This is a genomic window from Streptomyces aurantiacus, from assembly GCF_027107535.1.
GTDB lineage: Bacteria > Actinomycetota > Actinomycetes > Streptomycetales > Streptomycetaceae > Streptomyces.
The window spans coordinates 229,426-287,096 of the sequence record NZ_CP114283.1 but is presented as its reverse complement, the minus strand read 5'-3'; the positions used below and the strand labels follow the sequence as shown (position 1 = coordinate 287,096).

Sequence of the window (57,671 nt, the reverse complement as noted above, 5' to 3'; positions counted from 1 at the left end):
GTCGCCCGGGCCCGAATGGCACTGCTCAGCCCCAGAGAGTACGAGACTCTGACCCTGCTTTGCGAGGGATTGTCGAACCCCACCGTCGCCGAAAACCTCAGCATCAGCGAACACACCGTCAAGGACCACATTCGCGCGATTTACTCGAAGCTCGGCGTCGACAACCGAGTTCAGGCCGCACACATCGCCTGGCAGGCCCAATATCAGTCGTGGCGCCAGGCCCCGTACTAGACCTGCTACCAGGCCCAGCACGGGGAGTCTCCCCGCTTGCTGAAATCGGCGTATCCGCGGGAAACCCGTCAATCACCGCGTGGACGCCACACCGAAGCGGCCGAGGACGCCATCCTCGCTCCCCACCAGGCCATGACCGCCGCGCACAGCAACCCGGCCGCGCCCACGGTCGAAAGCGCGGACAGCCTGCTACTGCCGCTGGCCATCAAGGGGCTCGTGACGAACCACGACACGAGCACCGCCATGAAGACGGCGAACACGGTCGGAGCGAGCAGCGACCACCATGACACGGAGTAGTAGACCCGGCGGCTTCCCGCGAGGACTGAGATCGGGCCAAGCTCCCTTCCCGTACGGACGAACTGGGCGATCGATCCGATACCGGCAACCACGACTATGACCAACACCCCTGCCAACGACAGCAGTTGCAGCCACTGCTGAGCCGCTATCCCCTCGCCGCTGCCGCCCAACGACCCGGTCATTGCGAAGACTTCCACCCGGGTAGCCATCGCCAGGTTGCTGTTGGCGGCCTGGTGCACGCGAGCCGGCGAGAGTTGCCGGCCGTCCGCCGCCACCACCATGAGCGCCGGGTCCTCGGTCTTGCGCACCGCATCGCTCACACTTCCCGTACGTGCGAACAGACGCAGCCCGACGGACCGCTCCAGGGAGACGGCCTGGTCCAAACCCCGGTGGCTGCTGTGCAGTGCGGTCGGGGAGCCCGAACACGGCACGTCGAGACTCCGCCACACGGCGCACCCGGCGACGACCTCGGCCCTGCCCTTCTCCGAATCGCGGAGCACGGCCAGGGCGTGGACTTCCCGACCCAATGCGCGCTCGAAACCCGCCACATCGGCGGACGCCGTCGACATGGTCGTCGACACGCGCAGCACGCTGGTCCCCAAGTGGTTCTCCACAGCTTCGACCCGGTCGCTCATGTCGGTGAAAAGGCTGATGGCGATCTGCCCTTGCGCGGCCAGCCCGATCGCGATGACCACGGAGGCGACCAGCCGGGCGACCGGACGCGCCCCGGAGGCCAGCCGTCGGCCCGACACCAGCATGCCGATCCGCCCGCGCGCGGCCCCGGCCCTGGCCATCATGGGCCCCGCCGCGGACACGAGCGCGCCGACCACGCCGGGAAGCAGCGCGATGGTGGCGACCGAGCCGGCCGCCAGCACGGGAAGCCGCAGGTCGTACGGTGCGAGATCGGTGCCGCGTACAGTGCCGAAGAACGCCACGGGGAACAACCACAGCATCCACTCGCGACGGCGTCCCGCCGCGACCGGTCTGGTCGAACGACCGTCGGTTCTGTGGGGAGGCTGCAGCAGCACCACGAGGGCCAGTACGGTCATCGGTACGCCCCCGAGAGCAACCGCAAGCCCGGCCAGGGCCGCGCGGGCGTCAGGTGCGTAGAGCACGAAGTCGACCATGGGAAACGGGACGTCGATGACCGGCACCAGGCCCGCGACAATCCCTGCCGGCACCGCACCGATCGCCACCGGTACGCCCGCCTCGCCCACCGCGAACCAGGCACGGGCGCCGGTCGACGCCCCCAGCGCGGCAAGCACAGCGGTACGCCGGTCCCTGGCCGCGGCGCCGACCCTGGCGGCGATCACCACGAACAGCGCGGCGGGCAGTCCCACCAGCGCCAGGTATGCCCAACGGAACTCGGACGGACCAAAGTTGTACAGATGCTCGCCCAGCGCGGGCGTCCAGGGGACCCCGAAGCCGGACACCTTCGCCATCGACTCGGCGTCCAGTCTCGCCGCGGCGGGGCGTACATAAGCAAAATACTCCCCCGGCGCTTCCAGCCCTTCAGCGCCGATGGTGCCCACCGGACGGCCGTACTCGCCGAGCACGACGCCGTCGGCCTTCTTGAGCGCAGGGGAAAGGAGCACCTCGCCCGGCTTCGGCCAGTGGCCGACACCTGGGGGCAACGGCGCGTTCTCGACGAGGGGTTCGATGTAGACCACGTCGTACTGGCGGTCGTTCAGGCTCGCGATCGTCGCCTTCCACAGCAGCTCGGCCCGCGCGGAGGACCCCGGTTCGACGACTCTCGCCCCTCGGGCCGCACTCCGGTCCGCCCGCCCGTCGAACGAAGCCGAGGCCAGGACGAACCCCATGACGGCCAGGGTCGCGACGGTCGTCGCCAGGAGCAGCGCGAAGAAGCGGATACGTCCCGCCTCAGCCGTCCACGAGGCGGCACGCCCCATCCGCAGCAGCTGGCGCCTGAGCCCCGTGCCGGTCACCGCGCTTCCTGAACCTGAGCCAACTTACCGTCCACCAAGTGCAGTTGTACGTCGGCCAGGCGTGCCACCGTCTCGTCGTGCGTCACCACGACCAGCGCGCATCCGTGCGCACGGGGCGTACGGAAAAGGAGGTCTGCCACCGACGCCCGCTGCTTCCCGTCCAGGGATCCCGTCGGCTCGTCGGCGAGTAGCAGTTCCGGGGTGTTCACCAGCGCCCTGGCCACCGCGACACGCTGTCGCTCCCCACCGGAGAGATCCTGTGTCGCCGTTGTCTTGGGTACACCGAGGTCGGCCAGGAGCCTCTCGGAGCGGGACTGCGCGTCGCCGGCCGAGTCACCGGCCAGCAGGCTCGCGATCATGACGTTCTCGACGGGGGTGAGTTCCGGGAGGAGTTCACCGAACTGGAAAACCATGCCTATGTGCCGACGCCGATGTGCGGCCAGAGCCCGCGACGACAGCCCGTTCATGTCCTGGCCCGCGACGGTCACGTGTCCCGAGTCCGGACGGACGAGGCCCATGATGCACATCAGCAGCGAGGACTTCCCGCTGCCCGAGGGACCCATCACGGAAACGGACTGCCCGGGGTGGACAGCCAAGTCGGCGCCTGCCAGCAGGCGGCGCCCGGCCACGTCGTACACCACGTCGTCGATGTCCAGGACGGGCCGGGTGGGGGGTGAGGTCACACGATGCTCCCTTGGTCTCGAGTACCAGAACCTCCAGAGGTGCAGGAAGTCCCAGAAGTCCCGGAAAACGGCAGCCCGGCCGGAGGCGTGGAGCCCCCCGGCCAGGCTGCCGGTCCGGATCAGTGGGTGCAAATGTCTTAGTCTGTGTACCAATCGGTGTGCCAGTCGGGCAGGTTGTTGCGTGAGACCGTGCCTCGGGCCTTGAAGATTTCGGAGTGCTCGCCGCTTTCGACGGTGCCCGGGTTGCCATCGTTGTCCGACGGCCCGTCGGGGCCGCCCTTGTTCCACAGCGTCAGCTTGTCGTCCGAGTGGGCGATCCGGTAGTACTCCGCCTTCACCCAGTGGTCCTCGCCGGTGTCCTTGATGTTCATGATTCCGCGGTCCGGCGTGCCCTCGGTCCAGAACCGGAGTTCACCGCCGTACGAGTGCGGCCCGATCTCGTACGCGAAGGCGGGCGCTGTCGTGCCGAGAGCCAGGGCGGCGATGAACCCGACCCCCAGGCGTCTTGCGGTTCTGATGTTCACAGAGTCACTCCTCTCTTCCGCCACGGAACATGACGGAATGGGTGACACGGAGCCATGAGTGCGATCCGTGTGGCCTCAGGCTCTCGGCCAGGTCTCAGCCGTGGTATCCACCCATCGGGGGTTACCGCCTCCAAGCACCGACCGACTGGGGGACAGCCCATCTCCACACCGCTGTCACACAAGCGGAATCAAAAAGAGGTCTTCGTCGACCCTCGCGTACGGATCCCGCGTCGTGGCCGGCCGCGGGATGCGGCTAGTCGATGCCGAGGGACTCGCACGCCGCCTTGTACTTGGCCGTGCAGATCTCCTGGGCGGAGTAGATGCCGTCGCGGATGACCGTCGACTCGATGGTGTTCTGGGTGAGGGACGAGACCTGGACGAGGTGGGCCGGGATGTTCTTGTCGGTGGGGCTGGAGACCTTGTCGGGGGTGAGCGAGTCGAACTCGATGCCGTAGCCGCGGACGCGGGCCACGGCCAGCTCGGCGGCGGTCTCGGCCTCGTCGGGGTACGGCTTGTAGACGCTCATGAACTGGTCGCCGGCGACGATGCGCTGTACCGCGTCCAGCTCCGCGTCCTGACCGGTGACCGGCGGCAGGTTGGTGACGCCCGCGGCCTTCAGCGCGGAGATGACGCCGCCCGCCATGCCGTCGTTGGCGGAGTAGACCCCGGCGATGTTGTCCGCGCCGATGGAGGAGATGGCCGCCATCATGTTGGCCCGGGCGTTCGCCGGCTTCCAGTCCTTGGTGTCGTACGACTTGGCGATGGTCACCTTGCCGGTCAGCTCGCCGAGGGCGCCCGCCTTGAACTGGGCGGCGTTCGGGTCCGTCACCGCACCGTTCATCATGACGATCTTCTGGGACTTGCCACCGTCCAGCTGGTCGGTGAGGGCCCGGCCCTGCACCTGTCCGACCGCCTCGTTGTCGAACGAGATGTACGCGTCGATCGGCCCCTCGGCCAGCCTGTCGTACGCGATGACGGGAATGCCCGCGGCCTTGGCCTTCTCCACTCCGGTGGCGATGGCGTGCGAGTCCACGGCGTCCACCAGCAGCACGTCGACCTTGTCGTCGATCATCTGCGCGAGCTGCCGGTTCTGCTCGGCGGCGTCCTGCTCGGCGTTGGCGTAGACGACCTCGCCCTTGCCGTTCGTGAGGGAGGCGACCTTCTTCTTGATGATGGGGTAGTCGAACTTCTCGTAGCGGGAGTTCGCCTTCTCCGGCAGCAGCAGGCCCACCGTGATGTCGTCGCCCTTGGTCGGGCTCGCTTCAGCGCCGTCGTCACCGGTGCCGCACGCGGCCAGAGTCAGGGTCATGGAGGAAGCGGCGATGGCTAGAACGGTACGACGTATGGCGCGGTTCACTTCGGGTGCCTTCCGGACGAGGGCGACATTGCGAGCCCAGTGACAAAAAGCCAACGCGGGGGTTCCCGGGACGTCAAGGAGTAGCTGCTAACGAGATCGCAACGGAAAGGTGTGGAGAGACGGGGGTGAAGTCGGGCGGATCCCCCGGAGAGCGGTGGGACACAGGGGGCAGAACACCACGTCCGGGTCAGTGCGGGCACCTGATCGGCCGCGTACCGATTGCGGCGGCGGGGCTCCCGGAAGTTGCTGGAACCAGACAACTCGTCCCACTCCTTGCCACCACTGACTCCGGAGTCCCGCATGCGCACCTTCTCCCGATGCCTCATAACCGCCCTCGCGGCAGGCTGCCTGGCCGTGACAGTCGGCACGACCGCCACGGCCGCCACCGGGCCCGCCGTGCCCCTGCCCTGGCCTCAGGCGGCGCCCGGGCCTCAGGACGTGCCCGGAGCGCAGGCCGCGCCCGATCCGGTCCCGGGCGCCTGTGACGTCGACTGGCCCAAGCTCGCCGGGCTCACCGGTCCCAACACTCTCCACGACGCGGTCGTCGCCTGCGCCCAGGGCTACACGGGGCGCGACCTCGAAAGCTGGCTCCAGGCCCCGCCGAAGCCGCCCAAGGAGCCGAAGGACCCGAAGCAACCGGTGGACCTGACGGACCCGGTGCAGCAATCGGGACAGACTGCGCAGACCGGGCAGAAGGAGCAGGACTGGACCGGGGCCGATGCCGGGGACTGGGACGACGACCTGGCCTGCGACCTGGCGGAGATCTTCGACGAGCCCACGGGGTGCCGCACCGCTCCGTGAGAACCGGCCCGCCTCCTCGCCTCGCCCCTCCCTGCCTTCAGCCCTCGTCGTCCGGCGGGTGTTCGCGCAGGCGCTCGGGGAAGGGGAGGAGGCGGGCCGTCGGGCGGTCCGGGCCCACCGGGCGCTCCTGGCCGGACGCGCGGGCGTGTTCCTCCCAGCCCGCGCGGAACCAGCTCAGCTGGTGCCGCTGCAGTTCCTCCTCGGTGAGCACACGGACGGACTCCGGGCCTGCGACACGGACCTTCGCGGCGAGCGTGTCGAAGAGCTCGCCCACGAGTTCGGCGACGCGTTCCGCCTCGGTGCCGCGGCCGCCTCCTGGATCACCCATGCCGTGCCCCGGTCCCTTCGCCGTCAAGCGCCCTCCGGCAGGAACTGCCGTGCCACCTTGGCGAACAGGTCCCGCAGTTCGGCCGGGACGCCCATCCTGCGGGCGGCCTCCTCGGGGCTGATCCGCAGGTGCTCGTCGCCGTCCGCGGAACGGCCGCCGTCGGTGAGCGGCAGATCGTCCTCGGTGAGCCTGCCGGAGCGGATGAGCATCTCCCGCAGGGGCACTCCGAGCACGGCCGCGATCCTGCGCATCGTCTCCAGGTCGGGCATGGACTGCCGTTGCAGCAGCCGGCTCACGGCGGCGCGGTGCACCCCGGCGTCGTCCGCGAGCTTCGAACGGCCGCCGCCGCGCGGGCTGTCGATGTCATAGCCGCGGACCCGCAGCAGGCTTTCGATCCAGCCTGCGAACTCCTCGAGACCCTCGGCCCGGTACGCCTGGTCCGTACGGGCCCCGGCCCGTGCGCTGGAACCCATGTGACCGCTCCCCTGTCGTCGCGGGGAGAGCGTACCGACCGGGCTCGCACTCATGTGTGTGCGCGCTCGCACGTAACCGTGGAGATTCGGCAACGGCCGCTCCACCAAGGGTTCTTCGGCCACATTCCGTAGCGCCTGCGTCACATCGGCCTCTCCGGATCCATAGTTACTTGCGCACGCGCTCGCACCATGCAACCCTGTTCGCTCTTCCGCAACGTTCGAACACATGTTCCCACACATGAGAAGGGGTTGCAGCTGTATGACCACCACCGACACCGAGGAGGTCGTCCTGGAGCTGGAACGCCTGCGCCGCTCGGTCGACGTCGGCTTCGCCACCACCCGGGGCGACCTCGCCCTGCTCCTCCAGCGCGCGGACCAGACCGACAAGGCCCTCGACGAGCACGAAGCCCGCATCGAGGCCCTGGAACGGACCCGCTGGCCCCTGCCGTCCCTCGCGGCGGCCACCTCGTGCCTGGCCCTGGCGCTCACGCTCTGGCAGAGCCTGGGCCGCTAGCCGGAACGCCTTCAACTGGACTGAACGAATCCGTACAACCAACCCACGCGTCCGCCGGTCCTGATCGTCGGCGGCTTCCCTGCCGCCGCCGACGACGACACCGAGGAACGCATGAACCCAGCGAGAAGCAGGACGGCCGCTGTCGCCGCCGTCGTGCTCGCCACCACGGGCGGCCTGCTCAGCGCCGCCCCCTCGTCCGCGTCCGCCGCGACGAGTTGCAACTCACCCGTCTACACAAGGCAGTTCTTCGCGAACACCTCCTTCTCCGGCAAGCCGAAGAAGACCGACTGCGACTCGAAGATCGACCAGAACTGGGGCACCCGCGCCCCCGCCTCCGGCCTGCCGTCCAACAACTTCGGCGTCCGCTGGACCGTCACCCGCGACTTCGGTTCGGGCGGCCCCTTCGCCCTGCCCGTCGAGTCGCGTGACGGCATCCGCGTGTACCTGGACGGCGTCCGCAAGGTCGACCTCTGGAAGAACGTCTCCACCACCCAGAAGAAGACCGTCAACATCACCGTCCCGTCCGGGACGCACACGCTGCGCGTCGACTTCGTCAACTGGACCGGGTCCGCGAACGTCAAGTTCGCCTACACGCCCCGCACTTCGGCCACCGTCGACAAGGTCAAGCCGCTCGTGCCGACCGGGGCGAAGGCGACGTACGACACGGCGAGCGGCAAGGCCAGGCTCTCCTGGACGAAGAACAAGGAGATGGACCTCGCCGGGTACCGCGTCTACCGGCGGGCCGAGGGCGCCTCGTTCGGCACCGAGCCCCTCGCGACGACCACCTCCACGTCGTACACGGACGCCACGCTCCCGGCGACCGGCGAGACCTACCACTACGAGGCCCGCGCCTACGACAAGGCGGGCAACGAGTCGGCCGGTACCGCCGACCAGAGCGTGACCACCGCCGACCGGACGGCACCGGACGCGCCCACCATGATGAGCGCGGTCACGGAGACGGGCGGTCTGCGGATCTGGTGGCACCCCGAGGGCGGCGTGCAGCCGTCGTACCGGGTCTACCGGGCGGCGAGCGAGGGCGGCCCGTTCACCAGGATCGGCAGCCCGGATCCGGGGCGGCTCCACTACCTCGACGCCTCGGCCGTCGTGGACGTCAAGCACTTCTACCGGGTGACGGCGGTCGACGCGGCGGGCAACGAGTCCGCCCCGTCCGTCGTCTTCAGCGGCACACGGCGGGACTACACCCCGCCGCCCAACGTCACCGGGCTGGCGGCCACCCCGACCGAGTACGGCTTCGCGCTGAACTGGGACGGGAACCCGGCCGCCGACCTCGCGAAGTACGGCGTCTTCAAGGGCGAGCCCATGAAGGGCAACGAGTCGTTCTGCATCGCCCGCCTCGTGGAGTACGTGCCGGCCGGCACCACCTCGTACGAGCACAGCACCCTCCCCGACGGCGAGCGTGTCTGCTTCGTCGTCCGGGCGTACGACACCCACGGCAACTGGGCCACCAGCGGGGACAAGTCGGTGATCGCGACCGAGCTCGGCGCGGCGCCGGGCACGCCCGCCGGGTGAGCCGAGGGAACTGAGAGACACCAGCGACACGGAAGGGGCCCGGAGGTTCGGTTGAACCTCCGGGCCCCTTCCGTCCGTCCGCCCTCGCGGGCGGTCAGTCCGACTGCTGGCGCTTGGGGCGCCACACCACCAGCGCGCTCGTCTGCTGGACCTCCTGGTACGGGACCAGGTCGCGGCGGTACGAGGCGTGCACGGCGGCCTCGCGCTGCTGCATGGCCGACGCCGCGCCGTCCAGGGCCGCTTCCATCTCCGCGACGCGGGACTGGAGCGCGGCGACCTGGTTCTCCAGCTCGATGATGCGCTTGATGCCCGCGAGGTTGATGCCCTCGTCCTGCGACAACTGCTGGACGGTGCGCAGCAGTTCGATGTCGCGGGCAGAGTAGCGACGGCCGCGCCCCGCCGTGCGGTCCGGGGAGACCAGGCCGAGGCGGTCGTACTGACGCAACGTCTGCGGGTGCAGACCCGAGAGCTGGGCGGCCACCGAGATGACGTACACCGGTGTCTCTTCCGTCAGCTCATAGGCCCTGCCGGTGAATGAGTTCTGCCGACGACGTCCGGTCGCGTCCATGGTGTCCTCATGCTCCCTTCGCGGCCTGGAACAGCTCCGCCCGCGGATCCTCGTCCGCGGTGGCCTCGCGATACGCCTCGAGCGCGTCACGAGCCTTCCCCGTCACGTCCGTGGGGACACTCACCTCGACGGTGACCAGCAGGTCCCCTCGGGTGCCGTCCTTACGGACCGCACCCTTGCCACGGGCACGCATCGTACGGCCGTTGGGCGTGCCCGGGGGCAGCTTCAGGGTGACCGGAGGCCCCCCGAGCGTGGGCACACGGACCTCGCCGCCGAGCGCCGCCTCCGTGAAGGTGACGGGCACGGTGACGGTGAGGTTGTCGCCCTTGCGGCCGAAGACCGGGTGGGCGCCCACGTGCACGGTGACGTACAGGTCGCCCGAAGGGCCGCCCCGCTCGCCGGGCGCGCCCTTGCCCCGCAGGCGGATCCGCTGCCCGTCCGACACTCCGGACGGGATACGGACCTGCATGGTCCGGGACGACTTGGCGCGCCCCGAGCCGCTGCAGACCAGGCACGCGTGCTCCGCGATCAGACCGCGGCCCTTGCAGTCGGGGCACGGGTCGGTCAGCGAGAAGCCGCCGCCCGAGCCCCGCGCGACCTGGCCGGTGCCGACGCAGGTCGGGCACACCCTCGGTGTGCCGTTCTTGTCGCCGGTGCCCGAGCAGGCCTTGCAGGGCGACTGCGAGGTCATGCGCAGGGGGACGGTCGCGCCGTCCACCGCCTCGGTGAAGCTGAGCGTGACCTCGGTGTCGATGTCCTGGCCGCGCCGCGGCTGCGTACGCGTGCCGGTGGTGGTGGCGCCGCCACGGTTGAACAGGCCGCCGAAGACGTCACCGATGCCGCCGCCGAAGCCGCCGGCCCCACCGGCGCCGCCCGCTCCGCCCTGGGGCCCGCCTCCGAAGAGGTCCCCCAGGTCGAAGTTGAAGTTGCCGCCGGCGCCGGGACCGGGCCGGAACCCGCCGTTGCCGAAGAGGGCGCGGGCCTCGTCGTACTCCTTGCGCTTCTTGGGGTCCCCGAGGATGTCGTTCGCCTCGGAGATCTCCTTGAAGCGGTCCTCCGCCTTCGCGTTCCCCTTGTTGGCGTCCGGGTGGAACTCGCGGGCGAGCTTCCGGTACGCCTTCTTGATCTCGGCTTCGGTGGCGTCCTTGGGGACGCCGAGGACCTTGTAGTAGTCCTTCTCGATGAAGTCCTTGGTGCTCATCCTCGACGCCCCTCCTTCCGTACGTCACTGTCACGTACGCGCTCGACGCTGCCCGTGTGTACGGGCGCGCGTACGCCCTGTTTCACGTCAGCCCTCGTCCGGGCCACCGCTCTCCTTGTCGTCGGCCGCCGTGCTCGTGGCGTCCGTCTCGTCCTTGCCCGCCTGAGCGCCCGGCTGCGGCTCGGCCACCGCCACCCGCGCGGGGCGGATGGTGCGCTCGCCGAAGCGATACCCCGGCTGCAGAATCGCCACGCACGTGGTCTCCGTGACGTCGGGCGCGTACGAGTGCATCAGGGCCTCGTGGATCATCGGGTCGAAGGGCTCGCCCTCCTTGCCGAACTGCTGCAGGCCCATCTTCGCCGCGACGGTCTCCAGCGACTCGGCCACCGACTTGAAGCCGCCGACCAGTTCGCCGTGTTCCCGCGCGCGGCCGATGTCGTCGAGCACGGGCAGGAGCTCGGTCAGGAGGTTCGCGATGGCGACCTCCTTGACCGCGACCCGGTCGCGGTCGACCCGTCGGCGGTAGTTCTGGTACTCGGCCTGGAGCCGCTGGACGTCCGCCGTGCGCTCGTTGAGCGCCGTGCGCACCTGGTCCAGCTGAGCGGTGAGGCCCGCGATCTGCGCTGCTGCTGCCGCGTCCCCTGCCCGGGCCGCCCCGTCCTCCGCGGAGGAGGGGGCAGCCGTGGGCTCGGCGTCTTCAGGGGTGGCGCCGGAGGGGACGTCGGGCTGCTGCGACTGCTGCTCGTCGAAGCCCGGGGTCTCCTCCGTCACGCGGCACCGTCCTTGCGGTCACGGTCCTCGTCCACGATCTCGGCGTCGACGACGTCGTCGTCGGCGGCCTTGGCACCCGCGTCGGCACCGGCGTCACCCGGGGCCTCGGCGCCCGCTGCACCCTGAGCGGCCTGGGCGTCGGCGTACATCGCCTGGCCCAGCTTCTGGGAGACGGCGGCGACCTTCTCGGTGGCCGTACGGATCTCGGCGGTGTCCTCGCCCTTGAGCGCGGCCTTGAGCTCCTCGACGCTCGACTCGACCTCGGTCTTGACGTCGCCCGGGACCTTGTCCTCGTTGTCCTTGAGGAACTTCTCGGTCTGGTAGACGAGCTGCTCGCCCTGGTTGCGGGCCTCGGCGGCCTCGCGGCGACGGTGGTCCTCGTCCGCGTACTGCTCGGCCTCCTGGCGCATGCGGTCGACCTCGTCCTTCGGCAGCGAGGAGCCGCCGGTGACGGTCATCTTCTGCTCCTTGCCCGTGCCCAGGTCCTTCGCGGTCACGTGCATGATGCCGTTGGCGTCGATGTCGAAGGCGACCTCGATCTGCGGGACCCCGCGCGGGGCCGGCGGCAGACCGGTCAGCTCGAACATCCCGAGCTTCTTGTTGTACGCCGCGATCTCGCGCTCGCCCTGGTAGACCTGGATCTGCACCGACGGCTGGTTGTCCTCGGCCGTCGTGAAGATCTCGGACCGCTTGGTCGGGATCGTGGTGTTGCGCTCGATGAGCTTGGTCATGATCCCTCCCTTGGTCTCGATACCGAGGGACAGCGGGGTCACGTCGAGGAGCAGGACGTCCTTGACCTCACCCTTGAGGACACCGGCCTGGAGGGCGGCGCCGATGGCGACGACCTCGTCCGGGTTGACGCCCTTGTTGGCGTCCTGGCCGCCGGTCAGCTCCTTGACGAGCTCGGCGACGGCGGGCATACGGGTGGAGCCACCGACGAGAACGACGTGGTCGATCTCGCTCAGCTGGATGCCGGCGTCCTTGATGACGTTGTGGAACGGCGTCTTGCAGCGCTCCAGAAGGTCAGCGGTGAGCTGCTGGAACTGGGCGCGCGTGAGCTTCTCGTCCAGGTGCAGCGGGCCCTCGGCGGACGCCGTGATGTAGGGCAGGTTGATCGTGGTCTCGGTGGACGAGGACAGCTCGATCTTGGCCTTCTCGGCGGCCTCGCGAAGGCGCTGGAGCGCCATCTTGTCCTTGCCGAGGTCCACGCCGTGGCCGCTGTTGAACTGCTTGACCAGGTAGTCCATGACCCGCTGGTCCCAGTCGTCACCACCGAGGTGGTTGTCGCCGTTCGTGGCCTTCACCTCGACGACGCCGTCGCCGATCTCCAGGAGCGACACGTCGAACGTGCCGCCACCGAGGTCGAAGACGAGGATCGTCTGGTCGTCCTTGTCGAGGCCGTACGCGAGGGCGGCCGCGGTGGGCTCGTTCACGATGCGCAGGACGTTCAGGCCCGCGATCTCGCCGGCCTCCTTCGTCGCCTGACGCTCGGAGTCGTTGAAGTACGCCGGGACGGTGATGACCGCGTCGGCCACCTTCTCGCCCAGGTACGCCTCGGCGTCGCGCTTCAGCTTCTGCAGGATGAAGGCGCTCATCTGCTGCGGGTTGAAGTGCTTCCCGTCGAGCTCGATCTTCCAGTCCGTGCCCATGTGACGCTTCACGGAACGAATCGTCCGGTCCACGTTCGTGACCGCCTGGCGCTTCGCGACCTCGCCGACGAGCACCTCGCCGTTCTTGGCGAAGGCGACGACGGACGGCGTGGTCCTGGCGCCCTCTGCGTTGGTGATGACGGTGGGCTCACCGCCCTCCAGAACGCTGACGACGGAGTTAGTCGTGCCCAGGTCGATGCCGACCGCACGTGCCATTTCAATTCCTCCAGCAATGACTTGAGTGGAACGGACTCAAGTGTGCATGACGCTCGCCGCGTGGTCAACAGAGGTGAGTCATGGAGGCTCAACTCTTATCTCTTCCTTACGCGCATCTTTGGGTGTGACCTGCGGGTCGTCGTGTTTTCCGCGGGCCGGTGAGGGCTGGTCGCGCAGTTCCCCGCGCCCCTGAAGGGGCGCCGTCCCGCCACGCGTACCCAGGCAAGCCTCAGCGACGCAGATCACCGTGCCCCTGACTACAGTGCGGACAGAGGAGTGGGTAGTCTCAGAGGACTGCGTAAGTTACCGCTTAGTAATGCACCCTCGCAGGCCCGAGGAGCCCCTGAATGCAACTCGCCGCGATCATCGTGTCGCTGGTTCTCACCGTGGTCGGCGTCGCGCTGATCGCACGCGCCATCGGCCAGTTCGTCCGGTACTTCAAGCTCGGCCAGCCCGTGCCCGCCGGGAGCCGCACCGACAACCCCTACCAGCGCAGCGTGACGCTGGTGAAGGAGTTCCTCGGTCACACCCGGATGAACCGGTGGGGCATCGTCGGTTTCGCCCACTGGTTCGTGGCCGTCGGCTTCCTGACGCTGCCGCCGACCCTCGTGCAGGCCTTCGGCCAGCTCTTCCAGGCCGACTGGGTACTGCCGTTCATCGGTGAGTTCCTGCCGTTCGAGCTCTACATCGAGTTCATCGGCGTCATGACGATCCTGGGCATCGCCGTGCTCATGGTGATCCGGCTGCTGAGCCTGCCCTCGCGGGCCGGCCGCAAGTCCCGCTTCGCGGGCTCCAAGTCCGGTCAGGCGTACTTCGTCGAGTACGTCATCCTCACCATCGGCCTCGCGATCTACGTGCTGCGCGGCCTGGAGGGCGCACTGCACCACGTGGAGCACTACGAGGCCGGGTACTTCGCCTCGTACCCGCTGGTCCTGGCCTTCAAGGGCCTGAGCGTCTCCGCGCTGCAGAACCTGGTCTACCTCGTCGCGACGATCAAGATCGGCACGTCGTTCGTGTGGATGATCGTCGTCTCGCTGAACACCAACATGGGTGTGGCCTGGCACCGCTTCCTCGCCTTCCCGAACATCTGGTTCAAGCGCGAGTCCGACGGCGGTACGGCCCTGGGCGGGCTGCAGCCCATGACCTCCGGCGGCAAGCCGATCGACTTCACCGACCCCGGCGACGACGACGTCTTCGGCGTCTCCCAGGTCGAGCAGTTCTCCTGGAAGGGCCTGCTGGACTTCTCCACCTGCACCGAGTGCGGGCGTTGTCAGTCGCAGTGCCCCGCCTGGAACACCGGCAAGCCGCTCTCCCCGAAGCTGCTGATCATGTCGCTGCGCGACCACGCGCACGCCAAGGCCCCCTATCTCCTCGCCGGTGGCGGCAAGCTGGATCCATCAGCGCCTGGCGGCGCGGGGTCGGGCAACGAGAAGGCGAGCGCCGAGCAGCTGAAGGACGTGCCCGCGACGGCCCTCGCCGAGGCCGAGCGGCCCCTCATCGGGACGCTGGAGGAGAACGGCGTCATCGACCCGGACGTCCTGTGGTCCTGCACCACCTGCGGCGCCTGCGTCGAGCAGTGCCCGGTCGACATCGAGCACGTCGACCACATCGTCGACATGCGCCGCTACCAGGTGATGATCGAGAGCGCCTTCCCGTCCGAGGCCGGGACGATGCTCAAGAACCTGGAGAAGAAGGGCAACCCCTGGGGTCTTGCCAAGAAGCAGCGCCTTGAGTGGACCAAGGAGGTCGACTTCGAGATCCCGGTCGTCGGCCGGGACATCGAGGACCTCACCGAGGTCGAGTACCTGTACTGGGTCGGCTGTGCGGGCGCGCTCGAAGACCGCGCCAAGAAGACCACCAAGGCCTTCGCGGAACTGCTGCACATCGCGGGCGTCAAGTTCGCGATCATGGGCGGCGACGAGAAGTGCACCGGTGACTCCGCCCGGCGCCTCGGCAACGAGCCCCTGTTCCAGGAGCTCGGCATGGAGAACGTCTCCGCGCTGAACATGGCCTTCGGCGAGGAGATGGACGACGAGGGCAACTTCCCCGCGGAGTCGAGGAAGCCGAAGTCCGCGAAGAAGATCGTCGCGACCTGCCCGCACTGCCTCAACACCCTCGGCAACGAGTACCCGCAGCTCGGCGGCGACTACGAGGTCATCCACCACACCCAGCTGCTCCAGCACCTGATCGACGAGGGCAAGCTGATCCCGGTGACGCCGGTCGAGGGCCTCATCACCTACCACGACCCCTGCTACCTGGGCCGCCACAACAAGATCTACACGCCTCCGCGCGAGATCATGTCGGCCGTCCCGGGCCTGCGTCAGCAGGAGATGCACCGCCACAAGGAGCGCGGCTTCTGCTGCGGTGCCGGTGGTGCGCGGATGTGGATGGAGGAGCGGATCGGCAAGCGCATCAACAACGAGCGCGTCGACGAGGCCCTCTCCCTCAACCCGGACATCGTCTCCACCGCCTGCCCCTTCTGCCTCGTCATGCTGACCGACTCGGTCAACGGCAAGAAGAACGACGGCAAGGCCAAGGAGTCGATCACGGTCGTCGACGTGGCCCAGCTGCTGCTCGACTCCGTGAAGACCCCGGTCGACGACGAGCCCCCGGCGGGCGCGGCCGACTCGGAGAGCGAGCCGGAGCCGCAGCCGGTGAAGTAGCCCACCGCGTCAGCACCGCCGACACCCCATGTCCCGCCCGGACATGGGGTGTCGGCGTCTCCGGTACCAGGGCCGGTGCCGGTGCCGGGGCTCAGTTCAACCGGCTGAGGCGTCGGCCCCGGCTCTCGGCCACCCGCAGGGCCGCCTGCAGAGCCTCGCTCAACCGCTCGGCGAGGAAACGAAGTTCGCCCCGCGGGCTGTCCGGCAGCATCTCGTGGGCGTGCGCGAGGAGTTCCGTGCCCATGCCGAGCTGGATGGATTCCGTGGCGTCGGCGAGGCGGGAGAGGGGCCCGCCCTGGTCGTCGCTGATGAGATAGCAGGGCTTGCCCTCGGGCCCCGACCAGGGCAACAGGCGCGGCTGTTCCAACGGTTGCGGTTCCATCAGGCGACCTCCACCCCGTGGATCCAGTACGGGCCCGGCGTGTCCAGCCCCAGAGTGGCCAGGGCGAGTTCGCGGCGCCGCCACCACTGTTCGTGGGCGGTCACATAAGGGCGTACGGCTCTGGTGGCGGTGGCGTCGAGCGGGGCGTCGAGCCCGTACGGGCTGCGGTGGGCCGGGAGGGGCGGCACATCGGCTCGCGGCGGCAGGTGGACGGCGGGTGCCGGATGGCCCGGCGGGCTGCGGTGCGCTCCGCGCGGGATGAGCAGGAGGCTCACCCATGCGGCGAGGCGATGGATAAGGTCGGTCATGTCATCAGCTCCGGTTCAGGGATTGCTGGTGGCCGCGCCCCCGGACGGTTGCTCCCGTCGCGGGGGTCTCTCACTGGTTAACCGTACTCGAAGGAATCTAGGCATGCTAGGTAGTCCAGGCATTCCCTGAATCGTGTAGCGCGCCAAGAATGCGCATGCTGGAGCGGTGATCGAATTCGTTCCCGACATTCCCCGCTGGCGCCAGGTGGCCGAGGTGATCCGCAACCGGATAAAGGACGGCACCTACCCTCCTCGCACCCGCGTCCCCTCCGTCGTGCAGCTCACGGAGGAGTTCGGGATCGCCAACGCGACCGGGCACAAGGTGCTCCGCGCGCTGCGCGAAGAGGGCCTGACCTACACGGAGCCCGGCCTGGGCTCCTTCGTCGCCCGGCCACCCGGGAACCCGGCCCCCGAAGGCGAGGCGTGATGGCCTTCGAAATCGACCGAACCCGAGTCGTCTGGCGCCAGGTCGCCGCAGCCGTCACCGCCCGAATCGTCAACGGGGACTACCCCGCGAGGACCCGGGTGCCCTCCATCGCCGAGTTGACCGCCGAGTTCGGAATCGCCGCGGTCACCGCGCAGAAGGTGCACAAGGGCCTGCGCGCAGAGGGGCTCATCTACACCGAACCCGGCCTGGGCTCCTTCGTCGCCGAGCGGCCCGTCGAGCCCTCCAGTGAGACCAAGGGGTAACCGGCACACCCAGTACATCCCGATCTCCCAGATGTCCTCCATGCAGTGGCTCGGCGTCTCGATCCGGCCGCACCTCAGAGGTCGCCGAACGGCTCCGCGTAGGTGAAGGTGCCGCGCACGGCCGGGTCGTACGCGGCCAGTGTGCGGACCTGGAAGTACTCGCCCCAGGCGGGGTCGGGCGCGTGGATGCCCAGCTCGGTGCCGGCCCGGAAGCCGTAGCGGCCGTAGTACGCGGGGCTGCCGAGCAGGGCGACCAGCGGCTCACCGAGGGCGTCGGCGGCGCCGAGCACCGAGTGCATCAGGGCGAGGCCGACGCCGCGCCGCTGCAGGTCGGGGCGCACACCGATCGGGCCGAGCCCGACAGCCGGCACCCCGTCGACGTGGCCGCGCGTACAGACGACGTGGCCGACGACCTCGTCCTTCTCGTCGACCGCCACGTACGACAGTTCCGGCAGCCAGCCGTCACAGGTCCGCAGCGCGTCGAGCAGGACGGCCTCCACGGGGTCGGGGGCGTCCGTCTTGGCGAAGGCGGCCGCGATCACGGCACGCACGGCGGATACGTCGGCGGGGGTCTCACGTCGTGTCAGCACGGGGCCAGTGTCGGCGGCACCGATCGACGCCGCAAAGCAATATCCCGGCGGGGCGAGAGGGGAGGTCCGGGGCGCGGCGGCGGGCCGGGGACGCTGCCAGGGGGCCGAGGGGACATGGCCGGAGCGAGGCGGCCGGACGGCGTCGAGTCAAACCCGTGCGTCCGTCAGGCGTCCCGCTCCCGGCCCAGCGCGGCCGTCAGGCCGCCCCGCCGCCGGATGCCCAACTTCCGGTACGCGCTGGTCAGATGGGTCTCCACAGTGCGGCGCGCCAGGTGCAGCAGCTCCGCTATCTCCGTGTTCGTACGGCCGTCGGCGGCCAGTTCGGCGATGCGGCGCTCACTTCCGGTGAGCGCGCCCGAGCCGGTGAGCGCCGTCGCGGTGCGGCGCGCGCCACCCTCGCGCAGGGCCTCCTCGGCGGTGGCCCGCAGCCGCACGGCGCCCAGCCGTTCGGCACGCTCGGCCGCCTCCCGCAGACAGTCACGGGCACGGGCCCGATCCCCCGCGGCGGTGAGCTGGCGCCCCTGCGCGATCAGCGCGGGAATCAGCTCCGTGTCCACACCGGCGTCCCTCAGCGCCCGTACGGACCGGTCGGCCAGCTCCAGACCGCGCCGCCCGCCGGTCGCCGTGCCGAGCACCCGCAGGGCGCGCCCCACCAGGCGCGGTGTGTCCCACACCTGGGCCAGCCGCAGTTCCTCCTCGGCCAGTTCGAGTGCCTCCCGGGGCCGGCCGAGTGCCAGACGGCATTCCGCCGCGGCCGTCCGCCAGGGGGTGACGACCGGGCTCACCACGTCGCGGGCCGACTGGCGGCGCCCGCACTCGAGGAAGTCGTCGAGCGCTCCCGCCGGATCCCCGGCCGCGGCCCGCAGCACACCGCGCGCGTGCAGGAACCGGTTCAGCTCCCAGGAGTCCTGCGCCTCCCGCAGGTCGAAGCCGCCCGCGAGCCGGCGGGCCTGCGCCACCCTGCCGGTCTCGACCAGCGCGACCAGCGCGTGGGCCTGGCCGTTGGCCGGGCCGGAGCGGGCCCCGGCGGGCTGCGGGGCCTCGGGCCCGCTGAGCAGGCGCGCGTAGTCGCCGCGGGCCGCGGCGATGTCGGCCCCGACGTTCAGCAGGGCCCGGTGCATGGGGTGCAGCAGGGACGGCCGCTGCCGGGCGAGACCGCGCTCGACGAGCCGCTCGGCCTCTTCGAGTTCGTCGGCCCACTGGGCGACGGCGGCGGCCGTGCCCAGCAGGAACGGCTCCGCGAGCGGGTCGACGGGTTCCGCGAGCAGGGCGCGCACCCGTTCCATGGCCGCGTCCGCCGAGATCAGGCCCGCTGTCGCCTCGTACCGTACGAGCAGTGCCTGACCGGCGGTGCCGACCAGGCCCGGTGAGCGCCCGGCGGTCTCCCGCAGCCAGCGGTACACCTCCTGCCGGATCTCCTGGTCGTGGTCGGAGAGCAGTGCCGAGGCGATGTGGACCGTGCGGGACAGGTCGGGGTGGCCCGTCAGCTGGGGGTCGAGGGAGCGCAGCACGTCGACGGCGGCGCGGGCCTCGCCCCGCCCGGCCAGCGCCGTGCCCAGGGCCACCGCGGCACGGACCCGGTCCTGCGGGACGCCCGGCAGCCGTACCGCCTCGGCGAGGCGCGGGATGCCGGCGGAGGAGCGCACGGTGGCGTACTCCAGGGAGCCCAGTTCGGTGAGGAGGCGCTGGCGGTGGTCGTCGGGCAGCGGCTCGTCCAGGGCGCGGCGCAGACAGGGCAGGGCGTCGGCGGTACGGCCCTCGCGGACGGCGATGGCGGCGGCGTCCAGGAGGACTCCGGTGGCCCACTCCTCGCCCACCGTGCCGGAGCGCAGCAGCTGGCCGGCGACGGCCTCGGCGCGGTCGCCGCGGCGCAGCATCACCTCGGCGGCCGCCCGGTGTGCGGCCAGCCGCCGCGGACCGGGCCAGCCGCTCAGCACCGCGTCCCGCAGCAGGGGATGGGCATAGCGGGGCCGCCCGTCGGCACCGGGGCGCAGGATCCCCAGCCGTGTCATGGCGGTGAGCCACCCCGCCACCCGTGCCGGGTCGGCACCGGCGACCGCGCCGACGAGCTCGGCGAGTCCGGTGAGCCCGTCACCGACCGGGAACCGGCCGCCGACGAAGGCATGGTCGTCTTCCGGGTGCCGGGTGCGGGCGGCCGTGACACGGATCGGGTGGCCGTGGGCGGGGTCGGAGACGGGGCCGGAGGCGAGGCCGGAATCAGCTCGGTCCGTGTGGCCGTACCCCGGGTCGGTCGCTGCCCAGTCCAGGTGGCCGTGATCCGGGTCGGCCGGTGTCCAGTCCGGGTGGCCGTGCGCCGGGTGGGCCGGAGGTCGGTCCAAGGGAGGACCGTGATCCGGGTCGGCCGGGGTCCAGGCCGGGCGGCCGTCATACGGGTCGGCCGGGGGTCGGTCGGTGACGGGGCCGTACGCGGCGTCGGCCGAGGGGCGGTCCTCCTGCAGTGCCGCCAGCGCCCGTGCCACCTCCGCCGTCGCGGGGCCCGCGCTGTCCAGCCACCACGACACCGCGGCCTGGTAGGTCCCCGGATACAGGGCGGCGCACGTCTTCGGCACGGTTGCCGGCAGGGTTCCGCGCAGGTCGTCCAGCAGGGCCCGCAGCAGCAGCGGGCTGCCCGCGCCCGCCCGTACGCAGTCCTCCACCCACGTCCCGGGGACCCCGCCGAAGTCCGAACGGACCAGGCTCGTCGTGGAGTCGACGCCCAGCGGAGGGAGCGTCAGGGTGCGGACGAGCGCGGGCGAGAGCGTGTGGGCGAGACCGGTCGACGGAGTGTCGATGTCGTACTGGCTGCGCTCGGTCACCACCAGCAGCACGGGTAATCGGTCCACCTTTCGGGCGGCGTCGGCGAGCCAGCGCCGCGAGGAGTCGTCCGCGAGATGGACGTCGTCCACGGTGACGAGGAGCGGGGGCCCGGCCGCGTACGAACGCAGCAGCCGCCACAGCCAGGCGGCCCGGGCACGCTCGTCCGGCATCCGGTCCGCGTCCGCGAACTCCCCGTTCGGACCGAGGAGTTGACGTACGACGGCGAAGGGAACGGTGGTGTCGTCGGGGGAGCAGCGGGCCCGCAGCACCCGCATCCCGGCCGCCTCCGCCTCCTCGGCGGCGGCCTCCAGGAGCGCGGAACGGCCCGTGCCGGTGGCGCCCCGCAGCAGGACCAGCCGGCCCGATCCCGCGCGGGCGCGCGCGGCCTCGGCGGCGACCAGCTCCATGGCCTCCCCGCGTTCAAGCAGCGGTGCGTCCATTCCTGCCTCCCTCACAGCCGTGATGCGGTCCCCTGTGTGGGACGGGGGAACACACGGCCCGCGTTGCGTGACATGACCCACGATCAGAAACGCGCCACGGTCGCCGATCTCGTGGTGCGTCTCGTGGTGCTCCACGATTGCGCCCGGCTCGCGGGGCACAGAAGTGTGGTTCTCGCACGCCTGTCACAGACGCAACAGAGTTGACGGGCACGTGAACATAGGGGAGTCGGTTGCGCAGCTCATTCGGGACCACGGCTCCGGGCACGGCCGAGCCCGAGTCCCGCATACCCGTGGCGGTGCACGCGTCGGACCCGATCTCCCGGGAGGGCGCGCTCAGCCAGCTGCGGCAGCACCCGGTGATCGACCTCCGCGAGGAGACCGAGACCGGTCCTGACACCGTCGCCCTGCTGATCAGCGAGACGCTGGACGAGATGGCCCTGTCCCGGCTGCGCCGGCTCGTGCGCAGCGAGGGAGCCCGGGCCGTCCTCGTGGTGAGCGTGATCCGCGAGACCGAACTCCTCGACGTCATCGAGTGCGGCGTCGGAGCCATCGTGTGGCGCCACGAGGCCACCGCGCACCGGCTGGTGCAGGCCGTTCTCGCGGCCTCCCGCGGCGACGGCGACCTGCCCGCCGATCTGCTCGGGCGGCTGATCAGCCAGGTGGGATCGCTGCACCGCACCGCGAGCAGCCATCCCGGTGCCCCCTCCTCGGGACTCGCACCCCGCGAGGTGGACGTACTGAGGCTGGTCGCCGAAGGGCTCGACACCGGGGAGATCGCCAGCAAGCTGTCCTACTCCGAACGGACCGTCAAGAACGTGATGCACGGGCTCACCACCCGACTGCATCTGCGCAACCGGGCGCATGCCGTGGCCCATGCCCTCCGCGAAGGCTACATCTGACCGAACGGGCAATCGAAACGGAAGCGTGGGCAGCACGGTCTGCCCAGCGGTCGTCCCCGGCGTGCCTGCGGAGGCGAGGGCTCCGCAGGGCACGATCGGTTGCGACAGCGACAGCGACAGCGATTGCCGGTGCCGGTGGGGGCGCGGCGCTTCTCGGCACGGTACGGCGGCGCAGGGCACAGCACGGCAGGGCGGGAGCACGACGGTGATCCACGAGGTGGACGAGGTCCTCAAGCGGCTGCTCGGGGGTGGCGCCCTGGCCGGTTCCGGCATCGAGATCGCCTTCGAGGCCCCGACCCGCGACTGGGCGGCCCGGCGCAACGCCCCGGCCGTCAACGCCTACTTGTACGACATCCGTGAGGACGTCAACCGGCGCCAGCGCGGCCAGGTCACCGTCCGCGACGAGCGCGACATCGTCGTACGCCGCCGTCAGCCGCCCCGCTGGTTCCGGCTGTCGTACCTGGTCACCGCCTGGACCAAGCAGCCCCAGGACGAACACCGGCTGCTCTCCGCGGTGTTGGCGACCATGCTGCCCCGCGAACTGCTCGCACCGGAAGAACTGCCGGGCGCCCTCGGCGCGATGGGCCTGTCCGTCCCGCTCACGGTGGCCGGGCTGCACACCGAGTCCCGTTCCATGGCCGAGATCTGGTCGGCCCTGGGCGGCGAACTCAAGCCGTCGCTCGACCTCGTGGTCACCGCACCCTTCCCGGCCTTCCCCGAGTACGACGTCGGCCCCCCGGTCACGGAGGGCGCGGTCCGCGTACGCGGCATGGACGGCACGCTGGAGGGCTCGCAGGAGCGCAGCCACCGGCCACGGCGGCCGGACACCGCGCCGGACACCGGAGAACGGCAGCCCGGAGAACAGCAGCAGTGACCACTCACGCCTCCCGCACCGCCGACACGATCCTCACCCGCCTCGCCCGACTGCGCGCCCGCGTCGCCGAGTTGGTTGCGGAACGCAGCGCCGGCGACCCCACCGCGGACGATCCGCTGCGCGGGCTGTACCTCTCCGAAGAGGCAGTACGGCCTCTTCTGGGACCCACGACGACATCGTGGACCTCCGTGTTCGAGGACACGGCCGAACCCGGGGGCGCGGCGGCGGGCGGGAACGCTGAAGACGCGGAGGCCGGTCCGGGCGACCGGCTGGTGCGGCTCGCGGTACGCCTCGGGCTCACCGAACTGGACACCCGCATCCTGCTCATCGCCCTCGCCCCCGACCTGGACCGCTCCTTCGAGCCGCTGTACGGGTACCTCAACGACGACATCAGCAGACGGCTGGCCACCACCGGGCTGGCGCTCGACCTGTGCGGGCTGCCCGCGCACCTCGGTGAGGCGCGGGCCCGGCTGCATCCCTCGGCGCCCCTGACCGCGCTCGGACTGCTGACCGTCGAGGAGACCGAACGGCCCTTCCTCAGCCGGTCGTTGCGCGTGCCCGACCGGCTCGTCGCCCATCTGCTCGGCGACGACACACAGGACGCGGCGCTCGCCGGGTACGTCCATCCGCTCGACCTGCCCACCTCCGCGTCCACGTCGGCGTCCACGCTGGAGGGGGAGTTCACCGCCAAGCTGGCCGACCGGCTGACCGCGGCTCCTGTCACCGTCTATCTGCGCGAGCAGCGTGAGGGCGACGGGCTCGTGTGCGCGGCGGGCGCCCTGCGCGCGGCCGGCATCGAGGCGCTGCACTTCTCGCCCGTGGCGGTCGGCGAGACACTCCCCGAACTGCTCGCCGACCTCCTCCCCCGCCTGCTGCGCGAAGCGCGGCTGCGCGACCGTGCGATCGTCGTGTCCCCGCTGCCGGAGAAGCCGGGCCCGCTCCTGCGGGCACTGTCGGCGGCCGGCGTACCCGTGCTGTTCACCGGGCCCCGGCCGTACGACCCCCAGTGGTGCGACCACGACCCGCTGGTCCTCGACGCGCCCCGGGGGCGGGCGGGTGCCGTGGACACCTGGGCGGCCGCGCTCGGCACCGGCGCGGACGGTCCGGGTTTCGACCTGGCCGTCACCGTCGCCCCGTACCGGCTCGGCGGCGACCGGATCGAACGGGCCGCCCGCGCGGCCATGGACCTCGCCACGTTCGACGGCACGCCGGTGACCGCCGCCCACCTCCGGCTGGCCGCCCGGCAGCAGTCCGCCTCCGGTCTGGAGCAGCACGCCCGCCGGATCCGGCCCGACGTCGGCTGGGACGACCTCGTCCTGCCGGACAGGCCCCTCGCCCAGCTGCACGAACTCGCCCTGCGCGCCCGCCACCGCGACCGGGTGCTCGGCGACTGGCGGCTCAGCGCCGGAGGCGGCCGGGGCCACGGCGTCCTCGGGCTCTTCGCGGGCGAGTCCGGTACCGGCAAGACCCTGTCGGCCGAGGTCGTCGCCGCCGAACTCGGCCTGGACCTCTACGTCGTGCAGCTCTCCTCGATCGTCGACAAGTACGTGGGCGAGACCGAGAAGAACCTCGAACGGATCTTCACCGAGGCCGACCGCACCGACGCCGTGCTGCTCTTCGACGAGGCCGACGCGGTCTTCGGCAAGCGTTCGGAGGTCAAGGACTCCCACGACAAGCACGCCAACATGGAGAGCGCGTACCTGCTCCAGCGCCTGGAGTCCTTCGACGGCATCGCCCTGCTCACTACCAACCTGCGGGCCAACATCGACGAGGCGTTCACCCGGCGGCTGGACCTGGTGGTCGACTTCCCGTTCCCGGACGCCGAGCAGCGGCGGGCGCTGTGGCGGCACAGCCTTGCCCACGTTCCGTGTGCCGAGGGGATCGAACCGGAGGCGGCCGCGCGTGACTTCGAGCTGGCCGGGGGGTCCATTCGGAGTGCGGTCGTCACCGCCGCGTATGCCGCTGCCGGGCGTGGGGGGACGGTCACGACCGGGGATCTGCTGGAGGGGGCTCGGCGGGAGTATCGGAAGGCGGGGCGGCTGGTACCGGGGGAAGGTGGCTGGTAGCCGCCTTCCCCTGTTCTGGGTGCCGTGTGCTTCTTGGCTGCGGGTTGGGTGGGGCTGGTCGCGCAGTTCCCCGCGCCCCTTAAAGGATTGCGCCGTTCCCCGCGCCCCCTAAAAGACTGTGCCTGGACGCGTCTTCCAAGGCCGGGGGGTTGGTCAGACTGTGAACTTGACTGCTTCCAGCCAGAGGTCGTTGGTGAGGGTGCCGCCGAAGATGAAGTTCTCGCCCTCGCCGGGCTTGTCGCAGCCCATGCCGTGCCAGCCCTCGTTGTGGACGTGGGCGGTCTGGCAGACCGGGCCGCCGCCTTCGTCGACGTTGATGGTGAAGCCCAGCATGTTCTGGGCGTCCTTCTTGGTGCTGCCGATGTAGTTGTCGATGCCGTCGGGCACGCCCGACCAGGGCACCTTGTTGTAGTAGCCCTGGCCGTTCGTCGACCCGGGGTTGTGGATGAAGGCGACACCGGCCGTGCCCTTGGTGCCTGACACCGCGATGTTGAGGGCCTTGAGCGACTTGTTCTGGCCCACCGAGCCGGCCGTTTCGCCGTCGCACACCGCGTCCGTCCAGCCCTTGTCGGCGACGAAGGCCCGGTAGCAGATGTGCCGCCCGCCCGGGTCCTGCGCGGCCAGCTGCTGGACGGCGGTCGCCGCGGTCCGCTCCGGGGTCTTCTTCTCCTTCTCCGAGCCACCACCGCCCGATCCGCCGCCGCCCGCGGGCGGCGCCTCCGCGACGGGCGTGGGTGTCGTGGCGGGGGCGGTGGGCGTGGGCGGGGCGGGCGGCGACACCGAAGGGCTGGCCGGCGGCAACGTACTGATGCCGGCTTCCTGGAGCTGCTCCTTGGCCTGGCTGCGGACTTGGGGCTTGTAGGCGATCCACAGCATCACGAACGTGATCGCCAGTGCCATGAAGACGCCCAGGAAGGTCGCGAGCCAGCGTGGCAGGAAACCCCGCTGCACATACGTGCCCTCGACATCCAGCGGAGTGACCCCCGACCGCTGCACGGCCAGCGTGTACGGCCGCTCCTCCTTCGACCCGAACCAGATGATCTGCCGCGGCTTCAGCGTCGCCTTCACGAACGCCGCCCGACCCGGCTCGATCTGCACATTGCTCGGATGGATGTCGTACGAAAGCTGATCGCCGTTGTCACTGCCACCGACCGACGCAGTCACCTTCGTGTTCCCGAGGTTGTCCACAGCCAGCTTCGGCCGCCCCCGGAACCTGCCCTTCACCGTCGGCGGAACCAACTCCGCCCGCACCTCCGTGAACGGCGTGATCGTCAAGTTCCCCTCGGGAACCGTCACCGCCTCCGGATGCTCCGTCGGCGTGATCCGCACCGCATACGGATTCGGACCCGCCGTCGCATCCGGCGTACGAGGCGGCGCGAACGACAACTCCACCGACCCCGTCGTCCCCGGATACAACCGGAGCGACTGCGGCTCCACGACAGTCCACGGCGCCAGATCACCGACCGCCTCGAAGCGGTACTCATCGACCACATCACCGGTATTGCGCACACGCAACCGCACGGTCGTACTGCCACCCGGGTCCACAGTCGCGGAGGCGGGTTCCAGGGAGGTCCAAAGGCTCACCCTCGGACGCTACTTGCCGGGCCTGGCCCGGGTCAGGAAGCCCCGGGGCACGACCCGTGCCCGAAGAGGCGCGGCCCGCTGCCCCGCCTCTCAGCCCTGGGAAGGCTGGACGATCTGCCACTCCTGGTCATCGGTGACGGTGCAGTTGAAGAGCATCAGGGTTACTTCGTCGCGGATGTCATTGTTGCCCGCGACTTCGAGGCACGCGCCGTTGCTCGCGAAGTTGCGGAGCCAGTAGGCGCCGCTCTCCTGCTTTTCCAGCCACCACAACTGGTTGTCGGCCTTCGTGCCGTTACAGGTGAACTCCGTGACGCGTGTGTGAATGGGGTTGGCTCCGAAGTTCGGCAGGTCCATGCACAGTTGGTCCTTGGTGTTGCGGATCTGGAAGAGATCGGCCTCTCCTCCGGGCCCTCCCTTCGGGATCTTCACTTCCAGGTTCCAGAGCTGGTTGTCGTCGGCGGTCTGCTTGCAGGAGAACTGCTGGACCCGGCCGTCCTTCTTGCCCTCACCCTCGCCGGGGAGGTCGGCACACCGCCCGGTGGACAGGTTGCGGAGGAGGACATTGCCCGTGGGCACCTCGTTCTTGGGCTTCTCCTCGGCCGACGGGGACGCCGGCGCGCCGCCGTCGCCGCCTTTGTCCGCCGGAGCGGACGGGACCGGCTCGACATCCTGCTTCGGCACCGAGGGTGACGCCACCGGCGCCGACGGAGACGCCTCGGGCGGCAGGGTGCTGACGCCGGCTTCCTGGAACTCCTTGGCCTGGCTGCGGACTTGGGGCTTGTAGGCGATCCACAGCATCACGAACGTGATCGCCAGTGCCATGAAGACGCCCAGGAAGGTCGCGAGCCAGCGTGGCAGGAAACCCCGCTGCACATACGTGCCCTCGACATCCAGCGGAGTGACCCCCGACCGCTGCACGGCCAGCGTGTACGGCCGCTCCTCCTTCGACCCGAACCAGATGATCTGCCGCGGCTTCAGCGTCGCCTTCACGAACGCCGCCCGACCCGGCTCGATCTGCACATTGCTCGGATGGATGTCGTACGAAAGCTGATCGCCGTTGTCACTGCCACCGACCGACGCAGTCACCTTCGTGTTCCCGAGGTTGTCCACAGCCAGCTTCGGCCGCCCCCGGAACCTGCCCTTCACCGTCGGCGGAACCAACTCCGCCCGCACCTCCGTGAACGGCGTGATCGTCAAGTTCCCCTCGGGAACCGTCACCGCCTCCGGATGCTCCGTCGGCGTGATCCGCACCGCATACGGATTCGGACCCGCCGTCGCATCCGGCGTACGAGGCGGCGCGAACGACAACTCCACCGACCCCGTCGTCCCCGGATACAACCGGAGCGACTGCGGCTCCACGACAGTCCACGGCGCCAGATCACCGACCGCCTCGAAGCGGTACTCATCGACCACATCACCGGTATTGCGCACACGCAACCGCACGGTCGTACTGCCACCCGGGTCCACAGTCGCGGAGGCGGGTTCCAGGGAGGTCCAAAGGCTCACGTCAGGACGCTAGCGGGAGGGGAAAGCCCGGTCAGGAGGAGACAGTGCACACCCCGTGCCCGAAGGGGCCCCGTGCGCCGACCTCGTTGTCGCGGACCCATGGCGTCCGAAGGGCCCGTGCTCAGGAGGTGTTCACCGCGGGGCCGCCCGTCCGCCTCCGGACGTCGGTCCGGGAAGCTGAGCCTCCTCACCGAAGAGGTCGCCCTCCGAGCTGTCGTCGCCGTGGTCGGCACCCCGGCGGTACCGGAGCGCACCGGGTACGGGGAGAGCCGTAAGGGCATCGCCGAGGGCAGTGCCTGCGGGCGAGAGGACACCGAGGCCCGCCGCATTGCCCCTCGGGGCAACGGAGCTGCCCTCGATCAGGCCCCCCAGGACGTTTCAATGGACGCGCTTCGCGCGTGAGGGTGAGAGAAGACCTGTCTCGTACCCCGAGGAGAGCAGAGCATGCCGTCCTACCTGTCACCCGGCGTATACGTCGAGGAGGTGGCCAGCGGCTCGCGTCCCATCGAGGGGGTGGGCACATCGGTGGCGGCCTTCGTCGGGCTCGCGCCGGCCGGTCCGCTGAACGAGCCGACCCTGGTGACCAACTGGTCCCAGTACGTCGCGGCCTTCGGCGACTTCACCGACGGCTACTACCTCGCGCACTCCGTGTACGGGTTCTTCAACAACGGCGGCAGCGCCGCGTACGTCGTGCGGGTCGGCGGCACCGCCGAGGGCGCGGCAGGCGCCGCCGCCCCGGCCGCCGTCTCCGGTTCCGCCGCCCCGGCCGCGCTCCCGGCGGGCGAGCCGAAGCAGCTCGGCACCTTCAGCGTCACCGCCGTCGCGGGCGGCTCGCTCAGCGTCGAGGTCGCCGACCCCGAGGGCGAGGGCCCCGCCGAGCGCTTCAAGCTGATCGTCAAGGACGGCGACAAGCCCGTCGAGACGTTCGACGTGACCGCCAAGAAGGGCGGCCGCAACTACGTCGTCACGCAGGTGAAGGAGCGCTCCAAGCTCATCACCGTCCAGGAGTCCGCGCCCGCGGCCCAGTTGGCGCGGCCCGAGAACCAGACCGTGGCGCTGGCGGCCCCCGCGGCCCCCGCCCCCGTCGCCCCGTCGGAGACGAGCGACGCCCACCCCGGCCCGGCCCACTACCTCGGTGACTCGGCCGACCGCACCGGCTTCGGCGGCCTGGAGGCCGTCGACGAGATCTCCATGGTCGCCGTCCCCGACCTGATGGCCGCCTACCAGCGCGGCGCGATCGACCTGGAGGCCGTGAAGGCGGTCCAGCTCGGTCTGATCGCGCACTGCGAGCTGATGGGCGACCGGGTCGCCATCATCGACCCGCCGCCCGGCCTGAACGCCCGTCAGATCCGGGTCTGGCGCCAGGAGACCGCGGGCTACGACTCCAAGTACGCGGCCCTGTACTACCCCTGGGTCAAGGTCTTCGACCCGGCGACCGGCCAGTCCCGTGTGATCCCGCCGAGCGGCCACGTCGCCGGCATCTGGGCCCGCAACGACTTCGAGCGCGGTGTGCACAAGGCGCCCGCCAACGAGGTCGTACGCGGCGCGGTGGACCTGGAGCTCCAGATCACCCGCGGCGAGCAGGACCTGCTCAACCCCATCGGCGTCAACTGCATCCGCGCCTTCCCGGGCCGCGGCATCCGCGTCTGGGGCGCCCGCACCATGTCCTCCGACCCGGCCTGGCGCTACCTCAACATCCGCCGGTACTTCAACTACCTGGAGGAGTCGATCCTGCTCGGCACCCAGTGGGTGGTGTTCGAGCCGAACGACCACAACCTGTGGGCCAGGATCCGGCGCAACGTCTCGTCGTTCCTCGTCAACGAGTGGCGCAGCGGCGCCCTCTTCGGCCAGCGGCCGGAAGAGGCCTACTACGTCAAGTGCAACGAGGAGACCAACCCCCCGGAGTCGGTCGACCTCGGCCGGGTCATCTGCGAGATCGGCATCGCGCCGGTCAAGCCCGCCGAGTTCGTGATCTTCCGGCTGGCCCAGTTCTCCAGCGGCAGCGGAGAGCTCGAGGAGTAGGCCCGGCCCGCCTGCGCCTTTGCCTCGTAAGCCATTGTCACGACCCCTCAGAAGGACAGAGAACAGATGAGTCTCCAGCCGGGTGACAGCCTCACTTCACACAATTTCGGCCTCCAGATCGACGGCGTGATGGTCGAGTACCTCGCGGAGGTCAACGGCCTCACCATCGAGCAGGACGTCATCAAGCACCTGTCGAACTCGGCGCAGGGCAAGCCCGAGGTCAGCCTCATGCCGGGTGTGCAGAAGGACGGTCAGTGCACCGTGGTGCGCGGAATGACCCAGTCACCGGCGTTCACGACGTGGATCAACGACTCGATCGCCGGGCAGATGAGCACGGCCCGCAAGGACGCCTCCATCATCATGATGGATTATCAGAACAACCCGGTGAAGCGGTACAACATGCGCAACGCCTGGTGCAGCAAGATCGACGCCAGCGCCCTGAAGGCCGGCGAGGCCTCCCCGCTCACCGAGACCGTGACCATCGTCTTCGAAGAACTGGTCATCGAGTAATGCGGCGTACGGCTGCCAGGTCGGGGGCGGGTCCGGTCGTGGACGCGCCCGCACCCGGGCCGGTGGCGGCGCCGGAGCAGACGGCCGCTCCGGTGCCCGCATCCCCGCCCGCTCCGGTGTCGGTGCCGCAGCAGCTTCGGACGGAGTTCCCCTTCGAGCTGCCACGCGGATACGTCGACGCGTCGGGGACCGTCCACCGGGACGGCGTGATGCGTCTCGCCACGGCCCGGGACGAGCTGATCCCGCTGCGGGACGTCCGCGTCCAGGAGAACCCGGCGTATCTGTCCGTGGTGCTGCTGGGCCGGGTCATCACCAGCCTCGGCACGCTTCCGTCGGTGCACGACGGGGTGGTGGAGAACATGTTCGCCTCCGACCTCGCGTTCCTGCAGGACTTCTACCGTCAGGTCAACGCCGAGGGCCACACCCGCGCGGCCGTGGAGTGTCCCCACTGCTCGGAGCCCTTCGAGGTCGAACTCGGCGGGAGCCGCCTGGGGGAATCGTGACGTACGCGACCGACCGGCTGCACCAGGAGATCGCGTACGTCGCCTACCACTTCCACTGGAGCCTGGAGGAGATCCTGGACCTCGAACACCAGGACCGCCGGCGCTTCACGGAACAGATCGCGTCCTTGGTGACGCGGGGCGGGGCGGAGGGCTGATCGGTGGGCTTCCTCGACCGGCTGAGGGGCAGCTCCGGGACGAACCGGGGTCCCGTGACGACACCGGCACCGGACGCGAACCCGGCTCCCGGGAACGGCAGTTCAGCCTCCGCAGTCACGGGCACAGGCGCAGGCACAGGTACGGGCACGGGCACGGATTCCGGGAGCGGTACGGCCGCGGAGTCCGGGCCGGTTCCGGTGATCGGCTGGGCGGGGCTGCCGCCGATCCAGCGGGCCGCCGTGGGGCGGACCGGTGTCGCGGACTCCGGGTTCGGCGGACGGCTGAGCACCTGGCAGAACCCGTCCTTCACCGGAACCCTGTCCCATGCCGTCCTCGACGGTGCACCGGGCGGGCTGGTCAGGAACGCGCTCACCACCTCGGCGCGGCCCGTCCCCGGGCTCGAACCGCCCTCGCACACCCTGCCGGTGGCGGCCGCCACCTCCGAAGCGACCGAGGCCCCGGGCGACGGGAGCGGCGACGCACACCCCGTGCAGCGCGCGCCGCGTACGGTCACGGCTTCCCGCCCGACGGGACCACGGGTGACCGCCGTGCCGCCCCGGGGCAAGCCCCAACCTCAGTCCCAGTCCCAGTCCCAGTCCCAGTTTCATGCACATACGCAGACGCAGCGGACGAACCCGTTGACCAGGGCGTCCGCCCCGCCCGCGGTGCAGCGCAGGTCTCTGCCGGTGGCACGGCGGGAGACTCCGGTTGCCGACGGGACATCGGGCCGTACGACGACGGGCGGTTCGGTAGCGGGCGGGGCGGCGGCGGGCGGGGCGCTGTCCGACCGCACGACGTCGGACCGTGAGACGTCCGACCGTGAGCCGTCGGCCTCGGGCTCGGGCCCGGCCGGCCCGGGAGGGCTCCCTTCGAGGGCGGCCGTCGACACCGAGCGGGCCCCGGGGGGCGGCCCGGTCGGCGCACCGGCCGTGTCGCGCGGCCCGGCTCCGGCCGGCCCGCGCAACCTGACTTCTGCCGGTCCCGGCAGCCCGGTGTCCGGTGGGGGCACGGCGACGGGCTCCGGCAGCCGTGCGGCCGGAGCGGATGGCACGGCGGCCGCCCCCGGCGGTTCGGCGCCCCGTACCGGCGGCGCGGTGGGCCCCGTCCAGCGGGCGACGGCCGGTTCCGGCGGCCCGGCGGGCGGGCCTGCGGTCACAGCGGCTCCGACCGCTGCCCCCGGTACCGGCTCCGCGGGCGTGGGGACCGGCCCCGGCGGCCCGGCGACTGTCCCGAGCGGTACGGCAGCCGGCCCTGCCGACCACGCGAGCGGCTCAGCCGGTACGGCATCGCGCGCGGCCGGCAGCGCAGCGGCCGCCGACGGCGTCCGGACAGCGACAACCAGGCCCGGTCCGGGGCCCCTTGGGCCCGACCGCGCGTCGGCCGGGCCCGGCACGGCGGCTGTCGGCGTCCAGCGGGCCACGACGGACTCCCGTGGCGCGCCTCCCGAGCACGCGCGTGCGACACCCGCTCCTGAGGCGACGGCCGCCGTCGACGGCACCGCCCCGGGGCGCACCCAGAAGGCGGCGCCCTCCTCCGGCAACTCTCCGACCGGCCCCACCGGTGCCGGCACCGGCACCGGCACCGGCACCGGGGTCAACGTCCAACGGGCGGCGACCGGTTCCGGTCGGCCGACAGCGGAGCCCGCCAAAGCGCCGACCGGTCCCCGCCCTGCGACGCCCACCGCCCCGTCCGCAGGCGGTTCCAGCGGGACGGTGACCCCTCCGCGGGAAGCGGCGACCGGCTCGGGTGACGCGGCGACCGGCCTGCAGCGGACTGCCGCCGCACCTCCGGCGGCCGCCATCGCGCCCAGCGGCACGACATCCCGCGCCGGGGACGCGGTGGTCAACGTCCAGCGGGCCACGAGCCGTTCCGGCGGCGAGGCCACCGCGCCCGCCGACAGCGCCCCCTCCCACGGTGCGACCGGCCCCGGCAGCGCGGCGGGACCCGGCCCCGTCCGCCCGACGGCCGAGCGTGGCAGCCCGGCGACTCCCCGGCAGGCGCCTGCGACCGGCCCAGTCGGCGGGGGCGCCCGTTCCACCGGCGCAACGTCGCCCGCAGACAGCACCGCGGTCGTCCAGACGGCGAAGGCCGGAGCCGGCCGTCGTGCGACCACGGCGGCCGGCTCCGGCGGTCCGGCGGCCGGTTCCCCGAACGCGACGACCGGCCCCGGTGTTCCGACGGCCCCGAACGGCGCGGCCGAGACGGCCCCCACCGCGAACCCGCCCGCTGCCGGGCCGAGTCGGGACGCCTCCGCCACTCCGGTACCTCCGCGCACGGCGTCCGTCGCGGACGCGTTTCCGGTGCAGCGGCATGCTTCCGGCGGAGCGAGGCGTCCGGGCCTCGGCGCGCCGACCTCGGGGAACGTGTCCGGCGCCGGCGCGACGGGGGCCCGCCCCGGGCCGGCCACCCCTCCCCCGGCCACCACACCGCCGCCCGCGAACACCTCGGTGCGGCCGAGCCACTCCCCGGCCGCACCGTCGACGCCCTCTGCTCAGCGCACAGGCCCGGCCGAACCAGCGGGCCCGGCAGGAGGACCCCGTGCCGCGGCCGCACCTCCGGCGCCTCCCACTCCGGCGGCCGGCGGCCCGGCCGTCCCCTCGCACACGCCGGTCCAGCGTGCGGCCACGGCCCCTCGGCAGCGCCCCCTGCTCGGGGCTCCCCTCTCCGCCCCGCCCTCGGACGCGGTGCCCCTCTCCGGGCCCGCCGCTTCCGGCAGTCCGGGCCCGGCCGGACCGCCTTCCGTCCAGCGTGCGACGACGGCTCACCGGGGCGGGGCACCGGACCGTACGCCCGTACCGGCGGCCCCGGTCCACGGCACTCCGGCTCCCGCGCCGACTCCCGTACGAGCACATGCACCGGCACCGGCATCAGCACCGGTGTCGCGACTCGACCGGCCTCCGGTCGTGCCGCTGCGGGTCCCGGCCGACGGCGGCCCTGCCGTACAGCGGGCCATGGCGGTCCCCACCAGGCCGATCCCCTCCGGTGCGGGCCCCCTGACCGAGGGCGGCGGGCACGGGCAGGCGCCCGCGGCCGCCCCGGTGTCCGCGTCCCGGCCCGGGCCCGCGGTGCAGCGGACGGCAACAAGCCCGGTTGTGCCGGCCGCGGACGATCCGGTGCGTGGTCTGACCCCCGCTCGCGCCCTCGCCCCGGCCCTGACGCCCGCGGCGCCTCCCGCCGCCCGCCCGGCATCACCGGTCGCCGTCCCGCTGCGGCGCCCGGCGCCCGCGAACAGGCCCGGACCACAGGGCGCGGGACCGGCGGTGCAGCGTGCGACCGCGGTCCGCGGCACCCCCGCGGGGCGGGCCGTGCCGCTCCTCTCGGCGTCCAAGCCCCCCTCCGGTCCCGTACCGTCCGCGGGCGCCCCGCCGACGGCTCCGCAGGCGCCCTCGCGGCCGGCCGCCCTGCGGGCTCCGGCAGTCGTGCAGCGGCACGCCATCACCCCGACGCCGCCCGGGCCGTCCAAGGCACCCGGAACCGCCGTCGCCCCGGCCTCGGCCCCCGCGCCCTCGGCCGGGTCCGCCCGTCCGCCCGTCCCCGTGCAGCGGAACCCGAGCGGTCCGCCCATGCCGACGCCCGCCAGGACCACCACCGCCGTCTCGAACGTCACCGCCCACGGCACCTCGTCGCGCGGCTCGTCCGGGTCCGGCTCGACCGGCGATCCGCCACCGGCGTACGACTCCGGTGAACCCCCGCCCGAGTACACCGCGGTCGCCAAGGGCCAGTTCGACCCCCGTTCCCTGACCGACTTCCAGCTCGACGAGCTGACGCACCGGCTGATCGGCCGCATCACCCGGCTGATCCGTACCGAACTGCGGCTCGACCGGGAGCGGATCGGCAAGCTCCGCGACCCCCGTCGCTGAGCGCCCGGATCCCGCACCCGGCGTGACACCCACGAGCACCACCGCCCGAACCGCACGACCCGCACGACCCGCACGACCGACGTCCGCAGAAAGGCCGCCTCCGATGCCCCGCGATCTCGACCCGGGCTCCACCATCTTCTTCACCCTGACCATCGACGGCGAGAGCCTCGGGTACTTCAACGGGTGCGAAGGGCTCTCGTCCGCGGTGGAGATCGAGCAACGCCAGGAGGGCGGCAACAACGGGTTCGTCTGGCAGCTTCCCTCGCGGGTCACCCACTCCAACATCCGGCTGACCCGGCCGCTGACCCCCGACACCACCAAGGTCGCGGCCTGGATCTCCTCCGTGGCCACGGGCATCAAGCGGCCGACCGCGCAGATCGCCGCCCTGCGCGCGGACGGTTCGGAGGTGGCGCACTGGGGCCTGATCGACGTGCTGCCGGTGAGCTGGCAGGGCCCCTCCCTGGACCCGGCCAACCCGGCCGTGGCCACCGAGGTCCTGGAGATCACCCACCACGGGTTCACGGACTGAAGGGGAGGGACACCACATGGCCAAGGGAAGCAGGGGCGGCGCGGGCAAGAGCCTCGTACGCGCCACACTCGCCATCCACGAACCGCCCGTCGGCTCCAGCACCACCCCGGGCGGTCTGATCAAGACGTTCAAATTCGACTTCAACCCGGCGCAGTTGCAGCTGACCCGGCGCGCCCAGTGGAAGTCCACACCGGCCGCGGCCGTACGCAACGGCACGGTCCCGGAGTTCATGGGTCCCGAGCCGCGCCAGATGACGGTCGAGATCTTCCTGGACACGTCCACCAAGCCGACCAGCAACGTGGTGCTGAAGAACGTGGAGGCCCTGCTGGACTGCTGCGAGGTGACGGCCAAGAGCATCGCCGCGAAGCAGCCCTCGCCGCCCTGGGTGGTGTTCCAGTGGGGCTCGTTCTCCACGGCCCGCTTCACCTCGTACGTGGAATCCGTGGACGTCACCTACTCGCTGTTCGGCACGACGGGTGTACCGATCCGGGCCACCTGCCAGGTGGCGCTGCACGAGATCCCCAGCAAGACCAAGGGCCAGAACCCGACCTCGGGCGCGCTGACCGCGCAGCGGGTGCACCGGGTCGTCGCGGGCGACTCCCTGCAGTCACTGGCCTGGCGCGAGTACGGCAACGCGTCCGCCTGGCGCGCGATCGCCGAGAGCAACGGCATCGACGACCCCTCGCGGCTGCCCACCGGCATCGAACTCGTCCTCCCGGCCGCGGAGGAGGTGCGTTTCTGATGGCGAAGACGTCCTACTCCAACATCATCCACGTCACTCTCGACAGCAAGAAGATCCCGGCCGACTACATCAACCTGCTCGTCGGCGGCTGGGTCGACCTCGGGGCCGGGGTGCCCGGCGAGTTCCGGCTCACCTTCCGCGACCCGGACCGGGACCTACTCGGCAAACTGAACGTCCGGTTCGGCTCCAAGGTGGTCATCGCGCCCGTCGCCGACGGCCAGGGCGTCTCGTCCCCGCTGCTCACCGGCGAGGTCACCGGCATGGAGGCCGACTACGACGGCACCGGCACGTTCGCCGTCATCCGCGGGTACGACCCGGGGCACCGTCTGATGCGGGTGCGCAGGGTGGCCGCGTACCGCAACATGACCGGCGCCGACATCGCCCGCAAACTGGCCGGGATGAACGGCATCGCCGTCGGGAAGATCTCGGCCACCAAGACGCTCTACGAGTTCATCTCGCAGTCCAACGTGACCGACTGGGACTTCCTGGCGCGGCTCGCCGACGAGAACGAGATGGTGATGTCGCTGGACGCCAAGGGGAAGTTCGAGTTCGGTGAGCCGGACCCGGCGTCCAAGGCACCTCTGTCGACCTCCCCCGAGGATCCGAATCCCCGGGTGCTGAGCGGCCGCGTCGACGTAATGCGCTGCCGGGCCGCCGTCACCGCCGCCGACCAGGTCGACAAGGTCGAGGCGCGCGGCTGGGACGTCAAGACCAAGAAGAAGGTCGTCGAACTCAAGAAGGCGGGCACCAACCCCGCCTTCTCCATAGGCACCACCCCGCAGAAGGCGGCCAACGCCTTCAAGGCCGCCAAGCTGGTCGAGACCGACACCCCGTACGACGGCCGGCCCGAGGTCAAGTTCGCCGCGGCCTCCCTCGCGGACGAGCTCACCTCGTCATTCGCCGAGCTGGAGGTGACGGTGCGCGGCAATCCCGTGCTGCGCCCCGGCGTGGCCATCGCGCTCACCGACGTGGGCGTCCCCTTCGAGGGCAAGTACACCGTCACCTCCGTACGGCACACCTTCGGCGCGGGCAGCCACTACGAGACGCTGGTGAACGTGACCGGCCGGCAGTGGCGCTCCCTGTTCGGGCTGACGTCCGGCGGCGGCGCCACGGCGCCCCGGCTGCCGAGCGTGGCCAACGCGCTCGTCACCGACGTGCAGGACCCGCTCAAGCAGGGCCGGGTGAAGCTGCAGTTCCCGTGGCTGGACGACGCGTACGTCAGCGACTGGACGCGGTCCGTGCAGCTGGGCGGGAAGGTGGGCGGCGGGGTCTTCCCGCTGGACGTCGGCGACGAGGTACTGGTCGGCTTCGACCGGGGCGCGCTCGACCACCCCTTCGTCATCGGCAGCCTCTACAACGGCATCGACAAGCCGACCGTCGTGAAGGACGTGCCGCTGCACGACCCGCTCAAGAAGAAGGCGATCCGGCACACCCTGTCCGACCGGGACGGCAACCGGGTGGACCTGCTCAGCCAGCAGACCGGCGCCCGCAAGCAGGGCGTCCGGGTGGCCAGCGGCAACGACCGGCTGATCATCAACCTCGACCGCACCAAGACCGAGATCACCGTGGACAGCAAGGGCGCCGTCAGCATCACGGGCGGTACCGCGGTGTCCATCGACGCGGGCACCAGTCTCTCGTTGAGCGCCCGGACCAGCATCAGCATCAAGAGCGGCGGGCCGCTCACCCTCCAGGGCCGCGGAATCGTCAACCTCAAGTCGCTCGCCGGAGCGGTGACCGTGGACGCGATGGGTGCCCTCAACCTCAAGGCGGTCGGTTCCGCGATGCTCAGCGCGGGCGGCGCCGTGCAGGTCAACACCATCGGCCAGGTGGGCATGCGGGCCATCAACATCGACCTCATGGGCCTCGTGACGGTCAACAAGAAGCCGTACCCGATCCCGTGACGCCAGGGACACCAGCGATACCAGCAACGCCGGTAGTGCCGGCTGTGCCAGAGACATTCATGACGACCACGAGAAGGCGGGGGACCCCCTGATGGCCGAGCAGTTCGTCGGATCCGGCTGGGCGTTCCCCCTGCGCATCGGCCCCACCGGGGGCATCGCCCTGGTCAGCGGGGAGCGCGAGATCGAGGAGGCCATCCGGCTCGTCCTGGCCACCGCGCCGGGCGAGCGGCCGATGCGCCCCGAGTTCGGCTGCGCCATCCACGACCTGGTGTTCGCCCCGGTCAACGAAGCCACCGCCGGCCGCATCCAGCACGAGGTGTACACGAGCCTCGACCGCTGGGAGCCGCGCATCGAGGTGAGCGACGTCGAGGTGACGGCCGGCGGCAACACCGAACAGGGCGTGCTCTTCATCGACGTCCGCTACTCGATCCGCGGCACCAACAACCCGCGCAGCCTGGTCTTCCCGTTCTACGTCATCCCCTCCCACGAGGAACCCGACGCCCCCGGCGCGGGCAACTCCCCTGAAAGCGACCGCTGATGGCCCTGCCCTCCCCGAACCTCGACGACCGCCGCTTCCAGCAGTTCGTCGACGACGCCAAGCGCTACATCCAGCAGCGCGCCCCGGAGTGGACCGACCACAACGTCTCCGACCCGGGCGTCACCCTCGTGGAAACCGTCGCCCACATGGCCGACCAGATCGTCTACCGGCTCAACCGGGTGCCGGAGAAGAACCACCTGGCGTTCCTGGACCTGGTGGGCATCACCCTCTTCCCGCCCTCCGCCGCCCGTACGGACGTCACGTTCTGGCTGTCCGCACCGCAGGACGAGCCCGTGCTGCTGCCGGTGGGCACCGAGGTCGCCACCACGCGCACCGAGAGCCAGGAGGCCGCGGTCTTCGCCACCGAGCGCGAACTGACCGTCGTGCCCTGCGCGTTGCGGTACCTGGTGGTGCAGCGAGGTGGTGAGCCCGTCACGGACCGGACCGCCGACCTCGCCGAGGGCAAGGACCTGATGTGCTTCAACGAGTCGCCGCGGCCCGGGGACTGCATGCTGATCGGGCTGAGCGCCGCCGTGCCGCACTGCGTGGTCGCGATGGAGCTGGACAGCCGGGTCGACGGTGTCGGCGTGGACCCGCGCCAGCCGCCGCTGGTCTGGGAGGCGTGGACCGAGGACGGCTGGACCGACTGCGAGGTCGACCGGGACGGCACCGGCGGCCTGAACCGGCCGGGCGAGGTCGTCCTGCACGTCCCCGGCGCCCACACCCTGTCCCGCACCGGCGGGCAGGAGGCCGGCTGGCTGCGCTGCCGGGTCACCGAACCCCTGCCCGACCAGCCCTTCTACACGACCTCGCCGACCGTCCGCTCGGTGGACGCGTTCACGCTCGGCGGCACCACCTCGGCCGTCCACGCCGAGACGGTGTACGACGAGGCGCTCGGCGAGTCCAGCGGTCTGCCCGGGCAGCGGCTGCGGCTGGCCCACGCGCCCGTGGTGGGCGACACCCCTCCGGTGCTGCTGCAGACCGCCGAGCACGAGGGCTGGACCGACTGGGAGGTCGTCCCGTCGTTCGCCGCCTCCACCCCGGACGACCGGCACATCACCCTGGACGCCGCCACCGGTGACATCGCCTTCGGCCCGGCGGTACGGGAACCCGACGGCACCCTGCGCCAGTACGGCGCGGTGGCCCCCAAGGGCGCGGTCATCCGCGCCCTGCGCTACCGCACCGGCGGCGGCCGCGCCGGGAACGTCGCGCGCGGAGCCGTCCAGGTGCTGCGCACGTCCGTCCCGTACGTCTCCGAGGTCGTCAACCGGGAGGCCGCGCGCGGCGGGGTCGACGGCGAGACCGTGGAGGAGGCCAAGACGCGGGCGCCCATCACGCTGCGCGCGCAGGAGCGGGCGGTGACCCTGCGGGACTACGAGGAGCTCGCCCGCCGGGCGGCCCCCGAGACGGCCCGGATCACCTGCCTGGAGGGCGAGGAGGGTGAACACGGGGCGTACGCGGTACGCGTGTTGGTGGTCCCGCAGGCCGTCCCGGACCCCGGCGGCCGGCTGCGCTTCGAGCAACTGGTCCCGGGTGACGGGCTGTTGCGCCGCATCACCCGTCATCTGGACGAACGGCGCCTGATCGGCACGCGGTTGGCGGTGGGCCCGCCCTTCTACCAGGGGATCACGGTGGTCGCCACGGTGCACGCGTTCCGCGGCACCGACACGGACCGGGTGCGCCGGCAGGCCCACGACGCCCTCTACCGGCACCTCGACCCCCTCACCGGCGGCGCCGACGGCCGCGGCTGGCCCTTCGGCCGGCCCGTGCAGTCCGGTGAGGTCTTCGCCGTCCTCCAGCGCGTCCCCGGCGTCGAGCTGGTCGACGAGGTCCAACTGCACCCCGCCGACCCCCTGACCGGCAAACGAGGCGACCCGACCGACCGCATCGACCTCGAACCGCCGTCCCTCGTCTTCTCCTTCGACCACCGCGTCCGAGTGATCGGAGACAGGCCGTGAGCAACCTGTCGAAGAGCCCCGGCCCGCTCCCGCCCGAGGCGGATGCGGAGTCGGAGGCCGGCGCGCGGACCGTCGTCGGCGGGCCGGTCGTCGGCGGGCCGGGAGACCTCGTCCGTCGCACGCCCGTGAGGGGAGCCCGGTCATGAGGGGTTCCATCGACGGGCTCGGGTCCTCCGCGCCCATCGGCATGATGCTGCCCGCGGTGTTCGCCGACGACGACCTGGCACAGCGGTTCGTCGGCGGGCTCGACGACGTGCTCGCGCCGATCCTGGCCGTCCTCGACTGCCTGGACTCGTACTTCACGCCCGCGCTGGCCCCGGTGGACTTCACCCAGTGGCTGGCCGGATGGGTCGGCGCCGAGACCGACGGCACGGAACCGGAGGACCGGCTGCGCGCCGCCGTCGCCGCCGCCGCGTATCTGCACCGGGTGCGGGGCACCAGCCGCGGCCTGTCCGAGGCGGTGCGCCTCGTGTTCGGCGTGGCCCCGGAGATCACCGAGAGCGGCGGCGCCTCCTGGGACGCGCGGCCGCTCGGCCCGGTCCCCGGCGACCGCCGCCCGCGTCTGCACGTCACCCTGCGGCTGCCCGACCCGGCCCCCGCGGACGAACACCGCCTCGACAGCCTCGTGGCGGCCGCACGCCCCGCCCACATGCCGTACACGGTCCAGGTGACCGCCGCCGAAAGGACTCCCGAGAGATGACCAGCCAGACCTCCGGCACAGGACGGGAGCCGGCGCAGAGCTGTGCCGAATGCGGCACCCGGGCGGAGCCCGGCCAGTCCTTCTGCGACTCCTGCGGAGCGGTACTCGGCTGGTCCGGGGCCCGGTCCGGTGCCGCGGCAGCGCCGGAGCCGGATCCGGATCCGGTACCCGCCGGAGCCGCCGCACCGGCGCGGGACTCCGCGGCCCGGCGGGCCGCCCGCGACGAGCCGGGGTGGGACGCGTTCGCCCACCCCGGGGCCGGTACGGGCACGGCCCGCACGGCCCACGACCCGGCGCCCGCGGTGACGGCCGGGTCCACCGAGGAAGAGACCCACCGGCGGGCAGCCTCCGGCCCCGACGCCCCGAGTGCCCACGGCCAGGGAGCCCGGGGTCCGGTGATCCAGGCCCCGGGAGCCCGCGACGCGGGAGCCCGCGGCTCGCGAACCGACGGCTCACACGCCGACAGCGCACACGCCGCCGGCTCACCCTCCGCCGCCTCGCCCTCCGACGGTCCAGGAGCCCACACTCCGGGAGTCCACAGCCCCGGAACCCGCGGCAGGCGGGAGCGCGCGCAGGACGACGACTGGCCTGGCGACGACCTCCGCGGTGGCGGGCCCGCCGACCGGGACGGTGACGCCGGGGCGGCCGCCGGACGGTCCGGTGCGCACCGGCCGGACACCGCGCCCGCCGCCGAGCCGGGTCCCGGGACCCGGCAGCCGGACACGGCACACGCGTCCGGGCAGGGTTCCGGAACCGGGCCCTCGCGCCCCGCGTCCGCGGATGCCGGCAGCGCGCCGCACCTGTCCCGTTCCGCCGGCACCGCCGCCTCGTCGGCATCCGGCTCAGGCGCGGCCGGCTCGGGGAGCGCCCCGCCCGGCCGGCGGGACCCGGACGAGGCCGACACCGAGCCCGTGGTGACCACCGACGCCTACGGCCCGCACCACTCCGGCGGTTCGGCCGGATCGGCCGACTCCGCCGGCGAACGGGCCAGGTCGCTCCTCATCCCCGTGAACGACCCCGAGCCCCGCGCTCCCGTGTCACCCGCCGTCGCACCCGTCCTCCCGGGCCGTCCCGTCGCGGGCCGTCCCCAAGTCCGCGCCCCGGGCCCCGAGTCCGGCCCCGAGGGCGGCCCGCCGTGCCCCTGGTGCGCCACTCCCAACCGCCCCGACCGGCACTTCTGCGGCCGCTGCGCCATGCCGATGGAGGGCGGCCCCGGGACACCGGGCCGGCAGCCGTGGTGGCGCCGGGTGCTGAACCGCGACGCGGAGACGCCCTGGGCGGGCGACCGGCCCCGTCTGCGCCGCGGCTTCGGACGCGTCATGAACTGGGTCGTGGGCGCCGTCGTGATCGCCCTGATCGTCACCCTCGTCCTCAACATCGGTGCCGGGGTCGACGCGACCCGCGACCACTTCGCCAAGCGGGCCCCGATCGGCCCGACCAGCGTCAAGGCGTCCCGCTCGTATCCCGGCCACAGCCCGCAGCTCGCCTTCGACAAGCTCAGCAACACCTGGTGGGGACCGGGGGTCTCGCAGACCGGGGAGGGCCAGTGGGTGGAGGCCCGCTTCGACCGTCCGACGCGGCTGCTCGACCTGGTCATCACCTCCGGCATGTCGACGAAGGTGGACCAGCTCCAGAAGTCGGCTCTCCCGCAGCGCATCGAGGCGAGGATCACCACCGCCGACGGCAAGAAGACGACCAGGACCATCACCCTCGACCAGAGCGCGGGCGGCCAGCGGCGCAAGTTCCGGGTCGCCGACGTCGTCGCGGTGCGGTTCATCCTGCGCTCGGCCTACGCCGCCGACGCCAAGAAGCAGGTGGCCATCGCCGAGATCGAGTTCTTCGGCCGTTCCAAGAGCAACACCACCTGACGGAACGCCGGGGCGGGCGCCGGTGCGACGGCACCGTGTGACGCGGCACCGGGGCGGGCGCCGATACGGGCGCTTCGCCCCGGCTCGCCCCGCCCGACCTCCCATTCAGGACCTTCGACCCTGGTGACTTATGACCTCCCGCCCCGCATCATGTGCAGGTTGTTGTCTCACGATGCGGTCGGGGTTGACGTGACCATGGGGAAGAGCGGGATACGTGTGGCGGGTGCCGTGGCGAGCGGCGCACTGCTGCTCGCCGGCTGCGGCGGGCCGGGCGGCGGGGGCGGCGAGGACCGCTCCGACGCCGCGCGGCGCGAGCCCGTCACGGTCGCCAAGGCACCCGCCCGGATCCCCGTACCGCTCGGCCGGGGCAGTCGCGTGGACAGCGACTTCAACGGCGACGGGCACCGCGACCTCGTGCTCAACGACCTGGTGAAGCGTGACAGCCACGGGGACGACGCCGGGATCGGCATCGTGTACGGGTCCGCCCGTGGACCTGCCCCCGGCGCACGGCAGTTGCTGAGTCCCGCCCAGCACGCGGCCGCCACGAAGGGGCAGTTGCCCGCCGTCTTCGACGCCGAGGCGAACTGCGATCTGGACAAGGACGGCTTCACCGACCTCGTCGTCTCGACCGACCCGCCCTACGACGGGCAGGGGCAGCCGCCCGTGCCGCTGCAGATCCTCTTCGGTTCGTCCCGGGGGCTGTCCGGGAAAGCGGTGAAGCTGGCGATTCCCGCGCAGGCACGTTTCGGCAACGACTGGCCGGACCAGCCGGTGTGCGGCGACTTCAACGGCGACAGGGCCGAGGATCTCGTCGTGCACGCCTCCGACGGCCGCCTCAGCCATCTGCAGGGGCCCTTCACCCGCAAGGGCGCCCCGAAGACGGCCGGCGCCCCGCTCGCCTCACCGGGGAACGTCCCGACTCCCCCGGCCGTGGACGTCGACGGTGACGGTCGCGACGACCTGCTCGTGCGTACCGCGGAGGGTTCCGGCACCTCCGACTCCTCGCTCGTCCCGGGCGGGCCGGCCGGTCCCACCGGTACCGCGGTCGCCCTCCCGAACGGTGTCGACGTCGCCTTCGGGCGGTTCGGCGGGGGCAAAGGGCTCGACGCGGCGATCGGCACGATGCGCGGCACCGCTCTGCGGTACGACGTGCCCGGCACCCGGCGCGGTGAGCTCCCGGTCGCCGGCACGGTCCTGGACTCCGGGGACTTCGACGGCGACGGACTGAGCGAACTCTTGTCCAGCGGTTCGCAGTTGAGGATTCTGAAGGGCCGCGCGGGCGGACTGTCCGCGACCGGGATGGTGACCGTGCAGCCGCCGGCCGCGGGGACCACCCGGGTCCTGGCGGTGGCCGACTTCGACGGCGACAAGCGGGCGGACCTGGTGGTGCGGACCTACCGCGGGGACACCAAGGACACGATCGCCGTGTACCCGGGCGCGAAGAAGGGCCTGATCGCACGGAAGCCCGCACTGACCTTCTCCACCTCCGGGTTCCTGGGGGCGGAGCGCTGATGCGGCGCCCTCCGGGCGACCGGGTGCCCCGGTTCGCGACGAGACCCCTGCCGGTCGCCGTGACGCTCCTCGCGGGCGTCTGCCTGCTCACGGGATGCGGTGGCGGCGGCGGCTCACCCGACCGGGCCGCCGCCCAGAAGAAGCCCACCGCCGGAAAACCGTCCGAGAACCCCGACCCGGGCGACTTCAACGGCGACGGCCACGACGACTTCGCGACCGTCGTCACCTCGCGCACCAAGGACGGGGCGCGGACCGTCGAGACCCTGGTCGTGGCCTACGGCTCCCCCGACGGCCTCGCCCCGGCCTCCGCCGCGCGGACCTCACCGGGCAAGACGGACACGTACTTCACGGCCCTGCTGCGCACCGACCTCGACGGCGACGGCTTCACCGACCTGGTCGCCGGCCGCGGAATGGGAGACACCAGGCTGGAGACCTACGCCCTCTTCGGCGGCGCCCGGGGCCTCGGCCGCGCCGTCGCGCTCGACCTGCCCGACGGCTTCCGGCCGCTCGCCGCCGCCGACTTCGACGGCGACGGCTCCGTCGACCTCATCGACGGCGGACACGGCGGCAGGGGCGACAACTCCGAGACCGGTCCGGGCTCCGCGGGACTGCTGCTCCACGGCCCCTTCGACCGCGCGGGCACCCCGAAGCGCCAAGCCGCGATCGACATCAGCCAGGGCGGCTACGCGACGCCCTCCTCGGCCACCACCGGCGACTTCGACGCCGACGGGAAGGCCGAGGTCGTGTTCACGTACGACTACGACGCCGAGGAGGACGAGAGCGCGCCCGAGAGCCTGCACACGGTCGGCTACTACGAGGGCGACGAGGACGGACTCGTCCGCGACACCGCGCGCGAGCCCGCCATCGGCGCGGCCGTGGACACCTTCGACGGCCCGCGCACGCCGGCCGCCGGCGACGCGGACGGCGACGGCATCGACGACCTGCTGCTGCCCACCCGGCTCGAGGTGGCCCCCGCCGACATGCCTGCCGAGGGCGGCGCGCTCACCATCCTGTACGGCGCGAAGTCGGGACTGGGCAGCGGGCGTACGAAGTCCGTGATCGAGGGGAAGGACGGCGCGAAGCGGCGGATCGACTTCGGGACCTCGCCCGCCGTGGGCGACGTCAACGGCGACGGGAAGCCGGACGTCGTGGTGAACACCCCGAACTTCCGGCGCCACGACGGCAAGGTCACGCTGCTGCCCGGCGGCCCGCAGGGCGTACCGTCCGCGGACGGCGAGCAGACCGTCGACGCCGGGACCGACGGTCTGCCCGGCACCCCGAACCCGCACCGGTGGAACGCCTTCCACTACCAGCCGCCGCTCCTCGACGTGGACGGCGACGACCACGCCGACGCCGTCGTGTTCGGGCCGCTCTACGAGAAACGCAAGGGCGCCTTCCTGGTCCTGCGGGGCGCGGACGACAATTTCGACGCGAAACGGACGCAGCTCCTCACCCCCGAAGAGCTCGGTGTGCCGCTGCGGCTGAGGTGAACGAGGACGGCAGGCGGCGTTCACCTGACGGCCACCGGCACACAACCCTTCGTACGTTCGACGGATCGGCTTTCGGACCCGGTGGGGCGGGTCTACAGTTCGGCACGGTCTCTCGGCAGTCGTGAGACCGCGGGCCGGCCGTGGCGGGCCGCGCCCACGCGGCGGAGCCGCACACGTCACAGCCCCGCGCCCCTCAGGGTGCCCCTCACGGGGAGCCCCGGGGGCGCCCCCGTAAGTCGATCTCCGTGTACGAGAGTTGGAGTGGCCCCGTGCGAAGAAAGACCCTCTCCGTCGTTGTCCTGGGCGCGGCCGCCGCGCTCGGCGGCGCCGTCCTGGTGATCCCCTCGGCCACGGCCGCGCCCGTCCACCGGTCCGACTTCAACGGCGACGGGTACGCGGACCTCGCGGTCGGCGTACCGGGCGGGACGGCCGACGGGCGGGCCAAGGCCGGTTACGTGAGCGTGATCTGGGGCTCGGCGGACGGCCTCGGCGGTTCGGCGGCCAAGGTCAGCCAGGCGAGCTCCGGGATACCCGGCACGGCCGAGGCGGGCGATCAGTTCGGCTTCGCCGTGCAGCCCGCGGACCTGAACGGCGACGGGTACGGGGACCTCGCCGTCACCGCGCCCGGCGAACAGACCGGCTCGGGCACCGCGCACGAGGGCGCCGCCTACGTGCTGTGGGGTTCGGCGGACGGCCTCGGCTCCGGCTTCACCGCGGCCAAGGGCACCGGCGACGTGCAGCTCGGCCGCCTGCTGTCGGCCGGCGACTACGACGGCGACGGGAACGCCGACCTCGCCCTGGCACAGAACGGCGAGGAGGGCGGCGCGACCGTCCTGCGCCCCGGCCCGCTCGCGCCGGGCACCTCCACCGGGACCTCCCTCGTCGCCGGGTACGGCTTCGGCAGCGTCCGCGCCCTGACGAGCGGCGACTTCGACGACGACGGCACCGACGACCTCGCGACGGCGTACACCGGCATGGAGATCGGCGGCACGCACGTGATGAGCCTGGCCTCCGGCGCCTGGAAGCGCACCTGGTCCACGTCCGACTCCGGTACGGCGCTCGCCGCCGGGGACTTCGACGGCGATGGCCGCGCCGACCTCGCCATCGGCCGGGTCGAGCCCGGCCCGGAGGCCGACAGCACATCCTGCGAGGACCGCCTCGGCGGGGCCGTCGCCACGGTGTACGGCGCCGCCGGGAGCACGCTCGGCGGGAAGGTCACCTGCACCACGCAGTCCTCCCCGGCCGTGGCCGGCACCGCCGAGCCCGAGGACAACTTCGGCGCGGCACTGGCGGTCGCCGACCTCGACGGCAGCGGCGCCGACCTGCTGATCGCCGGCGCGAGCCACGAGTCGGTGGGCTCCGCGGCGAACGCGGGCGCGTACTGGGAACTGCGGGCCGGCGACGACGGCGTCCTCACCGGGCCGTCCTTCAGCCAGAACTCCGAGGGGGTCGCGGGTACCGCCGAGGCCGGGGACCTGTTCGGGTCGGCGGTGTCGGCCGGCCGGTACGACGGGACCGCAAACCCGGGCCAGGTGATCGGGGCACCCGGGGAGAACGCGTCGGCCGGGGGCGTCTGGTACCGGGCGTCCACGGGCGACAGTCCGCGCGGACCGGCCGTCTCACTGACGCCCGCGAAGCTCGGGATCGGCGGCGCGGTGGCGTACGGCGGAGTACTGGGCAAGTAGTCCCGCACACCTCACCCTTCCCGTCCTCCCCTCCGGTCCCGGGAACCGCCGGAGAAAATAATCCATCTCACGTACAACCCTCGTCACTCCTTGCGGGTCTCCTGATCGCCAACCGCCCGTGAAGCCCGGGGAAACTCCGGGCAAATGCGGGCGGTACGCACCCCATTGACTGCGGGCGCCCGCCGGCGCCCCCGCATGCTGCAGGAGAATCCCGCATGCACAAGCACCTTCGGCTCACCCTCGCGACGGCGACCGCCGCCGCTCTGACGGGCGGCCTCCTCACCTTCGCGGCGTCCGCCGCGACGGCCGCCGACTCCGCCGCCGTGGCCGCCGCGGACGCCGACTTCAACGGCGACGGGCTCGCCGACGTCGCCGTCTCCGCCACCGGCGCGTACGTGAACGGCCAGGCCGCCGCCGGAGCGCTCACGGTCCTGTACGGGGGTGGCGAGCACGCCACCATCACCCAGGACACCGCGGGCGTCCCCGGCACGGCCGAGAAGGACGACTTCTTCGGCACCGACACGGCGTACGGCGACTTCGACGGCGACGGCTACGACGACGTGGCGGTCGGCGCCCAGGGCGAGGACGTCGGCAGCGACGTCGACGGCGGTACCGTCGCCGTCCTGTGGGGCTCCGCCGCGGGCCTCCAGGGCGGCACGACGGTCGCGGACCCCCGCGCCGCCAAGCACGACTGGTTCGGCAGTGTGCTGGAGGCCGCCGACTTCGACGGCGACGGCAAGGACGACCTGGCCCTCGGCACGTACACCTCCGCGACCGTCGACATCCACCGGGGCGGCTTCACCCGCGCCGGCGCGACCGGCGGCCACTACACGGTGTCCGTGGCCGTACAGAGCGGCGACGGCTGGGGCATCCGCTTCCTGCAGTCCGGGGACGCCAACGGCGACGGTGTCGAGGACCTGATCGTCAACGGCTACGAGACCGACACCGAGGACGGCTACAACGCCAACTTCTGGTACCCGGGCTCCGCGGACGGCATCCGGTCGCCCGACTACCAGAAGCTGCCCGCGGGCATCATCACGGACGTCGGCGACACCGACAGCGACGGCTACGACGACATCGTGTTCGGGCTCGCCTGGGACGACGAGATAGCCGGCGCGCAGCTGGGCGGCGCCGCACTCATCGGCCACGGTTCCGCCTCCGGGCCGGCCCAGGGCGACGTGCAGACCATCGACCAGGACACCTCGGGCGTCCCGGGCGGCGGTGAGGCGGGCGACCAGTTCGGCTCCGAGCTGGACCTCGGCGACGTCGACGGCGACGGCCGGCTCGACCTAGTCGTCAGCTCGCGCGGCGAGGACCTCGACGGCGTAGTGGACGCCGGTGCGGTGACCGTCCTGTACGGCGCCGCGGACGGCTCCGGCATCACGGGCGCGGGTGCGAGGTTCCTCGACCAGAACACCGCGGGTGTGCCGAACTCCAACGAGGCCGAGGACCGCTTCGGGTCCGACGTGCACGTCGACGACCTGGACGGCGACGGCCGGGGCGACGTGATCATCGGCGCCGACGGCGAGAACGGCAACAACGGCGCCGTGTACGCCCTGCGCTCCGGCGCCGACGGCTCCCTGTCCGCCGCCGCCGGCATCTACACCTCCACCGTCGGCATCTCCGCCTCGGGCACCCCGGTCCTCGGCGCCAACTTCGCCGACTGACCTGCCCGTTCCCCTCTTCCCTCGACACCGGGCCGGGCCCGCACGCCACAGTGCCGGGCCCGGCTTCCCCCTCTCCCGGAGACCTTCCTTGCGCAAGCGCACCCTCCTCATCGCCACCGCCCTGACCACCGGCCTGCTCGTCGCCCTGCCGGCCTCCGCCTCCGCGGCCCCCTCCGGGCTGCGCGGCGACTTCAACGGCGACGGCTACGGCGACGTCGCCTTCGCCGCGCCCTACGCCAAGGTCGGCGACCAGGGCATGGCCGGCTACGTGGCCGTCGTCTACGGCGGCCCCACCGGGCTGGACCCCGCCAACCGCACGGTGATCGACCAGAGTTCGGCCGGCGTGCCCGGCACCCCGGAGGCCGAGGACACGTTCGGCTCGGCGCTCGCGGTCGCCGACTTCGACGGCGACGGGTACGCGGACCTCGCGGTCGGCGCGTCCGGCGAGGACGTCGACAGCGACGTCGACGGCGGCACGGTGGCCGTCCTGTGGGGCGGGTCGGGCGGCGTCGCGGGCGGCACGACCGTGAAGGACCCGGCCGTCTCCGCGCACGACGAGTTCGGGCGCGTCCTGACCGCGGGCGACTTCGACGGCGACGGCCGGGCCGACCTGGCCTCGGGCACCACCGCCTCGCACGCGTACGTCGTCAGGGGCGGCTTCACCCGGTCCGGCACGACGGGCGCCGCCCAGCGGATCAACCTGCCCGAGACCTCCCCGTACGGCGTCGACGCGATCAAGGCCGGGGACACCAACGGCGACAAGAAGGACGACCTCGTCCTGACGTTCCGTACCGAGCTCACCGGCGACGGCCCCAACAGCTGGTCCAAGGGAGTCGCCTACCTCGGCACCTCCGGGGGCCTGGAGACGTCCGTGCCCCGCGTCCTGGGCGGCGGCACGTCCATAGCCATCGGCGACATCGACGGCGACGGCTACGGCGAGATCGCCCTCGGCAACGTGTTCACCGAGGAGGACGACCACAGCGGCAGCCTCGGCGGGAAGGTGACCGTCGTCCGCGGCTCGGCGGGCGGCCCGGTCAACGGCGACGCGCCGATGGCCGAACTGACCCAGGACTCCCCCGGCGTGCCCGGCGCGGACGAGGCGCACGACGGTTTCGGCAGCGCCCTGTCCATCGGCGACGTGAACGGCGACGGCTACGGCGAACTGGCCGTCGGCGTCATCTTCGAGGACATCGAGTCCATCGAGGACACCGGCTCCACGGTCCTCCTCCAGGGCTCGGCGGACGGCGTCTCGGAGACCGGCGGCCGCACCCTCTCCCAGGCCTCCTCCGGCGTCCCCGGCAGCGCCGAGGCGATGGACTACTTCGGCTCCGACGTCCTCCTCGCGGACGTCACGGCCGACGGCAGGGCCGACTACACGGTCTCCGCGACCTTCGAGGGCGAAGGCGTCGGCGCGGTCACGGCGATGCTCTCCGACGGCACCGGCATCTCCCCGAACGGCGACCGCGGCTTCGGCCCGGGCGCCTTCGAACTGCCCTACACGTACGGGGCGTTCGGCGCCTCCCTGACCGGCTGACGGGACGTCACATGCGTATCCGCACCATGGCGGTCCTCACCGCCGTCCTGGCGACGGGGGTCACCCCGCTGACCCTGGCGCCCGAAGCCTTCGCCGCCCCGGCGAAATTCGCGGACGACTTCAACGGGGACGGATTCCGGGACCTCGTCGTGGGCGCCCCGGACGCCACCGTCTCGGGCAAGTCGGGGGCAGGCGCCGTCGTCGTCCTGTTCGGCTCGGCGTCCGGCCCCGGCACGGGACAGAAGCAGCTGATCTCCCAGAACAGCAGTGGAGTCGAGGGCGCGGCGGAGGCGGACGACGCCTTCGGCCACTCCGTGTCCTCCGCCGACCTCGACGTCGACGGCTACGCGGACCTGCTCGTCGGCGCGCCCTACGAGGACGTGACCGGAGCGCGCACGCGTGGCAGCGTCACCGTCCTGTGGGGCGGCGCCCAGGGCCTGAAGAACAGCGCCGTCCTGCCGACGCCGAGCCCGTCCGTGGACGGGGACACCAGCGGCTGCTCGTACGGCACCGGAGTCTCGGCGGTCAATCCGAAAGCCTCCCCCGGGCACCCCCGGGTCTCCGTGGCGGGCTGGTGCGCGAGCATCGGCATGACCGGCCCGTTCACCCGGACCGGCAAGCCGGCCGGCCACAGCCTGGGGACGGACACTCCCTCGCTCGACGACACGGCCCTGGGCGATCTCGACGGCAGCGGACGCCCCGAGGAGATCGCCGTCAGCGTGGGCCTGTCCGACCACCCCTCCGGGGGTGTGTACGTGGCCCCGTCGACGCGGCAGCCTCCGCTGTCCACCGACGGCGACAACGTCGCCGTCGGCGACGTGAACGGCGACGGCTACGGCGACCTGGTCGTCGGCGACCCCTCCGACACGGTCATCGACGGGACGCCGCAGGAGGGCACCGGTCACAAGGGCGGCCAGATCGCGATCTGGCCGGGCGGAGCCCGCGGTGTCGACCCGGCGGCCGAGCCGATCCTGATCCACCAGGACACCCCGGGCGTACCGGGCGCCGCGGAGTCCAACGACTCCTTCGGCTCCGACGTGAGCGTCGCGGACGTCAACGGCGACGGCTTCGGCGACATTGCGGTGGGCGTACCCGGCGAGAACCTCGGTGCCGTCCGGGACGCCGGGTCGGTGATCCTCGTCCCCGGCCGCGCGGGCGGGCCCACGGGCGCCGGTTCCACCACGATCAGCCAGGACTCCGCCGCCGTCCCGGGAGCCGCCGAGAAGGGCGACACCTTCGGTTCGACCGTGCGCCTGGCGGATCTCACCAAGGACGGCAGGCCCGACCTCGTGATCGGCGCGTCCGGCGAGAACAACAGCACAGGCGGCATCTGGGTGTTCAAGGGCACCGCGAGCGGCCCGGCCGCCAAGAACTCGTACAGCGTCATGGGCAACGCGGTGGGTCTCCCCAAGGAGCACTACACCAACTGGGCCTCGGTGCTCGCACCCTGACCTGGACACCGGCGCGCCCCGACGAGGACTCGGTCGGGGCGCGCCCCTGAACGCACACAGGTTCGCCAGATTCGTACAACACTCGCGCACCTCGAAGTGGGCACCGACTTCCGGTCGTGACACAACCCCGCCCGTACTCCAGATGTCACACAGGTGAACCGCAAGGATCCGGCCAACTCCTGGAGTCCCCGTGCAGATACGGACGTACGTCCTCGCCACCACCGTCGCGGCCACCGCGGCCGCCACGGCCCTGGCCCTCGCGCCCACCGCGGCCGCCGCGCCACTCTCCCCCTCCACCAGCGACTTCAACGGCGACGGCTACCCGGACCTGGCCGTCGGAGTGCCCGACGGCGCCGTCGGAGGCAAGGCCAGAGCCGGGTACGTCAGCATCGTGTGGGGCGGCCCGAAGGGCGTGGGCACCCGCGGCGGCATCCGGATCTCCCAGTCCACCGCGGAGCTCCCCGGCACCCCGGAGACCGGCGACCGGTTCGGCGCCTCCGTGGTCCTGGAGGACCTCAACGGCGACGGCATCGCGGAGCTGCTCGTCGGCGTCCCCGGGGAGGACGTCACCGGCCGCGGCACGGACGCCGGCCTGGTCTCCGTCGTGGGCGGCGCGAAGGGCGGCCCGGGCCCCGGCTCGAACGTCGTCACCGGCCCCGCGGCCTCGGCGGCGTACGGGCTGTCGGTCGCCGCGGCCGACCTGACCGGCGACGGCAGCCGGGACATCGTGACCGGCGGCAGGGACAAGGTCGTCCTGCGCACCGCCGACGGCCTCTCCTCCACCGTCGTCACCGCCCCCATGGGCGGCCGCGCCCCGATCCTGACCACCGGCGACTTCACCGGCGACGGCGCGGCGGACCTGGCGGTGGGGTACTGGACGACCGACCCGTTCACCCAGTCGCACGTACGGATCTGGGCCTGGGAGAAGACGGAGAACGCCCTGGCCAACGTGTGGAACACCGACAACGCCGGTGTCTCCGCCCTCGCCTCCGGCGACTTCGACGGCGACGGCCACGACGACCTGGTCCTCGGCGAGTGCCGAGAGATCGCCGACGAGAACATCGACGACCCGTGCGGCCCTGAGGCACTGGCGAAGGGCGGCGGCCTGCACATCCACTACGGCGCCGGCCCGAACGGCTCCTTCGGGTTCCGCAAGCAGACCCTCAACCAGGACACGGTCGGCGTACCGGGCGTCGCCGAGAGCGGCGACCGCTTCGGTGCCGCCCTCGCCGTCGCGGACATCGACGGGGACGGCCGCGACGACGTGATCGCGGGCGCCCCCGGCGAGGCGATCGGCACCCGGGCCGGCGCGGGTGCCGCGACCCTGCTCCTCGGCACGAAGGACGGCCTGGTCGACGCGTTCGGCGAGGGCCACGGGGTCGGATACCAGCAGGACACCCCGCGCGTCCCGGGCGTCGCGGAGGCGGGCGACGCCTTCGGTGCCGCCGTCGCGACCGGCGACTACGATCACGACGGCGCACCGGACACGGCGATCGGCTCCCCCGGCGAGAACGCCAGGTCCGGCGGTGTGTGGGTCCTCCCGCACGCGAGCGTCAACGACTCCTACACCGTCACCCCCGCCAAGCTGGGTCTGCCCTCCCCGTCGAGCGCGCTCACCTACGGCAAAACCCTGAGCAGCCGCTGAGAAACGCGTGACAGGCCCCTTAGGGGATGTCACAGGTCGGCAGCAAAGCCGGGTCCGATGCCCCGGGCCCGGCACGTCACTCAGCGGGACCAGGTACGTTCGATTACGTGGCTGGATTCAGGATCGGACGCGGCCGGGACAACCGCACGCAGCAGGCGCCTCCGCAACAACACCCGCGGCAGCAGCCGTACGGACAGCAGGCCCCCCAGGGCGGCCCGTCGTACGGCTATCCGCCCGTGCCGGGGCCCTACCCGCAGCAGCCCCCGTACGGCGGCGGCAACGGACCGCAGCAGTGGCCCCAGGGGAACGGACACGGTGAGCCGGAGTACTTCGGCGACCCCGGTCAGCACCCCCAGGGCCCTGACCCGTACGCGGCCAACCAACCGGGGCACACGACGGCGTTCTCCGTCGGCGAGGACCCGTACAACCAGGGCGGGACCTACCGCGCCGGCCAGACACCCCCGCCCCCGGTGGGCCCGCGGCTGCACTGGAAGGAACTGCTGAGCGGCGTCGTCATGCGCCCGAACCAGACCTTCCTGCAGATGCGCGACTACACGATGTGGGGCCCGGCCCTCGTCGTGACGTTCCTCTACGGTCTGCTGGCCGTCTTCGGCTTCGACGGCGCCCGCTCGGACGTCATCAACGCGACGCTGTCGTCGGCCGTACCGATCGTGCTGACCACCGCGGTCGCGATCGTCCTCAGCTCGTTCATCCTGGGCGTGGTCACCCACACCCTCGCCCGCCAGCTCGGCGGCGACGGCGCCTGGCAGCCCACGGTCGGCCTCTCCATGCTGATCATGTCGCTCACGGACGCGCCCCGGCTCGTCGTGGCGATGTTCGCGGGCGGCGACGCGCCGTTCGTGCAGATCCTGGGCTGGGCGACCTGGGTGGCGGCCGGCGTGCTGTTCACGCTGATGGTCCACAAGTCGCACGACCTGCCGTGGCCGAAGGCCCTGGGAGCGTCGGCGATCCAGCTCGCCGCACTGCTGTCGATCATCAAGCTGGGCACGTTCTAGCCCACACGCCGACCGGGGCTCAGGGCCCGACCGGTCAGGGCTCCGGCCCGACCGGTCAGGGCTTCGGCTCGATGTTCTGGTTGGCGTGGAAGAGGTTGCGCGGGTCGTAGGTCCGCTTGACCGCCGCGAGCCGGTCGTAGTGATCGCGGTAGGTGGACCTGACCCGCTCCTGACCCTCGTCCTCACCGATGAAGTTCACGTACGAGCCGCCCATCGAGTGCGGCTGCAGCTCCTCCCAGTAGTCGACGCACCACTGCTTGATGAGCCCGGCGTTGTCGGGATCCGGGTCGATGCCGCCGACGACGCCCGACCAGACGGCGTCCCGGTGGCTCCACGCCGTGTCGTCGTGGCCGACCCGGGCGGCGGCGCCGTCGACCGGGTAGAGGTGCATGGTCGACAGGTCGGTGGGCAGGTTCTCGCCGTACTTGAGGTGGACGTCGGCGGCCCCGTCGGTGATCCGGTCGAAGAAGGCACCCCGCCAGTACCACTGCATGCCCTTGGGGATCAGCCCGTCGAACATGCCCTGCAGCGCGGGATACGGCATCGGGGTCGTGAAGTGGAAGGCGGGCCGCCCGGCGTCGTTCACCACCGCCAGCGTCTCGTCCAGCAGGGCCAGATCGCCGGTCCAGCACCACACGACGGCGCACATCCGGTGCCCGTGCAGGTCCTCCGGGAACGGCGGGCCGGGCGGCACGGCGAGCACGGCGAAGAAGCCGTTCAGGTCCTCGGACGCCTGCGGCAGGAAATCCCGGTACCAGCGCAGCACCTCACGGGTGTGGTCGACCGGCCACACGGTGATGCCGACGCCCACCGAGTGCACCGGGTGCAGCCGATAGGTGAGGGAGGTGACGGCGCCGAAGTTCCCGCCCCCGCCGCGCAGCGCCCAGAACAGGTCCGGGAACTCGGTCTCGCTCACGGTGACGAACCCGCCGTCGGCGAGGACGACGTCCGCGGAGAGCAGGCTGTCGATCGTGAGCCCGTACTTGCGGGTGAGGTGACCGTGTCCGCCGCCGAGCGTCAGGCCGCCGAGGCCCGTCGTCGACATGATCCCGGTGGGAGTGGCGAGACCGAAGGCGTGCCCCGCGTGATCGAGGTCGCCGAGCGTGCAGCCGCCGCCGACCTGCGCGGTCCTCGCCACGGGATCGACCCGGACGCCCCGAATCGGCGACAGGTCGAGGGTGACTCCGTCGTCGACCAGACACAGTCCGGGACCGCTGTGCCCGCCGCCGCGCACGGCGAGTTCGAGCCCGTGGTCGCGGACGAAGTCGACCGCGTCCATGACGTCCCCTGCATCGGCGCACCGGACGATCGCGGCGGGCCGCCGGTCGATCATCGCGTTGTAGACCGAGCGGGCCTCGTCGTACTCCGCACCCTCGGGTGTGATGACCGGACCGCGCAGTGCGCTCCGCATCGCCTCCCGGGTCGTGGCGTCCATGTTGCCGCTGCCGCTGCCGCTGCCGTCCATGGTGATCGCTCTCCTAGCGAGACGTACACGCCCAGGATCCCGCCACTCGCGAGGACCGGCAATCGCGGACGGAACGTGCAGGTGCCCGGACCGCCCGGCGGGAGCACCATGGGAGCCATGGACGGACGCGACGCCGTGGACGGACGTGGTGCCACGGACGGACGCGGCGCCACGGACGGACCGGGCGTCATGGACGGGCGCGACAGTGCGGCGGGCCGGCTTCCGGTGCGGTCGTCCGCCGCCGTCAGCGCACCCGCGCGCGTGGCCGCCCCCGCCGAGGGGATCAGCCACGAGGAACTCGCCCTGGCGGCCCGCAACCACGGCCTGCCCCTGGAGGCCCTGCGCTACGACGTGACCCCGCCCGGCCTGCACTACGTCCTCGTCCACTACGACATCCCGGCCACCGACGCCGGCACCTGGACCCTCGCGGTGCACGGCCGCGTCCGTACGCCCCTGACCCTGGACCTGGCCGCTCTGCGCGCCCTCCCGCAGGTCACCCACCGCGTGACGATGGAGTGCGCGGGCAACGGCCGGGCCCGGCTCACCCCCCGCCCCGTCAGCCAGCCCTGGCTGGTCGAGGCGGTCGGCACGGCGGACTGGACCGGCGTACCCCTGCGGGTGCTGCTCGCCGAGGCCGGAGTGGAGCCGGACGCCGTCGAGGCGGTCTTCACGGGAGCCGACCACGGCGTGGAACGGGGCGTCGAGCAGGACTACCGGCGCAGCCTGCCCCTCGCGGACGCGACCGCCGCCGACCCGGAGGTCCTGGTGGCGTACGAGATGAACGGCGCCCCGCTGCCACCGCAGCACGGCCACCCGCTGCGTCTGGTGGTCCCCGGCTGGTACGGCATGGCCCATGTGAAGTGGCTGCACGACATCGCGCTCACCGACACCCCCTTCACCGGCTTCCAGCAGGCGGTGGCGTACCGCTTCCGCCAGTCCCCCGACGAACCCGGCGACCCGGTCACCCGCATCGCCCCGCGCGCGCTGATGATCCCGCCCGGCTTCCCGGAC

Annotated in this window: 49 protein-coding genes (2 of these 49 only partly in view); 31 read left to right on the top strand and 18 right to left on the bottom strand. The window is 72.0% G+C overall.

Annotation, left to right across the window (positions count from 1 at the left end; translation table 11 throughout):
- On the top strand, positions 1–231 hold the end of the coding sequence (locus O1Q96_RS02975; RefSeq protein ID WP_269246724.1) for a response regulator transcription factor. 285 nt of this gene lie to the left of the window's left edge; only the last 231 of its 516 coding nucleotides appear in the window; its start codon lies off the left edge, out of view; it ends in the stop codon at positions 229–231.
- 68 nt (positions 232–299) lie between these two features.
- On the opposite strand, the gene O1Q96_RS02970 is transcribed toward O1Q96_RS02975, so the two are convergent.
- The 4 genes from O1Q96_RS02970 to O1Q96_RS02955 all read right to left on the bottom strand — a co-directional run bounded on the left by O1Q96_RS02970 (position 300) and on the right by O1Q96_RS02955 (position 4,990).
- Positions 300–2,474, bottom strand: coding sequence for a hypothetical protein (locus O1Q96_RS02970; RefSeq protein WP_269246723.1), 2,175 nt, complete (start codon positions 2,472–2,474; stop codon positions 300–302).
- On the bottom strand, positions 2,471–3,157 hold the full coding sequence (locus tag O1Q96_RS02965; protein ID WP_269246722.1) for an ABC transporter ATP-binding protein: 687 nt from the start codon (positions 3,155–3,157) through the stop codon (positions 2,471–2,473). The genes O1Q96_RS02970 and O1Q96_RS02965 overlap by 4 nt, the downstream gene beginning before the upstream one ends.
- A 137-nt stretch (positions 3,158–3,294) precedes the next feature.
- Positions 3,295–3,681, bottom strand: a complete 387-nt coding sequence (locus tag O1Q96_RS02960; RefSeq protein ID WP_269246721.1) for a hypothetical protein — start codon at positions 3,679–3,681, stop codon at positions 3,295–3,297.
- A gap of 253 nt (positions 3,682–3,934) precedes the next feature.
- Positions 3,935–4,990, bottom strand: coding sequence for a sugar ABC transporter substrate-binding protein (locus O1Q96_RS02955; RefSeq protein WP_269246720.1), 1,056 nt, complete (start codon positions 4,988–4,990; stop codon positions 3,935–3,937).
- Positions 4,991–5,392: 402 nt separating this feature from the next.
- Here O1Q96_RS02955 and O1Q96_RS02950 point away from each other — a divergent pair, with 402 nt between their 5' ends.
- The gene (locus O1Q96_RS02950) at positions 5,393–5,839 is read left to right on the top strand and encodes a hypothetical protein (protein ID WP_269246719.1); all 447 of its coding nucleotides are present in this window, start codon (positions 5,393–5,395) and stop codon (positions 5,837–5,839) included.
- Positions 5,840–5,876: 37 nt separating this feature from the next.
- On the opposite strand, the gene O1Q96_RS02945 is transcribed toward O1Q96_RS02950, so the two are convergent.
- Both O1Q96_RS02945 and O1Q96_RS02940 read right to left on the bottom strand, forming a co-directional pair.
- Complete coding sequence (locus tag O1Q96_RS02945) at positions 5,877–6,167, bottom strand: hypothetical protein (RefSeq protein ID WP_269246718.1); 291 nt, start codon at positions 6,165–6,167, stop codon at positions 5,877–5,879.
- A 23-nt stretch (positions 6,168–6,190) separates the two neighbouring features.
- Complete coding sequence (locus tag O1Q96_RS02940; RefSeq protein ID WP_269246717.1) at positions 6,191–6,640, bottom strand: helix-turn-helix domain-containing protein; 450 nt, start codon at positions 6,638–6,640, stop codon at positions 6,191–6,193.
- A 259-nt stretch (positions 6,641–6,899) separates the two neighbouring features.
- On the opposite strand from O1Q96_RS02940, the gene O1Q96_RS02935 reads away from it, so the two are divergent.
- The gene (locus O1Q96_RS02935; RefSeq protein WP_217458273.1) at positions 6,900–7,154 is read left to right on the top strand and encodes a hypothetical protein; all 255 of its coding nucleotides are present in this window, start codon (positions 6,900–6,902) and stop codon (positions 7,152–7,154) included.
- A 111-nt stretch (positions 7,155–7,265) separates the two neighbouring features.
- Positions 7,266–8,684, top strand: a complete 1,419-nt coding sequence (locus tag O1Q96_RS02930; protein WP_269246716.1) for a PA14 domain-containing protein — start codon at positions 7,266–7,268, stop codon at positions 8,682–8,684.
- A gap of 94 nt (positions 8,685–8,778) precedes the next feature.
- Here O1Q96_RS02930 and O1Q96_RS02925 read toward each other — a convergent pair whose 3' ends face one another.
- The 4 genes from O1Q96_RS02925 to dnaK all read right to left on the bottom strand — a co-directional run bounded on the left by O1Q96_RS02925 (position 8,779) and on the right by dnaK (position 13,089).
- The gene (locus O1Q96_RS02925) at positions 8,779–9,252 is read right to left on the bottom strand and encodes a heat shock protein transcriptional repressor HspR (RefSeq protein ID WP_254644625.1); all 474 of its coding nucleotides are present in this window, start codon (positions 9,250–9,252) and stop codon (positions 8,779–8,781) included.
- A 7-nt stretch (positions 9,253–9,259) separates the two neighbouring features.
- A complete protein-coding gene (dnaJ, locus tag O1Q96_RS02920) occupies positions 9,260–10,453 on the bottom strand; it encodes a molecular chaperone DnaJ (RefSeq protein ID WP_269246715.1) in 1,194 nt (397 codons plus the stop codon).
- An 87-nt stretch (positions 10,454–10,540) separates the two neighbouring features.
- The gene (grpE, locus tag O1Q96_RS02915; RefSeq protein ID WP_269246714.1) at positions 10,541–11,224 is read right to left on the bottom strand and encodes a nucleotide exchange factor GrpE; all 684 of its coding nucleotides are present in this window, start codon (positions 11,222–11,224) and stop codon (positions 10,541–10,543) included.
- Complete coding sequence (dnaK, locus tag O1Q96_RS02910) at positions 11,221–13,089, bottom strand: molecular chaperone DnaK (protein ID WP_217458267.1); 1,869 nt, start codon at positions 13,087–13,089, stop codon at positions 11,221–11,223. Before dnaK ends, grpE begins: the two co-directional genes overlap by 4 nt.
- A 347-nt stretch (positions 13,090–13,436) precedes the next feature.
- Between dnaK and O1Q96_RS02905 the strand changes: the two genes are divergently transcribed.
- The gene (locus tag O1Q96_RS02905) at positions 13,437–15,752 is read left to right on the top strand and encodes a (Fe-S)-binding protein (protein ID WP_269246713.1); all 2,316 of its coding nucleotides are present in this window, start codon (positions 13,437–13,439) and stop codon (positions 15,750–15,752) included.
- A 91-nt stretch (positions 15,753–15,843) separates the two neighbouring features.
- Here the strand turns inward: O1Q96_RS02905 and O1Q96_RS02900 are convergent, their stop codons facing one another.
- Positions 15,844–16,134, bottom strand: a complete 291-nt coding sequence (locus tag O1Q96_RS02900; protein WP_217458265.1) for a hypothetical protein — start codon at positions 16,132–16,134, stop codon at positions 15,844–15,846.
- A complete protein-coding gene (locus O1Q96_RS02895) occupies positions 16,134–16,442 on the bottom strand; it encodes a hypothetical protein (protein ID WP_269246712.1) in 309 nt (102 codons plus the stop codon). The genes O1Q96_RS02900 and O1Q96_RS02895 overlap by 1 nt, the downstream gene beginning before the upstream one ends.
- 166 nt (positions 16,443–16,608) lie before the next feature.
- Between O1Q96_RS02895 and O1Q96_RS02890 the strand changes: the two genes are divergently transcribed.
- Complete coding sequence (locus O1Q96_RS02890) at positions 16,609–16,869, top strand: GntR family transcriptional regulator (protein WP_269246711.1); 261 nt, start codon at positions 16,609–16,611, stop codon at positions 16,867–16,869.
- Positions 16,869–17,132: a GntR family transcriptional regulator gene (locus tag O1Q96_RS02885; protein ID WP_269246710.1), complete on the top strand. Its 264-nt coding sequence runs from the start codon at positions 16,869–16,871 to the stop codon at positions 17,130–17,132. Before O1Q96_RS02890 ends, O1Q96_RS02885 begins: the two co-directional genes overlap by 1 nt.
- A 74-nt stretch (positions 17,133–17,206) precedes the next feature.
- Here O1Q96_RS02885 and O1Q96_RS02880 read toward each other — a convergent pair whose 3' ends face one another.
- Together O1Q96_RS02880 and O1Q96_RS02875 are read right to left on the bottom strand one after the other, a co-directional pair.
- Positions 17,207–17,722 carry a GNAT family N-acetyltransferase gene (locus tag O1Q96_RS02880; RefSeq protein WP_269246709.1) on the bottom strand — a complete coding sequence of 172 codons (516 nt, stop codon included), beginning with the start codon at positions 17,720–17,722 and terminating at the stop codon, positions 17,207–17,209.
- A gap of 164 nt (positions 17,723–17,886) precedes the next feature.
- A complete protein-coding gene (locus O1Q96_RS02875) occupies positions 17,887–20,979 on the bottom strand; it encodes an AAA family ATPase (RefSeq protein WP_269246708.1) in 3,093 nt (1,030 codons plus the stop codon).
- Between the two features lie 230 nt (positions 20,980–21,209).
- On the opposite strand from O1Q96_RS02875, the gene O1Q96_RS02870 reads away from it, so the two are divergent.
- The 3 genes from O1Q96_RS02870 (at position 21,210) to O1Q96_RS02860 (ending at position 24,818) form a co-directional block, all read left to right on the top strand.
- Positions 21,210–21,878, top strand: a complete 669-nt coding sequence (locus O1Q96_RS02870; protein ID WP_269246707.1) for a helix-turn-helix transcriptional regulator — start codon at positions 21,210–21,212, stop codon at positions 21,876–21,878.
- A gap of 205 nt (positions 21,879–22,083) precedes the next feature.
- On the top strand, positions 22,084–22,752 hold the full coding sequence (locus O1Q96_RS02865) for a Pvc16 family protein (protein ID WP_269246706.1): 669 nt from the start codon (positions 22,084–22,086) through the stop codon (positions 22,750–22,752).
- Positions 22,749–24,818, top strand: coding sequence for an ATP-binding protein (locus O1Q96_RS02860; RefSeq protein ID WP_269246705.1), 2,070 nt, complete (start codon positions 22,749–22,751; stop codon positions 24,816–24,818). Before O1Q96_RS02865 ends, O1Q96_RS02860 begins: the two co-directional genes overlap by 4 nt.
- A gap of 153 nt (positions 24,819–24,971) precedes the next feature.
- Here O1Q96_RS02860 and O1Q96_RS02855 read toward each other — a convergent pair whose 3' ends face one another.
- Positions 24,972–26,402, bottom strand: a complete 1,431-nt coding sequence (locus O1Q96_RS02855; protein ID WP_269246704.1) for a hydrolase — start codon at positions 26,400–26,402, stop codon at positions 24,972–24,974.
- Positions 26,403–26,492: 90 nt separating this feature from the next.
- Positions 26,493–27,908: an RICIN domain-containing protein gene (locus O1Q96_RS02850; protein ID WP_269246703.1), complete on the bottom strand. Its 1,416-nt coding sequence runs from the start codon at positions 27,906–27,908 to the stop codon at positions 26,493–26,495.
- A gap of 444 nt (positions 27,909–28,352) precedes the next feature.
- Here O1Q96_RS02850 and O1Q96_RS02845 point away from each other — a divergent pair, with 444 nt between their 5' ends.
- The 4 genes from O1Q96_RS02845 to O1Q96_RS02830 all read left to right on the top strand — a co-directional run bounded on the left by O1Q96_RS02845 (position 28,353) and on the right by O1Q96_RS02830 (position 31,098).
- Positions 28,353–29,930: a phage tail sheath subtilisin-like domain-containing protein gene (locus tag O1Q96_RS02845; protein WP_269246702.1), complete on the top strand. Its 1,578-nt coding sequence runs from the start codon at positions 28,353–28,355 to the stop codon at positions 29,928–29,930.
- 66 nt (positions 29,931–29,996) lie between these two features.
- The gene (locus tag O1Q96_RS02840; RefSeq protein WP_217453904.1) at positions 29,997–30,440 is read left to right on the top strand and encodes a phage tail protein; all 444 of its coding nucleotides are present in this window, start codon (positions 29,997–29,999) and stop codon (positions 30,438–30,440) included.
- Positions 30,440–30,943 carry a hypothetical protein gene (locus tag O1Q96_RS02835; RefSeq protein WP_269246701.1) on the top strand — a complete coding sequence of 168 codons (504 nt, stop codon included), beginning with the start codon at positions 30,440–30,442 and terminating at the stop codon, positions 30,941–30,943. The genes O1Q96_RS02840 and O1Q96_RS02835 overlap by 1 nt, the downstream gene beginning before the upstream one ends.
- Positions 30,940–31,098, top strand: a complete 159-nt coding sequence (locus O1Q96_RS02830; RefSeq protein WP_217453906.1) for a DUF6760 family protein — start codon at positions 30,940–30,942, stop codon at positions 31,096–31,098. Before O1Q96_RS02835 ends, O1Q96_RS02830 begins: the two co-directional genes overlap by 4 nt.
- 605 nt (positions 31,099–31,703) lie before the next feature.
- Here O1Q96_RS02830 and O1Q96_RS02825 read toward each other — a convergent pair.
- Positions 31,704–32,255, bottom strand: a complete 552-nt coding sequence (locus O1Q96_RS02825; RefSeq protein WP_269246700.1) for a hypothetical protein — start codon at positions 32,253–32,255, stop codon at positions 31,704–31,706.
- A gap of 1,720 nt (positions 32,256–33,975) precedes the next feature.
- Here O1Q96_RS02825 and O1Q96_RS02820 point away from each other — a divergent pair.
- The 16 genes from O1Q96_RS02820 to O1Q96_RS02745 all read left to right on the top strand — a co-directional run bounded on the left by O1Q96_RS02820 (position 33,976) and on the right by O1Q96_RS02745 (position 55,195).
- Positions 33,976–34,959 carry a hypothetical protein gene (locus O1Q96_RS02820; RefSeq protein ID WP_269246699.1) on the top strand — a complete coding sequence of 328 codons (984 nt, stop codon included), beginning with the start codon at positions 33,976–33,978 and terminating at the stop codon, positions 34,957–34,959.
- A gap of 103 nt (positions 34,960–35,062) precedes the next feature.
- Complete coding sequence (locus tag O1Q96_RS02815; RefSeq protein ID WP_217456019.1) at positions 35,063–35,488, top strand: phage tail protein; 426 nt, start codon at positions 35,063–35,065, stop codon at positions 35,486–35,488.
- A 16-nt stretch (positions 35,489–35,504) separates the two neighbouring features.
- Positions 35,505–36,230 (top strand): CIS tube protein, encoded by a 726-nt coding sequence (locus O1Q96_RS02810; protein WP_269246698.1) that lies wholly within the window; start codon positions 35,505–35,507, stop codon positions 36,228–36,230.
- The gene (locus O1Q96_RS02805) at positions 36,230–38,131 is read left to right on the top strand and encodes a VgrG-related protein (protein WP_269246697.1); all 1,902 of its coding nucleotides are present in this window, start codon (positions 36,230–36,232) and stop codon (positions 38,129–38,131) included. The genes O1Q96_RS02810 and O1Q96_RS02805 overlap by 1 nt, the downstream gene beginning before the upstream one ends.
- A gap of 91 nt (positions 38,132–38,222) precedes the next feature.
- Positions 38,223–38,669, top strand: a complete 447-nt coding sequence (locus O1Q96_RS02800) for a GPW/gp25 family protein (RefSeq protein WP_269246696.1) — start codon at positions 38,223–38,225, stop codon at positions 38,667–38,669.
- Complete coding sequence (locus O1Q96_RS02795; protein WP_269246695.1) at positions 38,669–40,627, top strand: putative baseplate assembly protein; 1,959 nt, start codon at positions 38,669–38,671, stop codon at positions 40,625–40,627. Before O1Q96_RS02800 ends, O1Q96_RS02795 begins: the two co-directional genes overlap by 1 nt.
- A 142-nt stretch (positions 40,628–40,769) precedes the next feature.
- Positions 40,770–41,327 carry a phage tail protein gene (locus tag O1Q96_RS02790; RefSeq protein WP_269246694.1) on the top strand — a complete coding sequence of 186 codons (558 nt, stop codon included), beginning with the start codon at positions 40,770–40,772 and terminating at the stop codon, positions 41,325–41,327.
- Positions 41,324–43,195: an NADase-type glycan-binding domain-containing protein gene (locus tag O1Q96_RS44175; RefSeq protein WP_331276022.1), complete on the top strand. Its 1,872-nt coding sequence runs from the start codon at positions 41,324–41,326 to the stop codon at positions 43,193–43,195. The genes O1Q96_RS02790 and O1Q96_RS44175 overlap by 4 nt, the downstream gene beginning before the upstream one ends.
- A gap of 195 nt (positions 43,196–43,390) precedes the next feature.
- On the top strand, positions 43,391–44,707 hold the full coding sequence (locus tag O1Q96_RS02780; RefSeq protein ID WP_269253445.1) for an FG-GAP repeat domain-containing protein: 1,317 nt from the start codon (positions 43,391–43,393) through the stop codon (positions 44,705–44,707).
- Entirely contained in the window at positions 44,707–46,197 is a 1,491-nt protein-coding gene (locus O1Q96_RS02775; protein ID WP_269246693.1) for an FG-GAP and VCBS repeat-containing protein, read from the top strand. Before O1Q96_RS02780 ends, O1Q96_RS02775 begins: the two co-directional genes overlap by 1 nt.
- A gap of 269 nt (positions 46,198–46,466) precedes the next feature.
- Complete coding sequence (locus O1Q96_RS02770) at positions 46,467–47,882, top strand: VCBS repeat-containing protein (RefSeq protein WP_269246692.1); 1,416 nt, start codon at positions 46,467–46,469, stop codon at positions 47,880–47,882.
- Positions 47,883–48,097: 215 nt separating this feature from the next.
- Positions 48,098–49,549: an FG-GAP repeat domain-containing protein gene (locus O1Q96_RS02765; protein WP_269246691.1), complete on the top strand. Its 1,452-nt coding sequence runs from the start codon at positions 48,098–48,100 to the stop codon at positions 49,547–49,549.
- 88 nt (positions 49,550–49,637) lie between these two features.
- The gene (locus O1Q96_RS02760) at positions 49,638–51,083 is read left to right on the top strand and encodes an FG-GAP repeat protein (RefSeq protein WP_269246690.1); all 1,446 of its coding nucleotides are present in this window, start codon (positions 49,638–49,640) and stop codon (positions 51,081–51,083) included.
- Between the two features lie 11 nt (positions 51,084–51,094).
- Positions 51,095–52,534, top strand: a complete 1,440-nt coding sequence (locus O1Q96_RS02755) for an FG-GAP-like repeat-containing protein (RefSeq protein ID WP_269246689.1) — start codon at positions 51,095–51,097, stop codon at positions 52,532–52,534.
- Positions 52,535–52,724: 190 nt separating this feature from the next.
- A complete protein-coding gene (locus O1Q96_RS02750; RefSeq protein ID WP_269246688.1) occupies positions 52,725–54,179 on the top strand; it encodes an FG-GAP and VCBS repeat-containing protein in 1,455 nt (484 codons plus the stop codon).
- A 26-nt stretch (positions 54,180–54,205) separates the two neighbouring features.
- Complete coding sequence (locus O1Q96_RS02745) at positions 54,206–55,195, top strand: Yip1 family protein (protein WP_269246687.1); 990 nt, start codon at positions 54,206–54,208, stop codon at positions 55,193–55,195.
- A 55-nt stretch (positions 55,196–55,250) separates the two neighbouring features.
- Here O1Q96_RS02745 and O1Q96_RS02740 read toward each other — a convergent pair whose 3' ends face one another.
- Positions 55,251–56,630: an FAD-binding oxidoreductase gene (locus tag O1Q96_RS02740; protein WP_269253444.1), complete on the bottom strand. Its 1,380-nt coding sequence runs from the start codon at positions 56,628–56,630 to the stop codon at positions 55,251–55,253.
- Positions 56,631–56,849: 219 nt separating this feature from the next.
- Here O1Q96_RS02740 and O1Q96_RS02735 point away from each other — a divergent pair, with 219 nt between their 5' ends.
- On the top strand, positions 56,850–57,671 hold the 5' portion of the coding sequence (locus O1Q96_RS02735; RefSeq protein WP_269253443.1) for a sulfite oxidase. The gene runs 321 nt beyond the window's last position; the window shows 822 of its 1,143 coding nt (coding positions 1–822); its start codon is at positions 56,850–56,852; the stop codon falls past the right edge of the window.

Excerpts from the sequence above, each read along its gene's own strand:
- O1Q96_RS02955 (WP_269246720.1), bottom strand. The coding sequence starts at position 4,990 with ATGACCCTGACTCTGGCCGCGTGCGGCACCGGTGACGACGGCGCTGAA.
- O1Q96_RS02945 (WP_269246718.1), bottom strand. The coding sequence starts at position 6,167 with ATGGGTGATCCAGGAGGCGGCCGCGGCACCGAGGCGGAACGCGTCGCC.
- O1Q96_RS02940 (WP_269246717.1), bottom strand. The coding sequence starts at position 6,640 with ATGGGTTCCAGCGCACGGGCCGGGGCCCGTACGGACCAGGCGTACCGG.
- O1Q96_RS02935 (WP_217458273.1), top strand. The coding sequence starts at position 6,900 with ATGACCACCACCGACACCGAGGAGGTCGTCCTGGAGCTGGAACGCCTG.
- O1Q96_RS02930 (WP_269246716.1), top strand. The coding sequence starts at position 7,266 with ATGAACCCAGCGAGAAGCAGGACGGCCGCTGTCGCCGCCGTCGTGCTC.
- O1Q96_RS02925 (WP_254644625.1), bottom strand. The coding sequence starts at position 9,252 with ATGGACGCGACCGGACGTCGTCGGCAGAACTCATTCACCGGCAGGGCC.
- dnaJ (WP_269246715.1), bottom strand. The coding sequence starts at position 10,453 with ATGAGCACCAAGGACTTCATCGAGAAGGACTACTACAAGGTCCTCGGC.
- dnaK (WP_217458267.1), bottom strand. The coding sequence starts at position 13,089 with ATGGCACGTGCGGTCGGCATCGACCTGGGCACGACTAACTCCGTCGTC.
- O1Q96_RS02905 (WP_269246713.1), top strand. The coding sequence starts at position 13,437 with ATGCAACTCGCCGCGATCATCGTGTCGCTGGTTCTCACCGTGGTCGGC.
- O1Q96_RS02900 (WP_217458265.1), bottom strand. The coding sequence starts at position 16,134 with ATGGAACCGCAACCGTTGGAACAGCCGCGCCTGTTGCCCTGGTCGGGG.
- O1Q96_RS02895 (WP_269246712.1), bottom strand. The coding sequence starts at position 16,442 with ATGACCGACCTTATCCATCGCCTCGCCGCATGGGTGAGCCTCCTGCTC.
- O1Q96_RS02885 (WP_269246710.1), top strand. The coding sequence starts at position 16,869 with ATGGCCTTCGAAATCGACCGAACCCGAGTCGTCTGGCGCCAGGTCGCC.
- O1Q96_RS02875 (WP_269246708.1), bottom strand. The coding sequence starts at position 20,979 with ATGGACGCACCGCTGCTTGAACGCGGGGAGGCCATGGAGCTGGTCGCC.
- O1Q96_RS02845 (WP_269246702.1), top strand. The coding sequence starts at position 28,353 with ATGCCGTCCTACCTGTCACCCGGCGTATACGTCGAGGAGGTGGCCAGC.
- O1Q96_RS02840 (WP_217453904.1), top strand. The coding sequence starts at position 29,997 with ATGAGTCTCCAGCCGGGTGACAGCCTCACTTCACACAATTTCGGCCTC.
- O1Q96_RS02835 (WP_269246701.1), top strand. The coding sequence starts at position 30,440 with ATGCGGCGTACGGCTGCCAGGTCGGGGGCGGGTCCGGTCGTGGACGCG.
- O1Q96_RS02815 (WP_217456019.1), top strand. The coding sequence starts at position 35,063 with ATGCCCCGCGATCTCGACCCGGGCTCCACCATCTTCTTCACCCTGACC.
- O1Q96_RS02810 (WP_269246698.1), top strand. The coding sequence starts at position 35,505 with ATGGCCAAGGGAAGCAGGGGCGGCGCGGGCAAGAGCCTCGTACGCGCC.
- O1Q96_RS02805 (WP_269246697.1), top strand. The coding sequence starts at position 36,230 with ATGGCGAAGACGTCCTACTCCAACATCATCCACGTCACTCTCGACAGC.
- O1Q96_RS02800 (WP_269246696.1), top strand. The coding sequence starts at position 38,223 with ATGGCCGAGCAGTTCGTCGGATCCGGCTGGGCGTTCCCCCTGCGCATC.
- O1Q96_RS02795 (WP_269246695.1), top strand. The coding sequence starts at position 38,669 with ATGGCCCTGCCCTCCCCGAACCTCGACGACCGCCGCTTCCAGCAGTTC.
- O1Q96_RS02790 (WP_269246694.1), top strand. The coding sequence starts at position 40,770 with ATGAGGGGTTCCATCGACGGGCTCGGGTCCTCCGCGCCCATCGGCATG.
- O1Q96_RS44175 (WP_331276022.1), top strand. The coding sequence starts at position 41,324 with ATGACCAGCCAGACCTCCGGCACAGGACGGGAGCCGGCGCAGAGCTGT.
- O1Q96_RS02780 (WP_269253445.1), top strand. The coding sequence starts at position 43,391 with ATGGGGAAGAGCGGGATACGTGTGGCGGGTGCCGTGGCGAGCGGCGCA.
- O1Q96_RS02775 (WP_269246693.1), top strand. The coding sequence starts at position 44,707 with ATGCGGCGCCCTCCGGGCGACCGGGTGCCCCGGTTCGCGACGAGACCC.
- O1Q96_RS02765 (WP_269246691.1), top strand. The coding sequence starts at position 48,098 with ATGCACAAGCACCTTCGGCTCACCCTCGCGACGGCGACCGCCGCCGCT.
- O1Q96_RS02755 (WP_269246689.1), top strand. The coding sequence starts at position 51,095 with ATGCGTATCCGCACCATGGCGGTCCTCACCGCCGTCCTGGCGACGGGG.
- O1Q96_RS02745 (WP_269246687.1), top strand. The coding sequence starts at position 54,206 with ATGTCACAGGTCGGCAGCAAAGCCGGGTCCGATGCCCCGGGCCCGGCA.
- O1Q96_RS02740 (WP_269253444.1), bottom strand. The coding sequence starts at position 56,630 with ATGGACGCCACGACCCGGGAGGCGATGCGGAGCGCACTGCGCGGTCCG.